The following is a 57,671-nucleotide window of genomic DNA, read 5'->3' on the forward strand; positions in this document are numbered from 1 at the left end:
GTGGAGCACTTCGCGGGCATGCTCGACCGAACGCAGGTGAAACATCTGGCCGCGGGCATCACTCAGCGGATACGCCGCGCCATGCATGCGCGCCTCCAGCAGGTAGATCCCGCCTTCCAGTGAGATCAGGTTCAGCTCATCGACCTTCCCGGCGATCGCGTAGGCATTCAATTCTTGCAAGTTCATGAGCGCACCTCAAACAGTGGCGGACCAAGATACTTACAGGGATAGGCTTCGGCGCATCAAAGTACAAGCACAAACGAAACCGCTTGTCTGGTTTGACGAAGAACCTGTGGCGAGCGAGCTTGCTCGCGCTCGGCTGCGCAGCAGTCGTCGATGCTGCGAGGGAAAAGACTGGAGATAAAGCGGGGCCGCTTCGCAGCCCAACGGGAGCAAGCTCCCTCGCCACAGGGAGCGCTCCTGGCAAGATCAGTGCTTGGTCAGCTTATCCAGATAACCCATCGCAAACGCCGACACCACGAAGGTCATGTGAATGATCACGTACCACTTCAGATGCTCGGGATCGACGTTCTTGGCGTCCATGAAAATCCGCAACAGGTGGATCGACGAAATCGCCACGATCGAGGCGGCCACTTTCATCTTCAGCGAAGACGAATCCATGGTGCCCAACCAGTTGAGTTTCTCTTTGCCCTCGTCAATGTCCAGTTCGGACACGAAGTTCTCATAGCCGGAGATCATCACCATCACCAGCAAGCCGCCCACCAGCGCCATGTCGATCAACGACAGCAGCACCAGGATCAAGTCCGATTCCGCCATCGAGAAGACGTTGGGGATGACATGGAAGACTTCCTGGAAAAACTTCAACGCCAGCGCCAACAAGCCCAGGGACAAACCGAAGTAGATCGGCGCCAGCAGCCAGCGGGAGGCGTACATTGCATTTTCGATAAAGCGTTCCATTGAATCTCACACAAGGGCTGGTAAATGGCGGCGAGTATAACAGCCGCCCATTACACCCAGAAACCGCCCAAAAATCCGCAACCTGCGCGTGTATGACGAAGTTTTTCTGCTAGTGTCCAAACCAATGACAGATTAGCGATACCGGACAGGAAGACAGGAAATGGATGTGCGATTACCTTTAACGAGTGCCGTTTTTGGCGTGCTGCTACTGCTCAACGGCTGCTCACCCGCCGATGAAAAAAGACCGTCAGCCTCGAAGAAAGGACCGCGCAATTCGAGAAATCCCTGGATGCCATTGCGGATCAGAAGCTCAAGGACGCCCTCGCTGACCTCGGCGGCTCGCTGCTGTTGCTTGAACGTGCAGAACTGAAGCTCAAGGCCAAACCGATTGAGACCGAGTATGGCGATGACGCCATGCTCCTGCTCAAACACTACCCAACCCCTCAGGCGCTGGTCGATACCTACCTCAATGGCCTGTTTGTGCTGCGTAAAACCTCAAGCTCCGATTACCTGACCGATCTGTCGCCAGTGTTCCCTTTCAGCTTCACCATGCCTGCGCAGTTCCCTTTCCCCCACGGACTGGAATGGCAGTCAGTAACCCTTAGCAACAAAAAAGTGATCCCTTTCCAGCCCGAATGGTCGGAAACCGATCCGGGCATTCAGCTCAGCCCCTCGAGTTCCAACGTCGATAATCCGGACGATCTGACGGTGACCTACCCTTTCATCGAAGGTCTGGAGGTCGACAACAAAAAACAACCGCAACCGTTGATGCTCAAAGGCAAAGCTGAAGTGATCGCCCCTCACCGGGTGTACACGGTAGCACTGACGAAAAAGGATCTGGGCAAGGCCCACGTCGACGACAACATCAGCGTGACGTTGCTCAGCCTCGACAAAAACGTGGCAGAGCTTGAAGTGAGCAACTCCGCGCCGCTGATACCGGAAGTCCGCGAAACCCCGCTCAACCCGCTGATCGTCCAGGCCAAGGATACGACCGGAGGCTTTCTGACCCACTCGGGATCGATCAACGAAAGCGCCGCGCAAATAGCGTTCTACGAAAAACAGCTGGGGGAGATGCAGGCGCAAACGGTCTGGAGCGACACGTTCGAAAAACAGCTCAAGGATGAACAGCAAGCCTTCGAACAACAACAAACCCATCATTACACCCGGGTTTACTTCAACGGTAACGTCGACACGCTGGAGGTCAGCGTGCTCGACTTCTCGGCCGCCACGGTAACCCGCAGGGACCTGCAACTGCCTGTCCTCAGGTTTGACCCGAACACCACGGAGAAAACCATCCAGCCACTGTCCGTACCGGTAGTGGTGTATGACGATCAGGCTGCGACCTGGCTCAAGGGCGCGGCGCTGACCGAGGAACAACTGCAGAAGAACGTCAGCATCACTCAGTCGGTGGATGATTCAAGTGCTGCGCGTATTGAGTTCGAGCACATCCGCACCTTCAATGACGAATTGCTCGGCACCTCCTTCAGCCCAGGTGACAGCCCGGTCACGTTCTTTACCGCGGGCGATAACGGCAAGCGCGATGAACCGATCGAACTGCCGCCAGAGGCTTACCAGGTTGACCCGTTGCGCGGCACGATCACCTACGACCTGAACCTGTTTCCGGAAACCCCGGCCTTCGCAGTGGGCTCCATGCCGCTGTTCCTGGCCACGGTCGAACAGAAAACCCTCGACGCACACCAACTGCCCAAGGGCCTGGAGCTCAAAGGCAACGCGTTGGTGGTCGATCTGAAGGTTTTCCCCGCGCAGGACTGGCGCTTTTTCGCCAAGGACGACAGCGGTAACTATCTGAAGGAGATTCTTTCGGTCAGTCATGACGCGAGCGCAGAAGGCCCCGCGCTATTCGGCGTGCATTACTTCTATGGCCAGCCCACTCGGCTGGAAAGCTACCAGCGCACCAACCTCACCACCGTGGAATATGGTTTCGAGGTCAAACTGGACAAGACCGAGACGCCCAACCCTGCCCAATAACCGCACTCAATGGTCGAAGCCGCCCAGGCTGCGACAACGGCCGCCGTTGATTTCCCGCAACTGGGCTTGCAGGTGCAGGCACCAGATTTGTGGGTCATCGGCCAGCTCGTAGCCATGTAGCGTCAGGCTTTCAACGATGGTGTCGAGGATGGATTCAGCCACAAATGGGCCATGGAACGGGCCTTGGGCCTTGATGGCTGATGGCTGTTCGCCGGCCATTCCGGCGGCGAAGAGTAAGGTCCACATACCCGTATCTCCCGCCAATGGGCGGATGGCGCACTCGATACGGGTCACAAGACCCAGGCATTGACGGGTGAGGCAGAGGTTGCGCGACATGGCGGCGACCCTCGGTAGATCCGGTATTCAGCCCCCATGGGAAGGCTGTTTCGATCCAGTGATTACTGTCCTTATCCTTGAGCTGAGAATAGAGGAAAAGTTCGCTTTGCAAGCAAAGCGAAACCAGAAGGCGCCGAATGGTCATTGTGTGAATATTGACGCCAGACTGATGGCACTTCTTCGGCAAATCACCAACCCACCGTAGGAGCGAGGCTTGCCCGCGAAGAACGATAACGCGGTCATTCAGGTAAACCGCGTCGCGGCCTTCGCGGGCAAGCCTCGCACCTACAGGGGATCTATGTCGAGATCGTTCCCACGCGAGTGGGAACGGTCCTGGAGGGTCACGCTGGTTTTGTTTCGGCCAACGCCTCCAGCGCGATTTCCTTCTCGGCCTCTTTGAGGTCTTCCTCGCTGATCATTTCCGCGATCACCCGCAAGCGCTCCACCACCCGCGCGTTGACGCTGCCTTCAGGGAACTGGCCATCGGCATCCGGCGCGCCGGCCGGCTCGCCCACCAACAGGCTCAGCGCCTCGTCAGCCTGACGCACGGCGTAGACATGGAACTGCCCCGCCCGCACCGCCGACAGCACTTTCTCGTCGAGCATCAGCGTCGCCACGTTGGCCTGCGGAATGATCGCCCCTTGCTCACCCGTCAGCCCGCGAGCTTCGCAGAGGCGGAAGAAGCCTTCGATCTTCTCGTTGACCCCGCCGACCGCCTGAACTTCACCGAACTGGTTAATCGAACCGGTGATGGCAAAGCACTGTTTGAGCGGGGTTTTCGACAAAGCCGAGATCAGCGTGCACGCCTCGCCCAGCGACGCACTGTCGCCATCGACGTAGCCGTAGGATTGCTCCAGCGCGATGCTCGCAGAAATCGCCAGCGGGAATTCCTGGGCGTAACGACTGCCCAGATACCCGGTCAGAATCATCACACCCTTGGAGTGAATCGGCTGGCCAAGGTTGACCTCGCGCTCGATGTCGACAATGCCGCTGCCCCCGGGATACACCGTGGCAGAAATCCGCGCCGGCACACCGAACGCCGAATCACCGACCTCCAGCACTGTCAGCCCGTTGCACTTGCCAACCGCCGCGCCAGTGGTGTCGATCAGGATGATCCCCGCCAGCATGTCGTCGAGAATCCGCGCCGAGACGCGCCCGGTGCGGGTCGCCTTGGCCTTGAGCGCACGTTCGATATGACCGGCGTCGGTCATGTCGTCACCCGCCAGGTCACGGATGAAATCCGCCTCGCTGACCAGTTGGAACAGATCGCCGATACGCGCCGACAAACGCCCCTGGTGTTCCGCCAGGCGAGCGCTGTAGGTCGCCAGACGCGCCACCGCATCCGCGGTTAACGGCGCCATGCCTTCTTCGGAGGTACGGGTTTTCAGCAACTGGGCAAACTGCTCCAGGCTCTCATCGACCATCGGGATGTCTTCGTCGAAGTCCACCAGGACGCGGAACATCTCCTGGAAGTCCGGATCGAGGTCCTGCAGCGTGTAGTAGAGCTGCCGGGCGCCGATGATGATGACTTTGACCTGCAACGGAATGTGTTGCGGGGTCAGGGTCACGGTGGCCAGGCGACCCAGCTCACCCAGCGGCGATTCCATTTTCAGCTTGCGCGATTGCAGGGCGCGCTTGAGCGCATCCCACACGAACGGCTCGCTGAGCATTTTTTCCGCTTCAAGAATCAGGAAACCGCCATTGGCGCGATGCAAGGCACCCGGGCGCAACTGGCGATAGGTGGTGTAGAGCGCGCCTTGATCGGTGCTGTATTCGATACGGCCGAACAGGTTTTCGTAGGTAGGATGCGGTTCGAACACCACCGGTGCGCCGCCGCTGGAGGAATGACCAACCACCAGGCTCGGGGCGTATTGCTCTTCCAGCAGTTTTCGGGCGACGGCATCAGTCTTGCTGTCGTCCACCAGTTGCTCGACCACGGTTTTCAGCAGGTAAACCTGCATGGCTTGCAGGTAACCGCACACCGCGGCGTTCTCGGCGTATTTCTCCGACAACGGCGACAGCATAGGCTGCAAGGCCAGGGTGATGGTTTCTTCGTTGAGCTGGCGCAGTTGATTGCTCGACTCGCGCTTCCATTGCGGCAGGCTGGCGAGCTCTTCATTGAGGCGCTCTTCCAGCCACGAAATATCGACGTGGAAACGCTCGCGATCGACTTCCGGCAACTGGGCGAATTCGGCTTCATCCAGTGCCTTGCCTTCGCTCATCGGGGTGAAAGCGATGTTGGTGCTGTCGCGGTAAAGCGCGACTTCCTTCTCCAGCGCCAGGCGCTCGATCACGTCCAGGGCACGGTCGTAGCGCTGGTTGAAAGCGCGGTCGATCGCGCTTTTCTTCTGCTGGTAAGACGGGTGCTCGAAGACCGCCGGAAAGGTCGCCAGCAGGTTGTCGATCAAGCCGTTGATATCACCGATGAAAGCACCGGCAGTACCCGATGGCAATTCCAGGGCGCGGGGTTCGCGCGGCTCATCGAAATTATTGACGTAGACCCAGTCCGCCGGAGTCTGCAGGCGCTTGCCTTCGGCCTTCAGGTAGCGTTTGACGAACGAGAACCGGCCAGTACCGGGCTCGCCCATGACGAATACGTTGTAACCGGGGCGTGGCATGGCCACACCGAACTGCAAGGCTTCGACCGCACGTTCCTGGCCGAGTACACCGCGGAAGGGCTCCAGATCATTGGTGGTAGAGAAGCTGAACTGTTCAGCGGAAAACGGACGGGTCAGCGCTTCGGGCGCTAGACGCAAGCTGGCAGCAACAGGATCAGGCATCGGGCTTCCTTACATCAGGCGGGGCAGATAGCGGCATTCTGGCGCTGCCATACCCGACTGGCAAGGCGCGCCTCAAGCCAAAGCATAGACAACTCGCCATTCCCAAGCGGGGCGGGCGCAAATCAATGTTCGCGGGGAATGATTTGCAAAAAATCACGGAACCCCTGGATCGTGCCTAAACTCCAAACTGCGCGGCTGGAACTAAATAACCGGCCCACTGACGTCGAGATGACGCCAGAACCCCTTGTCCATTGGTATGCACACAAAGAGAACTCAGCTATGAAACGGATTCTTCTCGGTACTCTCTTCACCGTCGTATCCCTCAACGCCATGGCTCAGGCGCCAGGCGGCCCGGATTGCGGTTGGGGCAACATGCTGTTCGAAGGGCAGCGTGGCACCCCGGCGCATTTCCTGGCATCCACCACCAACGGCACCTCCGGTAACGCGACGTTCGGTATGACGTCCGGTACCAACGGTTGCGCCACCAATGCGTCGCTGACCTATGGCGGCAAATCCTGGTTTGCCATGAATGGCATGATGAACGAGCTGTCCGAAGACATGGCTAAAGGTCAGGGCGAAGCGCTGACCACTTATGCCGTGGTACTGGGCGTGGCGCCGGAAGACCGTGCGCACTTCGCCGCCGTGACTCACGAGCATTTCCAGCAAATCTTCAGCAAGGCTGACGTGACCGCTGACGACGTGCATACCAACACCCTGGCCGTTCTGAAGAACGATCCGCGTCTGGCCAAGTACGCGACTCAAGCTTAAGCTCGACCCGACCGCTCCTTTCGGGGAGCGGCTTTTGTTTTTGGACCTAGCCCTCTTTGGGTCTTTGTTTCTTTCGACTTAAGTTGCCCACTATGCTCAAACGCCTTGCCTGGCTGGCGCTCTGTGTCTGCGCCCCGCTGTCCGCCGCGCCACACATCGACGATCAACGTTTGCAGCAACTGGCCAATGACCCTTTCTGGATTTCCCTGGGCCATTACGAAACCGCCAAGCTCGGTGGCTGGCGCAGCTATGTCAGCGACAAGAAGTTCTTCCTCGCCCCCGACGGTAACGAACACCCGGACCGCGAACTGGCGGCGACGGTCCAGGCGCTCTACGCCCCGGCCACTGCCGGTGAAAAGCACGCCCAATGCGTCTACCCGGCCCGGACTCGCTGGCTCAAGGCACAGCTCAACCTGACTGACCTACCGACGCTGGACTGCACTGAATTCAAGCAATGGTTCAAGGACGTCGCGCCCCATAGCACGGTGATGATTTTCCCGGCGGCTTACCTCAACAGTCCGTCCTCGATGTTTGGCCACACCTTGCTGCGCATCGACCAGGCTGACGTGCAAAGCGACCACACCGCCCTGCTCAGTTACGCGATCAACTTCGGCGCCTACATCGAAGGTTCGGACAACAGCATCCTCTATGCCTGGAAGGGCTTGATGGGCGGCTATCCCGGTTTGTTTGCGCTGGTGCCTTATCAGGAAAAACTCTCGGAATACCGCAGCCTGGAGAACCGCGACCTGTGGGAATACCGGCTGAACCTGACCCAGGAAGAAACCGAGCGCATGGTCGAGCACGTCTGGGAGCTGAAGCAGATCCAGTTCGACTATTTCTTCTTCGACGAAAACTGCTCCTATCGCCTGCTGGAACTGTTGCAAGTGGCGCGGCCGAGCTTGCGGTTGACCGAACAATTCCCACTGACTGCAATCCCGACCGATACCGTCAAAGCGGTGAAAGAAGCCGGTTTGGTGGAGTCCATTCAATATCGTCCGTCACGCGAAAGAGAATTGCTGAGCCGCGCCGAGCCGTTGAATCCTGAAGAACAGCAATGGGTGCTAAAAGTCAGCGCCGATCAGAAGCAATTGCAGGCACCCGCATTCAAGGCTCAACCGCGCGAACGCCAAGCGCTGATCATCGATGCGGCTTACCGCTTGGAACGCTACCGCGCCAACGGCCAGGAGCGCGACCCTGAACGCTCGCAGCGCAGTTTCGAACTGCTGCGGGCGATCAACCAGAACCCGGCACCGGAACTGGACATCCCCCGCCCCGGCCTGCCCGAGGACGGCCATGAGTCCCGCACCTGGCAGGCGGGCCTCGGCCACACCGGGGCGACAAGGCGTTCGGCGAATACGGTTTGCGCATGGCCTATCACGACCTCAACGACAACGCCGAGAGCTTTCCGCTGGGCGCGCAAATTGAAATCCTGCAAATGAAACTGCGCCAGTACGAAGGCAATCACTGGCAATTGCAGCAACTGGATCTGGCGACTATTCGCTCACTGACGCCGCGCAACGAGCTGTTGCAGCCGCTGTCGTGGCAGGTCACTGGCGGCCTGGAACGCGTGCCGGGCAAACATGACGATGAAACCCTGGTCAGCCACGTCAATGGCGGCGCCGGCGGCACCTGGCAACTGGGTCAAGACGTGCTCGGTTTTGCGCTGGGCACCGTGCGCATCGAACACAACAACGACTTCGCCGGGTTTGTCGCCCCGGCGGCCGGCTTCAACAGCGGCGTGTTGTGGAAGAACCCGCTGGGTAATTTCAGCCTGGAAACCAAGGGTGATTTCTTCACCAACGGCGAAGTGCGCCGTAGCCTGAGTCTGAATCAGCAGTGGGAATTGTCGCGCAACCTGGGTCTGCGCCTGAGCGCCCAGCGCGAATTCAGCCACCTCGCCTCGCCCGAAAATGAAGTGATGCTTGAGGTGAAGTGGTATCACTACTAGATCAAAAGATCGCAGCCTTCGGCAGCGCCTACATTTGATCGCGTACACCTGTAGGAGCTGCCGAAGGCTGCGATCTTTTGATTCTGAACATTCCCATATGGAGCTCAACCAACATGGCTGTTACCTGCAATTCCCTCGAAGACGTTCGCCAAAACATTGATCGGCTGGATGGCCAGATCGTCACGCTACTGGCCGAGCGCGGCGCCTACGTGGCGCAAGCCGCTCGCTTCAAGAAAGACAGCGACGCGGTAAAAGCACCCGCCAGGGTCGAGCAGGTCATCGTCAAGGTTCGGGCATTGGCCGAAGCCACAGGCGCGAATCCCGAAGTCACCGAACAGGTCTACCGCGCCATGATCGCCGCGTTCATCGAACAGGAGCTGTCCGAACATGCCCGCCTGGCGGCGACGCCAACGGATTAATCACAGCCCTTTCACAAACGTCTGACGAATCGACTTCTAGACTTCTCTGTATAGGCCGTCGAAAGGCCGGGAGTCTGAAATGTGGCGTTGTGTAGGTGTGCTTGGGGTGTTGCTGTTGTGCGCGGGTTGCCAGTCGACTCATGAAGATCTGATCGCCAAGGGTTACCCGCCGGCATTCGCCGATGGCTTCGATGACGGTTGCGTCAGTGGCCGTCAGGCTGGCGGGGCGATGACCGGTGAATTCCGTAAAAACGTGCCGCGCTACCTCAAGGACAAGCAGTACGCCGACGGCTGGAGCGATGGCTTCCGCCAGTGCCAGGCGATGCTGGAAAACAAGGATCGCGAGGACTACCGCAGCCACTATTGGGATGAGCGCGAAAGAGCCTGGCAGCAGCAGAAAGATCAGGACGCCGCGCGAGCCTTTCGCTCGCAATAGGTCGTTGGCAGACATTCGTCGAAACTAAAACCCTGCGAGCATGGCCCAAACCCTATAACGGGAGAAAACCATGAGCCGTGCCTTCGTCAATGAAGATAACGCCGCCGCGCAAGCCGACCAGCCAGTGGAACGCCAGGTCAGCGCGCAGCCCAATTACGTCACCCCGGCAGGGCTGGCCCTGCTTCAGGTGAAACTCGCCGAGGTACAAAACCTGCTCGATGAACAGAGTGCAAAGGGCGAACTGGCCGATAAACAGCGCCAGGCCGACCTTGAGCGTGACTGGCGGTATTTTAATCAACGCCTGCAAAGCGCCCAGGTTGTCGTTGCGGCCTCCTCCACCGACAAAGTGCAGATTGGCGCTTGGGTGACGTTTGCTGATGAACAAGGCAACGAGCAGCGTGTGCAGTTGGTGGGCGAGGATCAGGCAGATGCTGGCAGCGGACTGATCAATTGGGGATCGCCGTTGGGGCGGGCGTTGTTGGGTGCGCAAATTGGCGATGAGGTCTTGTGGAAGCGGCCGGCGGGGGATTTGTTGATTGAGGTATTGGGCATAGAAGTCGGTTGATTGTGAGGACGCCATCGCGAGCAGGCTCGCTCCCATTAGATTTGTGGCGTTCACAAAACCAATGTGGGAGCGGGCTTGCTCGCGAAGGCCGCACCTCGGTCTTACTGAAAAACCATAAAAAAACGGAGCCCCTGAAGGCTCCGTTTTTTTCATGCAACCAACCCGATATCAGGCCAGTTTCTTGTGCCGTACACGGTGCGGCTGGGCAGCCGCTTCGCCGAGGCGCTTCTTACGATCAGCTTCGTACTCGGTGTAGTTACCTTCGAAGAAGATGGCTTGCGAGTCGTCTTCGTACGCCAGGATGTGAGTCGCGACGCGGTCAAGGAACCACCGATCGTGAGAGATCACAATGGCGGCGCCCGGGAAGTCCAGCAGGGCTTCTTCCAGGGAACGCAGGGTTTCAACGTCGAGGTCGTTGGACGGTTCGTCGAGCAGCAGGACGTTGCCGCCCTCTTTCAGGGTCAGGGCCAGGTGCAAGCGACCGCGCTCACCACCGGACAGGTCCTTGACGAACTTCTGCTGATCGCCGCCCTTGAAGTTGAAGCGACCGACGTAGGTACGCGACGGAATCTCGTAGTTGCCGATGCGTATCTGGTCGGAACCGTCGGAGATTTGCTGGAACACAGTCTTGCTGCCGTCCAGGTCTTCGCGGCTCTGATCGACGCAGGCCAGTTGCACGGTTTCGCCGACTTCGATGGTGCCCGAATCCGGCGTTTCCTTGCCCATCAGCATGCGGAACAGGGTCGACTTACCAGCACCGTTACCGCCGATCACGCCAACGATGGCGCCTTTAGGCATGGAGAACGACAGGTTGTCGATCAACACGCGATCGCCGTAGCCCTTGCTGACGTTCTTGAACTCGATGACCTTGTCACCCAGGCGCGGACCGGCCGGAATGTAGATCTCGTTGGTTTCGCTGCGCTTCTGGAATTCCTGCGATTGCATTTCTTCGAAGCGTTGCAGACGAGCCTTGGATTTGGACTGGCGGGCCTTGGCGCCTTGGCGCACCCACTCCAGTTCTTCCTTCATGGCTTTTTCGTGGGCCGACTGCTGCTTGGATTCGGCAGCCAGACGATTGGACTTGGCTTCAAGCCAACCCGAATAGTTGCCCTCGTACGGGATACCGGCGCCGCGGTCGAGTTCGAGAATCCAGCCTGCGACGTTGTCCAGGAAGTAACGGTCGTGCGTGATCGCTACCACGGTGCCCGGGAAGTCGTGCAGGAAGTGCTCCAACCAGGCGACGGAATCGGCGTCCAAGTGGTTGGTTGGTTCGTCGAGTAGCAGCATGTCAGGGGCAGACAGCAGAAGGCGGCACAGGGCCACACGACGCTTTTCACCACCGGACAGGAATTCGACCTTGGCATCCCATGCCGGCAGACGCAGCGCATCGGCGGCGACTTCCAGTTGGCGATCCAGGTTGTGACCGTCGCTGGCTTGCAGGATGGCTTCGAGCTTGGCCTGTTCGGCGGCCAGTTTGTCGAAGTCGGCATCTTCTTCAGCGTAAGCCGCGTAGACCTCGTCCAGGCGCGCCTGAGCGTTCTTGATTACGCTGACCGCTTCCTCGACCACTTCACGCACGGTCTTGGTCGGATCCAGGATCGGCTCTTGCGGCAGGTAGCCGATGTTCAGGTCCGGCATTGGACGGGCTTCGCCCTCGAATTCGGTATCAACGCCGGCCATGATTTTCAACAGCGTGGACTTACCCGAACCGTTGAGGCCGAGTACGCCGATTTTGGCGCCGGGGAAGAACGACAGCGAAATGTTTTTCAGGATTTCCCGCTTCGGCGGAACAACTTTGCCCAGCCGATGCATGGTGAAGACGTATTGAGCCATGGAGAACCTTGGGTCAGTGACAGATGAATGATCAGAGCGCAGGCGATGCCCGGGCCAGGCTGTGCGCGTCGTCCGCCAGATGGGTATCGAGGCGTGCGCGCTGAAAAAGCCTGAGTCTAGGAGCTGGAACGCTCCCGCGTAACCGGCAAAGCTACCTGAATGATGAAAGGCAGTCCAGCCGCGAGGGGCTGGCACTTAGCCACAACACAAGGCATGCTAGCCGCCCTCCGGGCGTCCGGCTTATAGTGCACGTCGCGCCAATCCAGCCAAACCGCAGGATTTCAGTTTGTCTAATGTCACGCCGCCTCTTTCTACCCGTGCACCGGCTGCCGCGCTCGGCTCCCCCTGCGCGGAACCCTGAAGGGCGCGCTGGCGACACTCGTGCTGTTGCTGCTCGCGCTGCTGCTCTGGCAGTTGCTGGATCAGCTTACGCAAACCCAGAAAAACCAGCGCCAGTACACCATCGACTACACCGCCGACCTCGCCTCCCAAGTCAGCCTGAACATGGCGCTGAACGCGCAGATCGCGCTCAATCTGCTACCGATCATCGAGCAACCGCAATCAGCCGACGAACAGCAGGCATTGCTGCGCAAAGTGCAGCAATCGCTACCCGACCTGCGCAGTCTGGCGCTACTGAGCCCGTCCGGCAAAATTCTCAGCGACAGCGCCACCGACAGCCAGGACGCCGATTACCTCAGCGATCTGGTACGCCGCAGCCGTTCGCAAGCCCACTATTTCAGCAACGCTGACGATGGCTCGGTGGTGCACTTGCTGCTGCATCAAGCCAGCGGCAGCAGTCGCGGTTATTGGGCCTTGCGCCTGACGCCGACGTTTTTCTCCTCGCTGACCAAACAGGGCGAAGCCGGCATCCGGCCGCTATGGCTGGTAGAGAACCGCATCAATCATCAAATCATCAGTCGCGACGAAGCGCTGCCCTCCGCCAAACCGGGCGCACTGAGCGACGATGATCTGGCCAACAGCGTGCTAGCCGTGCCGCTGAGCAGCAGTGACTGGCAACTGCGCGGGTTGTTCGACCGCCAACAGGTGCTCGAACAACTGCTGCCGGCGTTCATCGGTAAATGCCTGCTGGGCCTGGCTTTCTCACTGCTACCGTTTATCGCGCTGTTGAGCATGCGTCGTCGTCAGCGTCAGCTGCATGAGGGGCGCCGGCGCTATCAGGATATTTTCGATGGCACCGGCGTGGCGCTTTGCGTGCTCGATCTGTCCGGGCTGAAAAACTTTTTCGACAAGACCCAAATCAGCAGCAGCGAACAACTGAAGACCTGGCTCGACGTCCCGGAACAGCGCCAGCAACTGCTACAAGAGTTGCGCATCACCGAGGTCAACCAGGTCGCTCTGCAACTGCTTAATGTCAATTCTTGCGAGCAGGCCTGGAAACTGCTGATCGATGGTTGTCCGCAGGACTGCACCGCTATCGGTAACCAAGTGATCGAGGCGGTACACAACCAGCAGAAACAACTCGAACTGGAAATCAAACTCCAGGACACCAACGGCCGCGACCAGCACTTGTGGCTGGTTCTGCGCCTGCCGGAAGAGCAGCACGACTACAAAGCAGTGATTCTGAGCATCAATGACATCACCAGTCGCAAGCTCGTCGAGCTCTCGCTGCTGGAGCGTGAAGGCTTCTGGTCCGATGTCGTGCGCACCGTACCGGATCACCTGTACGTGCAGGACGTGATCAGCCAGCGGATGATCTTCAGTAACCACCACCTGGGTCAGACGCTGGGCTACAACCGGACCGAACTGCACCAGATGGGTGAGTACTTCTGGGAAATCCTCCTGCACCCCGAAGATGCCGATTATTACCACCGATCACGCCAGACCCAGCGCCACGCCGGTTACTCGCAGTTGCTGCAATGCCAACTGCGCTTCCGTCATCGCAACGGTAATTGGCGGCGTTTCGACATTCGCGAACAAGCTCTCGCCCGGGATAGAAACGATCAGGTCACGCGGATCATCGGCGTGGCCAAGGACATCACCGAGCAGATCGAGGCCAGCGAATCCTTGCGCGACAGCGAGCAGCGCTACCGCATGCTCGCCGAAAGCATCAGTGATGTGATTTTCTCCACCGACAACAAGCTGTCGCTCAATTACGTCAGCCCGTCGGTGCAAGCGGTGCTCGGCTATGACGTCGACTGGATTTTCCAGAACGGCTGGCAATCGACCATCGCCAACCCGCAACAACTGACCGGCATCTATAGCCTGATGGACCGGGTCAGCAAAGCCCTGGATAAACCTGATCAACTGACGTTGTTGCGCAGTCAGGTGAAGACCCAGTTGTTCCTGTTCGACTGCCTGCGGGCCGACGGGCGCAAGATCCCGATCGAGCTGCGATTGGTGCTGGTCTGGGATGAACACGGTGCGTTCGAAGGTGTGCTCGGGGTCGGTCGTGACATCAGCCAGCAGCGTCGTGCCGAGAAAGACCTGCGCATGGCGGCCACGGTATTCGAACATTCGACCTCGGCGATCCTGATCACCGACCCGGCCGGTTACATCGTCCAGGCCAACGAGGCGTTCAGTCGCGTCAGCGGTTATGCGGTGTCGCAGGTCCTCGACCAGTTGCCGAACATGTTGACCGTCGACGATCAACAAGAAGCCCACCTGCGTTATGTGCTCAAGCAACTGCATCAGCACAGCACCTGGGAAGGCGAAGTCTGGCTCAAACGCCGCAATGGCGAACATTACCCGGCGTGGGTAGGCATTACGGCGGTGCTCGACGACGAAGGCGACCTGGCCAGCTACGTGTGCTTCTTCAGCGACATCAGCGAGCGCAAGGCCAGCGAACAGCGGATTCATCGCCTGGCCTATTACGACGCCCTGACCCACCTGCCCAACCGCACGCTGTTCCAGGATCGCCTGCACACCGCGCTGCAATCGGCCGAGCGGCAGAAGTCGTGGGTGGTGCTGATGTTCATCGACCTCGACCGCTTCAAGGTCGATCAACGACAGCCTCGGCCACGCACGCCGGCGACCGCATGCTCAAGGAGATGGCCACGCGCCTGCTCGGTGCGTCGACGATGACGACACTCGTGGCGCGAATGGGCGGTGATGAGTTCACCTTGCTGCTGCAACCGCGCATCAACCGTGAAGTGGCGCTGAACCGGGCCATTCATGTGGCTGAACAGATCCTCGCCAGCCTGGTGAAACCGTTTGTGCTGGAAGGTCGCGAGTTCTTCGTCACCGCCAGTATCGGTATTGCCCTGAGCCCGCAGGACGGCAACGAACTCAGTCAGTTGATGAAGAACGCCGACACCGCGATGTACCACGCCAAGGAGCGCGGCAAGAACAACTTCCAGTTCTATCAAGCGGACATGAACGCCAGCGCCCTCGAACGCCTGGAACTGGAAAGCGATCTGCGTCATGCCCTGGAGCAGGACGAATTCGTGCTGTATTACCAGCCGCAGTTCAGCGGCGACGGCAAACGCCTGACCGGCGCCGAAGCCCTGCTGCGCTGGCGCCATCCGCGTCGCGGGCTGGTGCCGCCGGGGGATTTCATTCCAGTGCTCGAAGAGCTTGGCCTGGTGGTGGATGTCGGCGACTGGGTGATCAGCGAGGCCTGTCGCCAGCTCAAGACCTGGCATCAGGCCAAGGTACGAGTACCGAAAGTCTCGGTGAACATCTCGGCACGGCAGTTCTCCGATGGTCAGCTCGGCACGCGGATCGCCAACATCCTCAAGGAAACCGGCCTGCCGCCGGCGTGCCTGGAGCTGGAACTGACCGAAAGTATCCTGATGCGCGAAGTCAGCGAGGCGATGCAGATTCTCGCCGGGCTGAAAAACCTTGGCTTGAGCATCGCGGTCGATGACTTCGGCACCGGTTATTCATCGCTCAACTACCTCAAGCAATTCCCGATCGACGTGCTGAAAATCGACCGCACCTTCGTCGACGGCCTGCCGTCGGGCGAGCAGGATGCGCAGATTGCCCGGGCGATCATCGCCATGGCCCACAGCCTGAACCTGGCAGTGATCGCCGAGGGCGTGGAAACCCACGAGCAACTCGACTTCCTGCGCGAGCATGGGTGCGATGAGGTTCAAGGGTATCTGTTTGGGCGGCCGATGCCGGCGAGCCGGTTTGAGGCGCAGTTCAGCAATGATGCGCTGTTCATGTTCGATTGATTGAGGGCCGTTGTGGCGAGGGGACTTGCCCCCGTTCGGCTGCGAAGCAGTCGCAAAACCTGTTTGCACAGTTTGACCGGGGAAATGCCGGGGCCGCTTCGCGACCCAACGGGGGCAAGCTCCCTCGCCACAGGCCAGCACAATCACCGCTGATCCCGTCATGAACGCCACTTGTCTGCGACATGATGTCCTTTCATATGCCATCTAAAACCTGATGGGTTAGAATGCCCCCTTTTCTGCCCCGATCCTTGAGGACCGCCATGTTCAGCCGTGATTTGACTATTGCCAAGTACGACGCCGATCTCTTTGCCGCCATGGAGCAAGAAGCTCAGCGCCAGGAAGAACATATTGAGCTGATCGCTTCGGAAAACTACACCAGCCCTGCGGTGATGGAAGCTCAAGGCTCGGTACTGACCAACAAGTACGCCGAAGGCTACCCAGGCAAGCGCTACTACGGTGGTTGCGAGTTCGTCGACGTGGTTGAGCAACTGGCCATCGACCGTGCAAAAGAACTGTTCGGCGCTGATTACGCCAACGTTCAGCCGCACGCTGGCTCCCAAGCCAACAGCGCCGTTTACCTGGCCCTGCTGCAAGCCGGCGACACCATCCTGGGCATGAGCCTGGCCCACGGCGGTCACCTAACCCACGGTGCTAGCGTTTCGTCCTCCGGCAAGCTGTACAACGCCATTCAGTACGGTATCGATGCCAACGGCCTGATCGACTACGACGAAGTCGAGCGCCTGGCTGTTGAGCACAAGCCAAAAATGATCGTGGCCGGTTTCTCTGCTTACTCGCAGATTCTGGATTTCCCACGTTTCCGCGAAATCGCTGACAAGGTTGGCGCCTACCTGTTCGTCGACATGGCCCACGTGGCCGGTCTGGTCGCCGCTGGCGTCTATCCGAACCCGGTGCCTTTCGCTGACGTCGTGACCACCACCACGCACAAGACCCTGCGCGGTCCACGTGGCGGCCTGATCCTGGCTCGCGCCAACGCCGACATCGAGAAAAAGCTGAACTCCGCGGTATTCCCGGGCGCCCAGGGTGGCCCGCTGGAGCACGTGATCGCCGCTAAAGCGATCTGCTTCAAAGAAGCACTGCAGCCTGAGTTCAAGACCTACCAGCAACAAGTGGTGAAGAACGCCAAGGCCATGGCCGGCGTGTTCATCGAGCGCGGTTTCGACGTGGTCTCGGGCGGTACTGAAAACCACCTGTTCCTGCTGTCGCTGATCAAGCAGGAAATCTCCGGTAAAGACGCCGATGCCGCTCTGGGCAAGGCTTTCATCACCGTGAACAAGAACTCCGTGCCAAACGATCCACGCTCCCCGTTCGTGACCTCCGGTCTGCGTTTCGGTACTCCGGCTGTGACCACTCGCGGCTTCAAGGAAGCAGAGTGCAAAGAGCTGGCCGGCTGGATCTGCGACATCCTGGCTGACCTGAACAACGAAGCGGTGATCGACGCCGTTCGTGAGAAGGTCAAGACCATCTGCAAGAAACTGCCGGTATACGGCGCTTAATTGCACCGCTAAATCGCAGCTGTAAAAAAACCGGTCAGTGATGGCCGGTTTTTTCGCCTGTAGAAAGATCAAAAGATCGCAGCCTTCGGCAGCTCCTAGGCGGTGTTGGCCACTGGTCAGACCGGTCATGCCGATTTCACTCTTTTTACTTGTCATCTGGAAAAAACCGAGCGTAGACTGCGCCTGCACTGGACATACCGGTAAGACCACAATAATTAAGTCCTGAATCAGATGCGTTCAAGCGCACGGCAGCCAGGACACCGACCAGGATTCCTCCCATGCTCAGATGGTGCTCGCGTTCAATCTTCCTCCAAGTGGTTCTCGGACTGGTGCTCGGCATCATCTGTGGGCTGACCCTTCCCGAATACTCCGCACAGCTCAAACCGCTGGGCGACGGTTTTATCAAACTGATCAAGATGCTCATTGGCCTGATCGTGTTCTGCGTGGTGGTCAGCGGCATCAGCGGTGCGGGCGATCTGAAGAAGGTCGGGCGCATCGGTCTCAAGTCGGTCATCTACTTTGAAGTGCTGACCACCATCGCCCTGCTGATTGGCCTGCTGTTCGCTTTCAGTACCGGCATCGGCAGCGGCGCGAACATTCATCTGGAACAACTTTCCGCCGCCGACATGGGCGACATCGCCCAGCGTGGCCAGCAGATGCACACCACCACGCAATTCCTGATGGACCTGATCCCGACGTCGGTGATCGGTGCTTTTGCCGACAACAACATCCTCCAGGTCCTGCTGTTCTCGGTGCTGTTCGGCAGCGCCCTGAACCTGGTCGGCGAAGCGGCCTCGGGCATTTCCCGGCTGATCAACGAACTCAGCCACGTGATCTTCCGCATCATGGGCATGATCGTGCGTCTGGCGCCGATCGGCGTGTTCGGCGCCATCGCCTTCACTACCAGCAAATATGGCCTGGATTCGCTGCAACACCTGGGCAGCCTGGTTGGCTTGTTTTACCTGACCTGCGCCGCGTTCGTGTCGCTGATTCTCGGCCTGGTCATGCGCCTTTCCGGCCTGCGGATGTGGCCACTGCTCAAGTACCTGCGTGAAGAATTGCTGATCGTCATGGGCACCGCCTCTTCCGACGCCGTGCTGCCGCAGATCATGCGCAAGCTTGAGCACCTGGGCATCGGCAGCTCGACGGTCGGGCTGGTGATTCCAACCGGTTACTCCTTTAACCTCGACGGTTTCTCGATCTACCTGACCCTGGCCATCGTCTTCATCGCCAACGCCACCGGCACGCCGCTGGCCATGACCGACCTGCTGACGATTCTGCTGGTGTCGTTGATTACCTCCAAAGGTGCCCACGGCATCCCCGGTTCGGCGCTGGTGATTCTCGCCGCCACATTGACCGCGATCCCGGCCATTCCGGTGGTCGGTCTGGTGCTGGTGCTGGCGGTGGACTGGTTCATGGGCATCGGCCGGGCGCTGACCAACCTGATCGGCAACTGCGTCGCCACCGTGGCCATTGCTCGCTGGGAAAAGGACATCGATATCCAACGGGCAAACAAAGTGCTTTCCGGTCAGGTGGGTTATACCTTCCAGCCGAGAAAACCGGTCGTCCCGCCCCATCAACAAGAATTCTGAATAATCGCAGTGCCTGCCTACGGGCAGGCACGGTTATCAAACGTTTTAGAGGCTCATGGAGCGAACAGTGATCACCACATCGACCGTCGTAACCTCAGTAGTAGAAAAACTTCGGGCCGCTCTGGCCCGTGGCCAGTGGCGCTCCGGCGACATGTTGCCGGGCCAGCGCGAACTGGCCGAACAACTGGGCATCAGCCGCCCGAGCCTGCGCGAAGCGGTGATCGTGCTGGAAACCCTCGGGCTGGTGCGCTCCATGCCGGGTAAAGGCGTAGTGGTGCTGGAAGCCAATCTCAGCGACAGCCAAAGCCACGACAGCGCAGTGGCCGGCGCAAGCCTGGAGGACGTGCTGCAACTGCGCTACACGCTCGAACCGTTCATCGTCGGCCTGGTGGCGCAATCGATCAGCAGCAAGGAAGTCGGGCAACTGCGCCTGACCCTGATGGACATGCGCGAAGCCCTGGAGGCCAACGACAGTGAAGCCGGGGTCAGCGCCTACATCGCGTTCCACGAAGAATTGTTCACCCTGACCTCGAACCCGATCTTCCAGAGTGTGGTGCAACAGACCAGCAACGCTCTCAAGCAAAGTGCCGAAGTGCTGCGCAACTCGCCAGAGCATTTGGCCGAACGCCTTGAAGAAAACGAAGCCGTGGTGCGGGCGATCCGCAGCAAGAACAGCGCCCAGGCCAGCGCCGAAATGCGTCGGCACATCCTTCGGGAAGGTCAGCGCATGGGCATTGAACTGAATATCCCGGACGACAACCTCGGCAGTTGAACCTCTTCGAACTGGAGACTGGCCATGAACAGCTTCGCCTCAGCGCAAACACTCACCGCCCTGCCCTTTCCTCACCGGGTGGACGATCTCTATTCGCGGGTCTTCGACGCCATTCTCGAACAACGCATTGATGCCGACAGTCGCTTTACCGAGGAAAGCCTGGCGCAGATGTTCAACGCCAGGCGCAGTGAGATTCGTGGCGTGTTGACTCGACTGTCCCATGAGCAAATCGTTGTCCTTCGGGCGAATCATCGGCCCCGGGTTGCAGCGCTCGACAGCGAACAAACCCGGCAGATGTTGCATGCACGGCGGTTGACCGAAATCACGCTGGTGCGACTGGCCTGCCAGCAACCCCGTCCGCAAGATTTGAAACGTCTGGGTACGTTGATCGACAGCGAGCGCCACTGTATCGCGCGTGCTCCAGCAATCCGGTTATCGGGGGAGTTTCATTTGCAATTGGCTCAAATGGCGGGGAATGCACCGTTGGCGCATTTTCTGGGAAGCCTGGTGCCGCTGACTTCGTTGGCGATTGCGCAAGTTGATGGGGATTTGGAGGGTTATTGCGTTTGGCAGGTGCATCAGGGGATTTTGGAAGCTGTGGAGCGTAGGGATGCTGTGAAGGCTGAGACGTTGCTGAGCAGGCATCTGGATTATTTGGAAATGGCATTGCTGAACCGGGAACCGACATTCATCAAAAATCGTGTCGCGGGTTAAATCGCTATCGCGAGCAAGCTCGCTCCCACAGGGGAATGCATTTCAAATGTGGGAGCGAGCTTGCTCGCGATAGGGCCATAGCAGACGCCGACAATGCATCAGATTGCGGCAACCCGCTCAAACCCCGCACGAATCTTCTCTTCCGGCAAATCATCGGCAATAAACACAATTACGCTTTCCCGCGCCTCGCCCTCCGCCCATTCGGTGTCCCAATCGAAGCCGTACAACTTCAGCACACCCTGAAACACCATCCGCCGTGGCTCACCAGCGATGTTCAACACACCCTTGTAGCGCAGCAGTTGCTTGCCATGGTCTTCCAGCAGTTCGTTCATGAACTCGCTGAGCTTGTCGATATCCAGCGGCTTGTCGGTGCGCAGTACCAGGCTGGAAATCCGATCAATCGACGGCGCCTTGCTCACCGGCCGCAGGCTCACACCGCCCCCGAGATCCGCGTTGAGATTGAAACCGCGCACGTCGAGCAATTCGGCCAGGTCGATCTTCCCGTGCTCAACGACGCGAATCGGCGCACGGCGGTTGATGCGGGTCAGGCGTTCGCTGAGGGCGTTGAAAGTCGCCTCATCCACCAAATCCCGTTTACTCACCAGCAGGCGATCGGCGAAACCGATCTGCGCCTGGGCGATGGTCTGGGTCAGGTGAGTGTCAGCGTGGGCGGCGTCCACCAAAGTGATGATGCCGTCGAGAAGGTAGCGCTCGCGCAGGTCTTCATCGATGAAGAAGGTTTGCGCCACCGGGGCTGGGTCGGCCAGGCCGGTGCATTCGATCACCAGTCGGTCGAAAGCGATTTCACCGCTGTCCAGGCGTTCGAGCAACAGGTACAGGGCCTTGGTCAGGTCTGTGTGAATGGTGCAGCAGACGCAGCCGTTGGACAGCGTCATCACTTGCACCGGCTCATCGCCCAATAATTGGGTGTCGATGCCAGCGTCGCTGAATTCGTTTTCGATCACGGCGATTTTCAGCCCGTGCTCGGCTTTGAGCAGGTGGCGCAACAGCGTGGTTTTACCAGCGCCGAGGAAGCCGCTGAGGATCGTGACCGGGATGGGAGAGGACAACTGGAACCTCCTGCTTCAGACAATTTAAAAAACAACACAAAAACAAATGTGGGAGCGAACTTGCTCGCGATGGCGGCTCCACAGTCAACAGAGATGCTGACTGTCAGACCGCTATCGCGAGCAAGCTCGCTCCCACAGGGATTACGTCAACCCGGCTGTTGAATCAACAGCACTTCGGCCCACCCTTGCCACCGTAACGCGCTTCCTGACGTTCCCGAAAGAACATCTCGTAGCTCATCACCGGTTTGTCCGGGTGTTTGGTTTGCATATGCTCGACGTAATTGTCGTAGTCGGGCATGCCGACCATCAGGCGTGCGGCCTGACCGAGGTATTTACCGAGGCGACTCAGGTCATTGAACATGTTGGCAATCCTCGATTACGCGTCCGGCACAGCCTGGAACGGCGATTCTTTATCCGTACGTTCTTTGCTGCCCCAGGCCGAAATACCGACCTTGAGCGCATAGAACAGGATGCTGAACACCACGAACAGGAACAGCGCTGTCAGCGTTGCGTTGGTGTAGGCATTCCAGATCACGTGCTGCATCTGATTGATGTCCTTGGCCGGCGCGAGGATCTGACCGTTGGCCAATGCATCGCTGTATTTCTTGGCCAGAGACAGGAAGCCGATCGCCGGGTTGGCGTCGAACAACTTGATGAAACCGGCGGTGGTGGTGCAAATCAGCAACCACGCGGCCGGCAACAAGGTGACCCAGATGTAGCGTTGGCGTTTCATTTTGATCAGGACGACGGTGGCGAGCATCAGCGCGATGCCGGCGAGCATCTGGTTGGAGATACCGAACAGCGGCCACAAGGTGTTGATGCCACCGAGCGGATCGATCACGCCTTGATAAAGCAAGTAACCCCACATCGCCACGCAACCGGCAGTCGCGATCAGGTTGGCGGTCCAGGATTCCGTTCGTTTGAGCGCCGGAACGAAGGAGCCGAGCAAATCCTGAAGCATGAAGCGTCCGGCCCGCGTGCCCGCGTCGACGGCGGTGAGGATGAACAGCGCCTCGAACATGATCGCGAAGTGGTACCAGAACGCCATGGTGTTTTCACCCGGCAGAATGTTGTGCAGGATCTGCGCAATACCAACCGCCAGGGTCGGCGCACCGCCGGCACGAGCCAGCACGGTGGTTTCACCGATGTCCCTGGCCACCGCTTGCAGCGCTTCCGGGGTAATTGCAAAACCCCAACTGCTGACGGTTTGCGCCACTTGCACCACATCACCGCCGACGATGGCCGCCGGGCTGTTCATGGCGAAGTACACGCCCGGCTCGATCACCGAGGCAGCGACAATGGCCATGATGGCAACGAAGGATTCCATCAACATGCCGCCATAACCGATATAGCGGGCATGGCCTTCACTGGCGAGCAATTTCGGCGTGGTGCCGGAAGCGATCAGCGCGTGGAAACCCGAAACCGCGCCACAGGCAATGGTGATGAACAGGAACGGAAACAACCCGCCCTTCCACACCGGCCCGGTGCCGTCGATGAACTGGGTCAGTGCCGGCATTTTCAGGTCGGGCATGGTGATCAGGATGCCGATCGCCAGCGCAATGATGGTGCCGATCTTGAGGAACGTGGACAGGTAATCACGCGGTGCCAGAATCAGCCACACCGGCAGCACCGCCGCGACGAAACCATAACCAATCAGCATCCAGGTGATCTGGATCCCGGTGAAGCTGAAGACCTTGGCCCACACCGGATCCGCAGCGATCTGCCCACCCAGCCAGATCGAGCCCAGCAGCAGAAGCACACCGACGACGGAGATTTCACCAATGCGGCCCGGACGGATGTAGCGCATGTACACGCCCATGAACATCGCGATCGGGATGGTCGCCATTACCGTGAAAATACCCCAAGGGCTTTCGGCCAGGGCTTTCACCACGATCAGCGCCAGCACTGCGAGGATGATGATCATGATCAGGAAGCAGCCGAACAGCGCGATCGTGCCGGGAATGCGGCCCATTTCTTCACGGACCATGTCGCCCAGGGAACGACCGTTACGGCGGGTGGACATGAACAGGACCATGAAGTCCTGAACCGCACCGGCCAGCACCACGCCGGCAATCAGCCACAGCGTGCCGGGCAGGTAACCCATCTGCGCTGCCAGGACCGGACCGACCAAAGGCCCGGCACCAGCGATGGCTGCAAAGTGGTGACCGAAGAGGATGTGTTTATTGGTCGGGACGTAGTCCAGACCATCATTGTTGAGCACGGCGGGGGTGGCCCGGCGCGGATCGAGTTGCATCACATTGTTGGCGATGAACAGGCTGTAGTAACGATAGGCAACCAGATAAATGGCCACGGCAGCGACCACAATCCATAAGGCGTTGATCGGCTCGCCTCGGCGCAATGCCACTACGCCAAGGGCGCACGCTCCTACGATTGCCAGCAGCAGCCAGGGTAAATGGCGTAGCAGGCTATTATTATTTTTCATTTTTTATTCCAGCCAGGGTGGACAAGAAAGACAGCCACCCCGAGTTTAGCTCTCCTGACGGCAAAGACCATACCCCGACATTGGTCTAGCGCATGCTCTGCGCTGGCAGCCCGTGGCGATGCAGGTCTATAGTCAGCGAACCTTTATGAGGATTGCGCCATGAGCGACCACCCTGCCAATCGCCGCCGCTTCAAACGTATTGCGTTCGATGCCCGAACCGAGCTGCGCCAGGACGAATACATATGGCAGGTGAAGTTGATTGATCTGTCGCTCAAGGGGCTGCTGGTCGAGAAGCCCGAGCCGTGGCTGGGCAATCGGGAGCATCACTTTTGCGTCGATATTCATCTGACGCCTGAAGTCGCGATCAAGATGGATGTGATGCTGACCCACGATGACCATGGCCAATTGGGCTTCGTCTGCAAACACATCAGCCTGGAATCCATCGAGCGCTTGCGGCGGTTGATTGAATTCAACCTGGGCGATCCCGAGGAACTGGAACGTGAGCTGGGTGCGCTGATCGAAATCTGATCACCCCTTCGGCAGCTCCTACAGGGGTTGTGTTTGTTCAGTTGAAGCGTTCGGTTACTCGAACAACGCGTCGAGCGCCTGTTCCAGGCGGGTCACGGCAATAATCTGCAACCCCGGCGGTGCTTCTTTCGGTGCGTTGCCTTTGGGCACGATGGCGCGCTTGAAGCCGTGCTTTGCAGCCTCTTTCAGGCGTTCCTGACCGCTCGGTACCGGACGCACTTCACCTGACAAACCGACTTCGCCAAACACCAGCAGATCATGGGGCAGCGGTTTGTTACGCAGGCTCGACATCACCGCCGCCATCAGCGCCAGGTCAGAGGCGGTTTCCAGCACTTTGACCCCGCCGACCACGTTGAGGAACACATCCTGATCGTGGGTCGGAATGCCGCCGTGACGGTGCAGCACTGCCAGCAACATCGCCAACCGGTTCTGGTCCAGCCCCAGAGTAACCCGACGTGGATTCGCCAGATGACTGTCATCGACCAGCGCCTGCACTTCAACCAGCATTGGCCGGGTACCTTCCCACGTCGCCATGACCACACTGCCCGGGACTTCTTCCTGAGCACGGGTGAGAAAAATCGCCGAGGGGTTGGAGACTTCTTTCAGACCCTTGTCAGTCATGCCGAATACGCCCAGCTCGTTCACCGCGCCGAAACGGTTTTTCACCGCCCGCAGCAGGCGCAACCGACCATCCGACTCGCCTTCGAAATACAGCACGGTATCAACCATGTGTTCCAAGACCCGCGGACCGGCCAATGCGCCTTCCTTGGTAACGTGGCCCACCAGGAAAATCGCCGTGCCGCTTTGCTTGGCATAGCGCACCAGCAACGCCGCACTTTCGCGAACCTGGGAAACGCCACCCGGCGCCGATTGCAGTTGCTCGGTGAAAATCGTCTGGATCGAGTCGATCACCATGACCTTGGGCTTTTCCTGCCGGGCCGTGGCGATGATGGTTTCGATGCAGGTTTCGGTCATCACCCGCAGTTTGTCTTGGGGTAAGCCGAGGCGACGGGCGCGCATGGCCACTTGCTGCTGGGATTCTTCACCGGTGACGTACAGCGCCGGCATGCTCTTGGCGAGGTTACACAAGGTTTGCAACAGAATGGTCGACTTGCCGATGCCAGGATCACCGCCAATCAACACCACCGAGCCGTCCACCAGGCCTCCGCCCAAGACCCGATCGAGTTCACTGGAGGCTGTGGAAAAACGCGGTATCTCTTCGACGCTGACTTCCGCCAGGGTCCTGATCTGCGCCTGCTGGCCGGTCCAGCCGGTGCGACCGCTAGGCGCCGCAGCGCCGCCGCTCTCGACCATGGTTTCAGTCAGTGTATTCCAGGCCCCGCACTCGCCGCATTGGCCAGCCCACTTGGGGAAGGTTGAGCCGCACTCGGTGCAGCCGTACATGCGCTTGGCCTTGGCCATCTGAACTCCCGGCAAAAACCGCGATGATAGCTCAGCTGGACCGGATCAGCGCGGCACCGCGTTGCGGATTTCACCACTGGCCAGACGCGCGGCGCTGTTACCCAGCGGATCTTCGGCGTTGAGGTCGGCCCCCTTGGCCTTGAGCGCATCCAGCAGCTCGACACGGTTGAATAACCCGGCGTACATCGCTGCAGTCTGGCCAGCGCCGTTACGCTGATCGGGACTGCAATTGGCCGCCAGCAGGGTTCGGGCGATCTGCACTTCGCCTTTGAAGATGGCGCCCATCAATGCCGTGTTGCCACGTTGGTCCTGAGCGCAGGCATCGGCGCCAGCCGCCAGCAAGCGGTCCACAGCGGCGGTCTGGCCGTGATAGGCCGCCAGAATCAGCGCGGTGTAACCCTTGCTGTCGCGTGTATCGAGGGAGTAACCGGCCTCGATAAAGGTATTGAGCATCGGTACATCGCCACGACGGGCGGCATCGAAGTAGTAATCCTGCAATTGGGTTTTCAATACGGCAGGGTCTTTCGAGACCTCTGCCGTCGGCCCGGCAAACACACTGAACGACAGTGCTGCCAGAAACAGGGAGAGATAGAAACGCATGGGAAGGCTCCTTGGTCAGACGGGACCTCGAATGAGGCCCCGCTTTTCAGGCAAACAAGATCAGTCGACCAATTTGGCCGCCAGTGCCTTGACCCGAGCCAGGTCACCCTTGGCGACCTTGGTCACGCCGGTCCCGTATTCCGGGTCGGCCTTATAGAGGAAGGACAGCATGATGTGCTTGCTCTCGTCGTCCGTGCTGGCCAGCGAGCCGCCGAAGCTGTCGATCAGGTCCTGGCGCTCCTTCTCGCTGAACGAGCGATACAGATCGCCGGCCTGCTTGAAGTTCTGCTCATGCTGGATCTTCGCCTGCTGGGTGCTACCCGACAGGGCCGACTGGCTATAGCGGGCGGTTTGCGGTTCTTCACGGGGCAGCAATCGGCTTGGCTGATAGTTCACACCGGTGCTGCTGGCACCGCTGTTCATGGCGCCATCCTGATTACCGTTGTTCACGGCAACCTTTGGCGCATTGATCGGCAGTTGCAGCGCATTAGGCCCAAGACGATACATTTGCGTATCGGCATACGAGAACACTCGACCTTGTAACAAACGATCTTCCGAAGGCTCTATTCCGGGAACCAGATTGGCCGGTGCCATGGCAACTTGTTCGGTTTCCTGGAATACATTGGCCGGATTACGGTTCAACACCATTTGTCCTACTTTTCGTTCAGGAATACCTGGCCAGATTTTGGTGGCATCCAAAGGATCGAAATCAAACTTGTACAGATCTTGCGGATTTATAACTTGGATGTACAAGTCCCACTTTGGAAAGTCACCCTTATTGATATGAGTGACCAAGTCATTTGTCATATGACTGTAGTCTTGACCTTGAACTTTGGTGACCGCTTTCGGATCGAGATTATTAATCCCCTGTAAACTTTTCCAGTGGAATTTCACGTAGTGCACTTCGCCTTTGGCATTCACCAACTTGTAGGCGTGCACACCGTTACCATCCATCTCCCGATAACTGGCCGGTGTTCCCGAGTTGGAATACAACTCGGTCAGTGTGCGGGTGGCTTCCGGGACATGGGAGAAGAAGTCAAAACGACGAGAATCGTCATCAAGGTTGGTGCGCGGGTCCGGTTTGAAGGCATGGACCATGTCCGGAAACTTGATGGCGTCTCGGATGAAAAAGGTCGGGAAGTTGTTGCCCACCAGGTCCCAGTTGCCGTCTGCGGTGTAGAACTTGGTGGCGAAACCACGTGGGTCGCGCAGGGTTTCCGGGGAATGGTTGCCATGCACCACCGCCGAGAAGCGCACAAACACTGGCGTGCTCTGGCCGCCGGCGAAGACTTTGGCCTTGGTCAGATCGCTGACGTCGTCCGTCACGGTGAACGTGCCATGGGCGCCGGTACCACGGGCGTGCACCACACGCTCGGGAATCCGTTCACGGTCGAAACGCTGGAGTTTCTGGATCAGTTGCACGTCTTGCAGCAGCACTGGGCCTGTGGCGCCGGCGGTTTGCGAGTTCTGGTTGTCACCGACGGCGGCGCCGTTATCGCGGGTCAGGGTCGCGGCACTCACGGAAAAGGACAGCACGCTGGCGGTCAAAACGCCCAAGGCGCGGCGATGGGGAAAAGCCCCAAGGCCAAGGGAAGTTGTCATAGGAGTTTCCTCTGATTTTATAAAGCGCATCCAGGTGCGCTCAACAGAGGCTAGTGACCGACAGCCCAAAACCTAAATAGAAATGCCAAACCGGGGCGATAGCGAAAAGGTGCTGGAAAGCCCGGTCTAGAGCGGGTAAACCGCGCGCGAATGATGGCCTTTTGTAAACTTTCTGCCAATAAGGAGGTCGATAGCAGGCAAGTCATGTAAGCAGTTGTGTCGAGCAGGATGTGTTTTGCTGATTTACACTGCGCTCACCAACCTCATCTGTAACAAGGAAATAACCTATGGGCGTGCTTAACGAGTTCAAGGCCTTCGCGGTCAAAGGCAATGTGGTCGACATGGCCGTCGGTATCATCATCGGCGCAGCCTTCGGCAAGATCGTCTCGTCGTTCGTCGGCGATGTGGTCATGCCGCCTATTGGCCTGCTGATCGGTGGGGTGGATTTCAGTGATTTGGCCATTACCCTCAAGGCTGCTAATGGCAGCGTACCCGCGGTGGTGATGGCGTACGGCAAATTCATCCAGAGCATGATCGACTTCGTGATTGTCGCGTTCGCGATCTTCATGGGCGTCAAAGCCATCAACCGTCTGAAGCGCGAAGAGGCCGTAGCACCAACCCTGCCGCCGGTTCCGACCAAGGAAGAAGAGCTGCTGAGCGAGATCCGCGATCTGCTCAAGGCTCAGAACACTCGGCCTTGAAGGCTGTATTGCACTAAAAAACGGCGCCTTCGGGGCGCCGTTTTTTTACCAGTAGTTCTCTACTGCCACCTGCCCCGGTCGTCGGCTGAGGCTCAGGTTCATGTCACGCTGTTTGAGCAATTTGCGGGTGTCATCGATCATCTGTGGATTGCCGCAGATCATTACTCGCGAGTGCTCGGGCGTCAGTTCCAGCCCCGCCGCCCGCTCCAGTTCGCCATTTTCTATCAGGGTGGTGATCCGTCCATTCAGCACGCCCGCAGGCTGCTCGCGCGTGACTGTGGGGATAAAACGCAGTTTGTGGGCATATTCGGCCAGGTAGTCACGCTGCGCCAGCCCCGCGATCAGAGCCTGATAGGCCAGTTCACGACCTTCGCGCGCGCTGTACACCAGAATAATTCGCTCGAATTTTTCCCACACCTCGAAATCCTGCAGGATCGACAAGAACGGTGCCACGCCTGTGCCGGTGGATAGCAACCAGAGATCACGACCATCGACGAAACGATCCAGGGTCAGATAGCCCGTGGCCTGTCGCTCCACCATCAACGTGTCGCCCACTTCCAGACGGCTCAACTCGCTGGTGAATTCCCCGCCGGGCACGACAATGGAAAAGAACTCCAGAAATTCGTCATGGGGCGAAGAGACCATGGAATAGGCGCGCCACACCGTGCTGCCATCGGGCTTGGTGACGCCTAATCGAGCGAATTGCCCGGCACGAAATCGAAAGCCCGCGTCTCGGGTTGTGCGCAGGGTAAAGAGACTCGGGGTCAGGGACTGGACGTCGAGCAGGGTCTGGCGCGTGAATTTTTCTGCGCTGGCGGTCATGGGGCACTCCATCAACAGGAGCGGCCAGTGTCCCGCAAAGCAGACGACTTAAACACTGGCAGTTTGTAGTGGCTTTAGACAACGATTCCTATTTATACCTAACAACTACCAACTAACAATATCAATTATGAAAAATATTTCATGTTCTTACATATCACCCTCAATCCTAAAACCGTCACACCAACGTTACAAGGACTAAGAACTTGTTATTCACTTGATGGCGTAATCAATACCGAAAAAATCAAAGCACTTTAGTAGGAATCATCCTACACTCCGGACGTGCCGGATCTTGGATCCATTGAGCACCCCAGCGAAACCGTATACGGAGGATCTGAAATGGAAATGTGGAAGGAGTCACAATTAACGCAACTGTCTTACACTAAAGAAATCGATGTCGCCTACAAGATCTCACTTAATTTCATTAAGAATCTTGGGTTCAAATTCTGTTCTTTTTCAATAACGTCTAAAACACTTGGAACTCACGACTACACCCTGAGCCGGAACAATTTCCCCCATGACTGGAATACGCAATATGAACAAAACAAATTTAGCGCAATAGACCCGATAGTGGCCCACTGCAATCATTCAATGTTGCCGATTTTATGGACCGAGGACGTCTACTCCAAGACCCCGTGGTTATGGCAAGCCTTGCAACAACAAGGACTGCAGTACGGCTGGTCACAATCAATCCATGATGAGGACAACGGGTTGTACAGCATGCTGAGTCTGGCCAGAAGCCACTGCCCGATCACCGCCTATGAACTGTATGAAAACCTGGGCTTCACGGTTTTTATCAGCCGCCACCTGCACGCACTGGCGACCCAAACCCTGACGAAAAAAGCACCAAAGCCCAGCATGCCGCATTTATCCCCCCGAGAAGTCGAGGTGTTGAAGCTGTCTGCCGATGGCAAGACCGCTTACGAGATTTCCAGAATTCTCAGCCTGAGCGAGCGCACTGTGAATTTCCATGTGCACAGCGCTATCCAGAAACTGGGAGTTTGCAACAAGATTGCTGCGGTGATTGCAGCAGCCAGGGCCGGAGCTATCTGAAACCACCCGCGGCAAGAAAACCTGCGAGTAATCCAAACGAAAAAAACGTACCATTTGCCATCCTTCCTGAGTGTCGACGTGTGAAACTTCACGCCGCAGTCCACTCGGCAGGCCCGCCCGCCACAACGCCCCTGGGCCGCGGGACATCCGTTGATTATCCAGAGCCCCCGCCCCATGCCCTTGCTCGAAACAGCCTTCGCCCAACTCGACCTGATCCGCCAGCCCGAACAGCAGAACGAACCGCTGCAAGCGTTTGATGCCGCCGACGAATACCTGCTCAATCATCTGGCCGAGGAACAACCGACGGCGGATGTTCGAGTGCTGGTGCTCAACGACAGTTTTGGCGCACTGGCGGCTAGTTTGGCAGGCAAGGTTCAGGTCACCAGCAGCAGCGACTCGTTCCTCGCATTTCAAGGGTTGGAAAAGAATCTGATCCGCAATGGCCAGGCGTTCGACGCGGTGCCCAGCGTGCCGGCCAATGAAGCGTTCGTCGGGCCGTTTGACCGGGTGTTGATCCGGGTACCGAAAACCCTCGCGTTGCTGGAAGAGCAATTGATTCGCCTGCAAGGCCAACTGGCGCCGGGTGCCCAGGTGATTGCAGCGGCGATGGTCAAACACCTGCCTCGCGCCGCCGGGGACTTGCTGGAGCGCTACATCGGCCCGGTCCAGGCCTCATTGGCGGTGAAGAAAGCCCGGCTGTTGATCGCGACCCCAGAAGCCAAAGCGCCCTCCGTCTCGCCCTACCCGTCCCGCTACCTGCTCGACGAGCCGGCAATCGAACTGCTCAACCACGCCAACGTGTTTTGTCGCGAAGGGCTGGATATCGGCACGCGAGCGTTTCTGCCGCATCTGCCGAAAAACCTCGGCGCGGCGCGAGTGGCCGATCTCGGTTGCGGTAACGGCGTGCTGGCCATCGCCAGCGCCCTGCAAAACCCCGAAGCTCACTACACGCTGGTGGACGAATCGTTCATGGCGGTGCAATCGGCCAGCGAAAACTGGCGCGCGGCACTGGGTGCACGCGATGTGATCGTGCGGGCTGGCGATGGCCTGGCCGGGCAGGAACCGCAGTCCCTGGACGTCGTGCTGTGCAATCCGCCGTTTCACCAGCAGCAAGTGGTTGGCGACTTTCTGGCTTGGCGGATGTTCCAGCAGGCTCGCGAGGCGCTGGTGGTCGGCGGCGCGTTGTACATCGTCGGCAATCGTCACCTGGGTTATCACAGCAAGCTCGCGCGGTTGTTCCGCGGCGTCGAGCAAGTGGCGGCCACATCGAAATTCGTGATCCTCAAGGCCCGTAAATAACGCGGGCTAAAAAAACCCTCCATCAGGAGGGTTATGAATCCGTGCCGCAAGGCAACGGGATGGGAATCTCGGGTGTTTCAGTGAGTGGTCAAGCCTGCGGCGTTCATGAACATCCGCATCAGGCTGGCCGCGATGAACAGCACCACGACGCTGCCGGTCCAGATCATTGCCAGCCATCCGAGCCGCTGCCACAGCGGCTTTTTTCGGCCTGTTCAATGTCGTGCAGGGTAGGTTTTGTGGACATGTCTCAATCCTCTCTTGAAGTTGATGGCGCCGGTGAGGACGCCATCGCGAGCAAGTTTTGCTCCTACAGGGTGGGGCTAGTGGTAACCATCTTCATGGGTGACCTTGCCGCGGAACACGTAGTAGCTCCAGAAGGTGTAGCCCAGGATGAACGGAATGATGAACAGCGTACCCACCAGCATGAAGCCCTGGCTTTGCGGCGGTGCGGCGGCGTCCCAGATCGAGATCGACGGCGGCACGATGTTTGGCCACAGGCTGATGCCCAAGCCGCTGTAACCGAGGAAGATCAACACCAGGGTCAGCAGGAACGGTGTGTAGTGCGCATTGCGGGCCACCGCGCGGATCAGACCGTACATGGTCACCAATACCAGGATCGGCACCGGCAGGAACCAGAACAGGTTCGGCAGCGTAAACCAGCGTGCCGCGATCTCGGCATGGGCCAGCGGGGTCCAGATGCTGATGATACCGATCACCGCCAATACTACGAACGCCAACGGCCGCGCCAGGTTGTGCATCTGTTCTTGTAACTTGCCTTCGGTTTTCATGATCAGCCAAGTGCAGCCAAGCAGTGCGTAAGCCACCACCAGCGCCAGGCCGCAGAACAGGGTGAACGGCGTCAGCCAATCCAGTGAACCGCCGGCGAACTGGCGATTGACCACTGGAATGCCATCAATGAATGCACCCAACGCCACACCCTGGAAGAAGGTCGCCGTGATGGAACCACCGATAAAGGCCTTGTCCCAGAGGTGGCGCTTGTCGTCCTTGGCCTTGAAGCGGAACTCGAACGCCACACCGCGGAAGATCAGCCCGATCAGCATCAGGATCAACGGCAGGTACAACGCCGACAGCACCACCGAATAGGCCAGAGGAAAGGCGCCGAACAATGCCGCGCCGCCCAGTACCAGCCAGGTTTCGTTACCGTCCCAGACGGGTGCGACGGTGTTCATCATCACGTCACGGTCAGTCTTGCCCGGGATGAACGGGAAGAGAATCCCGATCCCCAGGTCGAAACCGTCCATGACCACGTACATCATGATGCCGAAGATGATGATCACGGCCCAGATCAGCGGAAGATCGATACCCATGTTCAAATCTCCTTGGTCAGGCTGGGGCTGTGATCACTGTCGCCGTTATCGTCAGCGGCGGACAGCGGACGGGACGGCGTGCGTTTCTGGCCAGGACCACCGTCGTTGGTTTCCTTGCCTTCGTCGATCTTCGGCCCTTTGCGCACCAGGCGCATCATGTAGCCGAGGCCGGCGCCGAACAGCGCGAAATACACCACAACGAACAGCACCAGCGTGATGCTCATCTGCACGAAGCTGTGATTGGAGGACGCATCGGCCGTGCGCATCAACCCGTAGACCACCCACGGCTGACGACCGATTTCAGTGGTGAACCAACCAGCGAGAATCGCGATCAGGCCAGACGGGCCCATCCACAACGCCAGGTAAAGGAACGGACGCGAGGTATACAGCTTGTCGCGCTTGCGCAGCCACAGGCTCCACAAACCGGTGAAGATCATCAGGAAGCCCAGGCCGACCATGACCCGGAACGACCAGAAAACGATGGTCGAATTCGGCCGGTCTTCAGGCGGGAAGTCCTTGAGCGCCGGCACCTGTTTGTCCAGGGAGTGCGTCAGGATCAGGCTGCCCAGGTATGGAATTTCTACGGCAAACTTGGTCTTCTCGGCTTTCATGTCCGGCCAGCCGAACAGGATCAGCGGGGTCGGTTCATTACCGACGTTTTCCCAGTGACCTTCGATTGCCGCGATTTTCGCCGGCTGATGCTCAAGGGTATTGAGACCGTGGAAGTCGCCAATGACCGCCTGGATCGGCGCCACAATCAATGCCATCCACATGGCCATCGAGAGCATGGTGCGAATCGCCGGGTTGTCTTTGCCGCGCAGCAAGTGCCACGCCGCCGAGGAACCGACGAAGAATGCTGTCGCTACAAATGCTGCCGTGGCCATGTGCATCAGGCGGTACGGGAACGACGGGTTGAAGATCACCGCCAGCCAGTCCACCGGAATCACTCGACCGTCGATGATTTCAAAGCCTTGTGGCGTCTGCATCCAGCTGTTGGACGCGAGAATCCAGAAGGTTGAGATCAGCGTGCCAATGGCCACCATGACGGTGGAGAAAAAGTGCAGGTTGCGCCCGACCTTGTTCCAGCCGAACAGCATGACGCCGAGGAAACCGGCTTCGAGGAAGAAGGCTGTGAGCACTTCATAGGTCAGCAGCGGCCCGGTGACAGCACCGGCGAAGTCCGAGAAACGGCTCCAGTTGGTGCCGAACTGATAGGCCATGACCAGCCCGGAGACCACGCCCATGCCGAAGTTCACGGCAAAGATCTTCGACCAGAAGTGGTACAGATCGCGGTAGGTGTCGTTGTGGGTTTTCAACCACAGGCCTTCGAGTACCGCCAGGTAACTCGCCAGGCCAATGGTGATGGCCGGGAACAGGATGTGGAACGAGATGGTGAACGCGAACTGCATCCGGGCGAGATCAAGCGCCTCCAAACCGAACATAAGTCTTCCTCTGTCAGGTAATACAGGCTGAAGGGCTTGTGACCCTGCACCCACTCTGCCCCCACGGATATGGAGTGTGGCGAATTCCAATTCGTTCTTTTTTTAAAATCATCACAACGTAGGGAGTCTGGCCGTTTGGCCGCCGGATCAATTCCATGAGGGGTATTGATCTGGATCAAGCAACGTTAAAAGAGTAGTCCCATTTTTGACGATAGACGGTGTGGTCTTTTGACGCGTGACAGGTTGCCTCATAACGTTGGTAATCAGTCGCAACACATTCCCTGAATTGAGAATGCTTACTGTGGCGAGGGGCTTGCCCCGTTCGGCTGCGCAGCAGTCGCAAACTGATTGATGCGGTTTTGCCAATAGGAATGAGGTGTCAGGATTTAGGGCCGCTTCGCAGCCCAACGGGGCAAGCCCCCTCGCCACAGGGAAACAACGCTGTGTTTTGGAGATCGATGTCTAGCTACCTAAAATTTTTGTCAGCGTAACTTCTTGTTACAGCTTGGTGATAACCTCGACCTTCCCCTCGCTCAAGACCTGCCTTCAGATGCCCAGCCAAGCGCCCCTGCTGTTACGCCATCACCGTCCTTTCATTGCGTTCTGGCTGGCACGGGTATTTACCGCCAGCGGTTTTCAGATGCTGACAGTGGCGATCGGCTGGAATCTGTATCAATTGACCGGCAGTGTGCTGGACCTGGGCCTGGTGGGTTTGGTCGAGTTCGCCCCGCGGGTGCTGTTCATGCTGCACACCGGGCATGTTGCGGACCGCTATGACCGGCGCAAGGTCGCGGCGATCTGCCAGTTCCTGCAAGCCTTGATCGCCCTGTCCCTGGCCATTGGCAGCGCCACTGATCACGTCACACGGGAGATGATCTTCATCCTTGCGTTCCTGCTCGGTGCCGCCCGGTCCTTCGAGATGCCGACCACTCAGGCCCTGCTGCCGAGCATCGTGCCCAGCGCGTTGTTCCCTCGGGCCGTGGCCGCCGCACAATCGGCGCAACAATCGGCCACCATCGTCGCGCCAGCACTCGGCGGTTTGCTTTACGCCTTCGGCAGCGTCTGGGTCTATGGCCCAACGGTGGTTCTGTACCTCATCGCCTGCTCGTTGATGCTCAACCTGCCAGCCCGGCAAACGCCGCTGAACAAGGGCAAGGCGACGATGGATTCGCTGCTGGCCGGTATCCGCTTCATTCGCAGTCGCCCGGACATCCTCGGGGCGATTTCCCTGGACCTGTTCGCCGTGCTGCTGGGTGGCGCTACGGCGCTGCTGCCGGTGTTTGCCAAAGATATTCTGCTGACCGGCCCCTGGGGCCTGGGCCTGCTACGCTCGGCGCCAGCGGTGGGAGCGTTGTTGATGTCACTGTTCCTGGCGCGATTTGCCGTGGAGCGTAAGGTCGGGCGCGTGATGTTCACCGCCGTGGGCATCTTCGGCGTCGCGACCATCGCCTTCGGCCTGTCCACCTCGTTCTGGTTTTCCCTGGCGGTGCTGGTGGTGCTGGGCGCGGCGGACATGATCAGCATGGTGATCCGCGCCTCCTTCGTGCAACTGGAAACCCCGGACGAAATGCGCGGCCGGGTCAGCGCCGTAAACGGACTGTTCATCGGCGCTTCAAACCAGTTGGGCGAATTCGAATCCGGCCTGACCGCCCACTGGTTCGGCACCGTGCCCGCCGTGGTCATGGGCGGCATCGGCACGCTGGTGGTGACCGGGACCTGGATCAAACTGTTCCCGACCCTGGCCAACCGCGACCGCATGCACATGGCGGTGGAAGAGGCGAAGGTTTAAGGCGGTTACTTCCAGGAGCAAGGGAGGTCCCGCACCCGCCTGGCGGCACAAAGCATAAATTTGCCGACCAAGTGCGATACATAGATACCGCATCAAGTGTAATGTATCGCCTTACACCTCCTCCATGATCAAATCCTTTCAGCACAAAGGCCTTCGAGGCTTCTATGAAACAGGTTCGACTCGTGGGATTCGCGCAGACCATGCGAAACGTTTGTCTCGAATGTTGCAGTTCATGGACCGCGCAATGACGCCTGGCGATCTCGACCTTCCTGGATGGCGGTTACACCCGCTCAAGGGAGAATTGGCCGAGTATTGGTCATTGAGTGTCTCGGGTAACTGGCGGGTGATTTTTCGTTTTATTGGCTCGGATATCGAACTGGTCGATTATCTGGACTATCACTGACAGGAGGCAGGACCATGCCCGTGCACAATCCGCCACACCCTGGCGAAACACTGTTGCGGGATGTTTTACCCGAGCTTGGCATCAGCGTCACTGAATTGGCTCGCCATCTGGGATTTGCGCGGCCACATCTTTCCAGGGTGCTACATGCCCATGCACCGATCAGTCCGGACCTGGCGGTACGTCTAGAGCGGGCAGGCATCGGCAAAGCCAGAATGTGGCTAGGCGTTCAAACGGACTATGACCTCTGGCAAGCGGAACATCGTGAGCAGCCGGCCATCGAGCCTATTGCTGTCCACGCCTGACCTGCGCTAAACCAACAATTCCCCCGCCACCGCCGCTCTCGTGGCCTTACCGCAAAGTTGCTCCACCAGTGCCAGCGCAAAGGGCAACGCGGCGCCCGAGCCTTGGGCGGTGATGCAATTGCCGTCCACCACCACGGGTTGATCGACGAAGGTGCAGCCCGACAGTTGATTGCTGACCGTGGGCAAACAGGTCATACGCCGCTGACGCAAAACACCAAAGGCTTGCAGCGCCAGCGCCGGCGCTTCTGCGATGCCGGCGAACAGGCGCCCGGCGGCAGCCTGATCCTTGATCAGTTGTTCCAGGGGTTGATGGGCCGCCAGATGTTGCGCGCCCACGGCACCGCCGGGCAGGGCGATCAGGTCGAACGGCTGGGCCAGCAAATCCACCAGCATTGCATCGGCGGTCACGCGGGTGCCACGGGCACAGGTGAGCATGCGTCGGCCTTCGATGCTGGCCACCACCACTTCGACCTTGGCGCGGCGCAGCACGTCGACCAGGGTCACGCATTGCAGGTCATCGATGCCCTCGGCGAGGGTAATCAGAGCTCTAAAGGTCATGGGCACGGTCCACAGGAGGGTCCTTAAAGCTTAGTCAGCTTTAAGGACCCTTGTTCGCGCCTGGTCGTTACTTGATGTAAAGCTGCGTCGATACCGTGTTGCCCGGTGCGTTGATCGAGGTGTTGCTGAAGGTGAACGTCCCTTCCTGCTTGTCGCCCAGGTCATAGATGTAGAGCTTGCCGACGATCCTCGTCTGAGTGCTGGTGCATTGCGTCGGATTGCCATTGGCGTAGGCGCAGACGTTGGCTTGTACACCGCCGACGCTGAAACCGTCGATCCCGACCGTGGGCACTCGCCCGTAGCCCATCTCCAGCACATAGACCTTGATGTTCGCGCCGCCGTGATCACAGGTCGTGCGCTCTTGCCCGGCAGAAATATTTTCAATCCCGCAGGTGGCTGACTGGACCTTAAGTACATGAACGCTGGTCAACGGCGGTGCCGACGCTGCCAGAACGGTGGGCGCACTGGCCAGCAACGCGAAAAACAGACCCCACGACCGAACAATTTTGCGCTTGATGCGATCCATTACGACTCCCCCAAAACAGGCGCGCAGTATGGCTCACTTCGCTTAACGGCAAAACATCGCCGACGATCGCAGCCATTACCCCACGCGGCTGGTATGATGCGCGGCTTTTTCCGACCCACAGAAAATTCCCGGGCGCCTAGGGCGGTCTGTGCTTTGCTGTTGAGGTCGATACATTCACGGCGCACTGCGCGCCACGGGGAGCAGACATGCTGGAAAGGCTGTTTCAACTCAAGGCACACAACACCAACGTGCGCACCGAGATTCTTGCGGGCGTCACGACCTTCCTGGCCATGGCCTACATTCTGTTCGTCAACCCGAGCATCCTCGGCGAGACTGGCATGGACAAAGGCGCGGTGTTTGTCGCCACCTGCCTGGCCGCTGCCATCGGCTCGACGGTGATGGGCCTGATCGCCAACTACCCGATCGCGCTCGCGCCGGGCATGGGCCTGAACGCGTTCTTCACTTACACCGTGGTCCTGCACATGGGCCATACCTGGCAAGTGGCGCTGGGGGCGGTGTTTATCTCGGCGGTGCTGTTCTTCCTGCTGTCGATCTTCCGCATCCGTGAATGGATCATCAACAGCATCCCGTTGCCCCTGCGCTCGGCGATTGCCGCCGGTATCGGTCTGTTCCTGGCACTGATCGCCCTGCACAACGCCGGCATCGTGGTCAGCAACCCGGCAACCATGGTCGGCCTAGGTGACTTGAAACAACCGGCACCGATCCTCGCGACCCTGGGTTTTGCCCTGATCGTTGCCCTCGAAGCTCTGAAGGTTCGCGGCGCGGTACTGATCGGCATCCTGGTCGTGACCGTCGCCTCCATCGCACTGGGCGTCACCCCGTTCGGCGGCGTGATGTCGATGCCACCTTCGCTGGCCCCGACGTTCCTGCAACTGGACATCAAGGGCGCACTGGACATCGGCCTGGTCAGCGTGATTTTTGCCTTCCTGTTCGTCGACCTGTTCGACAACTCTGGCACGCTGATCGGCGTTGCCAAACGCGCCGGCCTGATGGGCAAGGACGGCCACATGCCGAAGATGGGTCGCGCACTGATCGCTGACAGCACCGCAGCCATGGCCGGTTCGCTGCTGGGCACTTCGACCACCACCAGCTACATCGAATCCGCAGCCGGCGTCAGTGCCGGTGGCCGCACCGGCCTGACCGCCGTCGTGGTCGCAATCCTGTTCCTGCTGGCGCTGTTCTTCTCGCCATTGGCCGCCAGCATTCCGGCGTTTGCCACCGCTCCGGCACTGCTGTTCGTCGCCGTACTGATGACATCCGGTCTGGCCGAAATAGACTGGGACGACATCACCGTCGCCGCACCGGTCGTGGTCACCGCCCTGGCGATGCCGTTCACCTATTCCATCGCCAACGGCATCGCCTTCGGTTTCATTTCCTGGACCGTGATCAAGTTGCTGTCGGGGCGCGCTCGTGAGCTGAACCCGGCGCTGGTGATTCTGTCGATTCTGTTTGTGATCAAGTTGGGTTGGTTCAACGCATGACTTTTGATTCCCAGGCCTACGCCGCTCAGCTCGAAGAAAAGGTCACGCGTTTGCGTGACCTGCTGGCCCCGTTTGGCGCGCCAGAACCTGCAGTATTCGACTCGCCACTGAAGAACTTCCGCCTGCGCGCGGAGTTTCGCCTGTGGCGCGAAGGCGGCGAGCGTCACTACGCGATGTTTTCCCAGGAAGACAAGCGCACGCCGATCCTGATCGACAGAGTTCCCGATTGCCAGCCTGCGCATCAATGAATTGATGCCGCAACTCAAAGCCGCGTGGAAAGCCAGCGCGGCTCTGAGCCACAAGCTGTTCCAGGTGGAGTTCCTGACCACCCTGGCCGGTGATGCGATGATCACGCTGTGTTACCACCGCCCGCTGGACGAGCACTGGCACACCGCCGCGTCGAAGCTGGCGGCGGACTTGAACGTCAGCATCATCGGTCGCTCCAAGGGCAAGCGCGAAGTCATCGGCCAGGATTACGTGGTCGAGCAGATGGAAGTCGGCGGTCACACCTTCAGTTACCGTCAGCCGGAAGGCGCGTTCACCCAGCCTAACGGCACCGTGAACCAGAAGATGCTCAACTGGGCTTATGACGCTCTCGGCGATCGCACTGACGATTTGCTGGAGTTGTATTGCGGTAACGGCAACTTCACCCTGCCGCTCGCCACTCGCGTGCGTAAAGTGCTGGCCACCGAAATCAGCAAAGCCTCGGTCAATGCTGCGTTGAGCAACCTCAGCGAAAACGCTGTGGATAACGTCACTTTGGTGCGCTTGTCCGCCGAAGAGCTGACCGAAGCCTTGAACGAAGTGCGGCCGTTCCGACGCCTGCACGGCATCGACCTCAAGAGCTACGAATTCGGCAGCGTGTTTGTCGACCCGCCGCGCGCCGGCATGGACCCGGACACCTGCGAACTGACCCGACGCTTCGACAACATCCTCTACATCTCCTGCAACCCGGAAACCCTGGCGGCCAACATCGCCCAGTTGCACGACACACACCGCATTACCCAATGCGCGATGTTCGACCAGTTTCCGTGGACGCATCACATGGAATCCGGGGTGTTGTTGACCCGCCGTTGATAGCAGGTGCCAGATACAAATCAGCCGTCTTGATGACGGCTTTTTTGTGGGTGCTGCTTATTGGACAACTTCGACCTTGCGCGGGCGGCCACCCTTTTTGCCGTTGGCCCGGGCGGCCTCGGCCTTGGCGGCGCTGCTCTGGCGACCATTGCGCGAGGAAATGACCGAGGCCGCCATGTTCATCAGGGGCTTGCTGGCTGAAATCATCCCGGCGATGGAGACGTGCAGGTCCTTTTCCTCATGGCAGAGTGCAGTGCCAGAAAAACCAACGGTCAGACTGGCAAAATCCTCGGGCTCAAAACCATCGAACTCCGGAAAGAGCTTCACAGGTAACAACACGCCAGTGCCATCCTCGAAGCTGACCGTCAGGCACGCATCCTGAAACGTTACCGCCGTCGCCTGCAAACCACTTTTGTGGCGAAGTCGCCCCCGCACAATAGCCTCGTCCAGTACTGCTTCAGTCACGGGCCGATCCACCAGCATCTTTGGCTGAATCGTTTTCATAATTCGATCTCCACGCCCTCCGGAGCTCCCACCAGCGCCAGCAGGGTCTTGTTCTTCTCGGGCTCGTAACAGGCCGAGCCAATCATGTAGGTCGTGCTGGTGATCCTTTTCATCACCACGATTTCGTTGGTCTGCCAGTCCCACAATTGATTGTCGAGGCAGGCCGTTTGCAACTTGTCCCACCAGATACCGCGTGCACGACGCAAGTGAGCGGGTTGTCTGAGCGCATGACGCAATCCCTCCAGCACCGCCTCGGGCGGCCGTTGCAATTGAGGTACCACATCCCAAAGCTCGACACTGTTGTGCCAGAAGCTGAATTTGAAGCGTGCACTCCAGGTGCCGGCGTCCACATGCGCATGCGGTGGACAGTGCTCATCGCGCAACATGATTACCGCTGACAACCCGTTGTAGTTGAATAATTTCATGCTAACCCATCCGTTAGGTTAATGAGTCGAATGACTCGACATTCCCTATGAATTCGACAATTGGTGCTGACTCCCCAAATCAATCACCTGAGCTTGAGACTAGCTTTCGAGACCGCGACCGCCCTGCCCCTTACGCCGGAAAATAGTAAGCAATCCTTTCGTGATAACGGTTGTATTGATGCGCTGGCATTTGATAAATACAGAGCCAGACTCTTCATTTGATCCCCGGCGTAATCAATCATGCAGCGGTATTTCGACGATCTTCAGTTGGGCAGCATCGAACTGTTTTGCCTCGCGGCCGAAGCCGGCAGCTTTACCGCCGCCGCGTTGGTGGCCGGGGTGACGCCGGCGGCCGTGAGCCGTTCGGTGTCGCGGATGGAGGAACGCCTGGGCGTGCGGTTGTTCGCCCGAACCACTCGCAGCGTCAAGTTGACCGACAGTGGTCGGCGTTATTACGAGGAATGCCGTCAGGCGCTGGCGCAATTGGTTGAAGCTCAACGCGAGGTCATGGGCCAGCAGCAGGAACCGTCCGGCACCTTGCGTATCAGTATTCCTACGACTTATGGCCATCACCGGATCTTGCCGTTGCTACCGGCGTTTCGTGCGCGCTTTCCGGCGGTGAAGGTCGAGGCGCATATCAGCAATCGCAACATCGATTTCGTCGGCGAAGGCTATGACATGGCGATCCGCGTGCGGGCGATTCCGGATTCCGGTTTGATTGCCAGGCACCTGGAAGACGCGGCGCTGGTGATGATCGCCAGTCCCGGTTACCTGAAGCGCGCGGGCGTGCCACAAACGCTGGGTGATCTCCAACAGCACGAATGCATTCAATACGAATTGCCCAGCAGTGGCCGACGGATTGCCTGGTTGTTCAACGACAATGGCGTGCCGCAGGAGATTCTCGCCGAGGGAAGCCTCAGTTGTTCTGACGATGTGTTGGGGGGCGTGACCCTGGCGAAGCACGGTGCGGGGTTGTTTCAGACCTATCGCTTTATTGTCGAAAACGAGTTGGCCGACGGCTCGCTAGTGGAAGTGCTCAAGCCTTATAGCGGACGTTCGCGGCCCTTCACCCTGCTCTATCCGCAGAGCCGGCATGTGCCGTTGCGGTTGAGGGCTTTCATCGATTTTCTGGTTGAGCATTTGCCGCGTTAAAAGATCGCACCTGTAGGAGCTGCCGAAGGCTTCGATCTTTTTCTTATGTCCGATCACCGCCCACAAAAGCCCGTCACACGACCTCTTCATTTGACCAAAGTAACCGACTAGTACAATTTATCTCCACAGGCTGAAACTGACAGCCATGCCAAAAATAATAAGTGGAGAGTCACCCATGCCCCCTATCGTTCTGGTGCTCAACGGCCCGAACCTGAACCTGCTTGGCACCCGTGAACCGGCGATCTATGGCCACGAAACCCTGGCCGACATTTCCGCGTTGTGCGGTCGTGCGGCCGAGGAGTTCGGCCTGGCGGTGGAGTTTCGCCAGACCAACCACGAAGGCGAATTGCTCGACTGGATTCACGCTGCCCGCGGCCGCTGCGCCGGGATTATCATCAACCCGGCGGCATGGACGCACACCTCGGTGGCGATTCGCGACGCCTTGGTGGCCAGCGAACTACCGGTGATCGAAGTTCACCTGTCCAACGTCCACGCCCGCGAACCGTTCCGTCACCACTCCTTTGTCTCGGCCATCGCCACGGCTGTTATGGCAGGTTTCGGCAGCCACGGTTATCGCTTGGCGCTGGAGCATTTCAGCCAACGTTTGAAGGGATAAGCGCCATGACACAGAACACCGTGGTACTCGCCGGTCTGATCGGCGCTGGCATCCAGGCCTCTCGCACGCCGGCGCTGCACGAACATGAAGGCGATGCCCAAGGACTGCGTTACCTCTATCGCTTGATCGACCTTGACCAACTGAAGCTTGATTTCAACGCCCTGCCCGACCTGCTGATGGCCGCCGAGCGTATGAACTTTACCGGGCTGAACATCACCTTTCCGTGCAAGCAGGCCATCATTCCGTTACTCGACGAATTGTCTGCGGAAGCCCGAGGCATTGGCGCGGTCAACACGGTGGTGCTCAAGGACGGCAAACGCATCGGCCACAACACCGATTGCCTGGGATTTGCCGAAGGTTTTCGCCGGGGTTGAAGGACGTCGCCCGTGAACGTGTCGTCCAAATGGGCGCCGGTGGCGCGGGCGCGGCGGTGGCTCACGCGCTACTGAGCGAAGGCGTCCGGCAATTGAGCATTTTCGACGTGGATGACAGCCGGGCGCAGGCGCTGGCGAACAACCTCAATCAGCATTTCGGTGCAAGGCGGGCGGTGGCAGGGCACGATCTGGCGAGCACCCTGGCCGTGGCCGACGGCCTGGTGAATACCACGCCCATGGGCATGAAAAAACTGCCAGGCACGCCAGTGCCGGTGGAGCTGTTGAGAGCTGAAATGTGGGTGGCGGAGATCGTTTACTTCCCGCTGGAAACCGAACTGCTGCGCAGCGCCCGCGCCTTGGGTTGCCGGACGCTGGATGGCGGCAACATGGCGGTGTTTCAGGCGGTGAAGGCGTTTGAATTGTTCAGTGGTGTGGTGCCGGATGCGCAGCGGATGCTGGCGCACTTTCAAAGCATGAATGGGTGATAGATCGGAAGGGGCTGCTTCGCAGCCCAGCGGGAGCAAGCTCCCTCGCCACAGGTCAGGCCTGCAGGTATCGCAAAACCGACTCGCAAATCATCTCCCGATGACGCTGTTTGACGCTTTCATCCGGCAGATCAATCTGAAAAATCTCACCAAACGTATGGCGGTTCGACACGCGATAGAAGCAGAACGAGCTGATCAACAAATGCACGTCGAGCGCATTGACGCCGGAACGAAAAACACCCGCTTCAGCCCCGCGAAGCAAAATCTCGCCCAGTGAATCAAGAATGGTGTTGTTCATCGCCTTGATCGCATCGGAGCGCTTCACGTATTCGGCGTTGTGAATGTTTTCAATGCTGACGATCCGCACGAAATCGACGTTGCGATCATGGTGATCAAAGGTGAACTCCACCAGTCGGCGAATCGCCTCCACCGGCGCCAGTTCGGCCAGGTGCAGACGGTTTTCCGTGCTGCGGATATCCCCGTAAAGCTTTTCCAGCACCTCGATATAGAGCTGTTCCTTACTGCCGAAGTAGTAATAGATCATGCGCTTGGAGGTGTGGATACGCTCGGCGATTGCATCGACGCGAGCGCCGGAAAGTCCTTGCTGGACGAACTCGACAATCGCTTCTTGAAGGATGTTTTCGCGGGTCTTTTCCGGGTTGTTCTTGCGACTCTTGCGAGGCTCGACAAGCGGTTCGTCGGTGGCAACGGGGAGTTCTGAAGTTATTGTCATTGCGGGCTCACGGCCATTACTGCACAAGCTGGCGATTATGGGCCGCGCCGCACAGTGAAGGAAGCCGCACGGCTGCGGTTTAACGCCATGTTTACGATTTTCCTACAACTTTGCCTGACGTACGGCACCACTTCGGGATTTTGCCATCGCAGCCAGACGCACCGCGACGTTGGCTGCACCGTAACCGGCGTAGCCATTTTTGCGCTGAATGATCTCGAAGAAGAACCGCCCTTCGAATGGCTCGGTGTACACATGGAACAACTCGCCACCTTGGGCATCACGGTCGTAGAGCACGTTGAAGTAGGCCAGTTCGCTGAGGAACTCGTCGTCAAAATCGAACCGCGCGGCGAGGTCGTCGTAGTAGTTGAGCGGGATATCCAGCAGCGGCACGCCCGCCTCTTTCGCGCGGCTGACTTCGGCAAAGATGTCGTCGCAATCGAAGGCAATGTGATGCACCCCGGAACCGCGATAACTCGACAGTGCGTGTGAGATCGCGGTGTTGCGGTTCTCGGAAATGTTCAGCGGCAAGCGGATCGAACTGTCACGGCTACGCAGCGCCCGGCTCTTCACCAAGCCGTACGGATCGGGCAGCACCACTTCGTCGTCTGCCTCAAAATCCAGCAGGCTTTTATAGAACAGCACCCAACTGTCGAGGCTGTCCGCCGGCAACGCCATCGCCATGTGATCGATGCGCTTGAGGCCGCCGCTGGCCGTCGCCACTGGTTGCAGATTGAAATCGGTGCCGTAGACATCGGCCTCCTCGTCCACCAGATAAATCAGGCTACCGTCCGGTGCGCGCACCGCCGCCAGCTCAAGTTCGTTGGGGCCGACCAGCCCACGATAAGGCTGGCCTTTATAGGCCACAGCACGCGCCAGGGCGCTGGCACTGTCCTTGACTCGTACCGCCGTTGCGCACAACGACGGGCCGTGGGCTTCGAAGAAACTGTGAGCAAATGAGTACGGTTCGGAGTTCAGAATCAGGTTGATATCGCCCTGGCGCATCAGGCTGACGCTCTTGGAGCGATGTTGCCCGGCCTTGACGAAACCCAGCCGCTCCAGCCAGTGCGAAAGCTTGGCGCCGAGGCTTTCATCTACCGCAAACTCAAGAAACTCGATGCCGTTGTACTCGCTGGCCTTGGGGGTCTCGAACAGGATATCGACGTTGGCCACAGGCTTGGCTTCCTGGGCCAGACGCTGGCGGGTTTTCTCTTCCAGGTACAGCAACGAGCGCAAACCGTCGGCGGCGTTAGCCCGTGGCGGCGCGGCGCGAAAGCCGTCGTTGAAGATCTCCAGCGACAGCGGCCCGGTGTAGCCACTCTTGATAATCGGTGCGAGGAAACCTGCCAGATCAAATTCGCCCTGGCCGGGGAAACAGCGGAAATGCCGACTCCACTCCAACACATCCATGGCCAGGATCGGCGCGTCGGCCATTTGCACGAAGAAAATCTTGTCGCCCGGAATCTCGGCGATGGCGCTCGGATCGCCCTTGAGCGAGAGCGTGTGAAAGCTGTCCAGCAACACACCGAGGCTCGGGTGATCAGCTTGGCGAACGATGTTCCACACCTGTTGATAAGTATTAACGTGACGGCCCCAAGCCAGGGCTTCGTAACCGATTCGCAAGCCACGAGCACCGGCCCGCTCGGCCAGCAAACGCAAGTCATCCACCAGGATGTGTTCATCGCCGAGGGAGTCAGCCGAAGCGTTGCTGCAGACCAGCACCAGATCGGTGCCGAGTTCCTGCATCAGGTCGAACTTGCGTTCTGCCCGTTCCAGATTGCGCGGCAAACGATCGCGGCGGCAACCTTCGAAATCCCGGAAGGGTTGAAACAGCGTAATGACGATCCCGAGATCGGCGCACATCTGTTTAATTTCACGGGGACTGCCGTCGTAGTAGAGAAGGTCATTCTCGAAAATCTCCACCCCGTCAAACCCGGCGGCGGCGATGGCTTCAAGTTTTTCCGGCAGGGTACCGCTCAAGGAAACAGTGGCAATGGAACGCTGCATATATCGACTCCCGGTGGGTGGAGATCATCTTGTTAGAGGCATTGCACGCGTTGCTATCTGTAGAAGCTCCTACAGGGATCGCGTTTTTCTTGGGGTAAATTATTGGCTGCAGTATCCCGCACAGCAATTTAAAGTGTACTACCCGGTTAGTTTTGCGGGCGATTATCGAACACAATGGCCCTTGGCGAATTGACGACTTTTCGTCCACTGCCCAACATCTGCTGCACATTGAGACCGGTCACAAACCATCGGTCTCGGTTACCAAAGACCTAGAACACCACATAAAAATAATCGGGTGGCCTACATGACTCCTTCTCAAAGCTCTCCCATGGAGCGTTCCTCCATGACTCCTGCCAGCAGCGGCATCGGCGACAAGATCCGCGGCGCCATGGCGGTCGGCAAAACCCGTTGGGGCATGCTGGCGCTGGTATTTTTCGCCACCACTCTGAACTACATCGACCGCGCCGCACTGGGCGTCATGCAGCCGATCCTGGCCAAGGAAATGAGCTGGACGGCGATGGACTACGCCAACATCAACTTCTGGTTTCAGGTCGGCTACGCCATTGGCTTCGTGCTGCAAGGCCGGTTGATCGACCGGGTCGGCGTCAAGCGCGTGTTCTTCTGCGCGGTACTGCTCTGGAGCCTGGCCACCGGCGCCCATGGCCTGGCCACGTCGGCCGCAGGCTTCATGGTCTGTAGGTTTATTCTTGGTTTGACCGAGGCGGCGAACTACCCGGCCTGTGTGAAAACCACCCGGTTGTGGTTCCCGGCGGGCGAGCGCGCCGTGGCCACCGGCATCTTCAACGCCGGGACCAACGTCGGCGCGATGTTCACGCCGATGCTGTTGCCGCTGATTCTTCACGCGTGGGGCTGGCAAGCGGCGTTCCTGTGCATGTCGGCACTGGGCGGGATCTGGTTGGTGTTCTGGGGTTTGAAGTACTTCAACCCTGAAGATCACCCGAGCGTTAAACAGTCGGAACTGGACTACATCCAGAAGGAAGTCGAGCCGGAACAATCCCGCGTCCCGTTCTCGAAAATCCTGCGCATGCGTGGCACCTGGGCCTTCGCCCTCGCCTACTCGATGACCGCGCCGGTGTTCTGGTTTTACCTTTACTGGCTGCCACCGTTCCTCAATCAGCAATACAACCTGGGCATCAACGTGACCCAGATGGGCATCCCGCTGATCATCATTTACCTGACGGCGGACTTCGGCAGCGTCGGTGGCGGGATTCTGTCCTCGTTCCTGATCGGCCGTGGAGTCAACCCGATCAAGGCGCGACTGATGTCGATGTTCCTGTTCGCCTGCTGCATCATCGGCGTGATCATGGCGGCGGGTTCCAGCAACTTGTGGGTCGCGGTGTTCGCCATCTCCCTGGCCATTGGTGCGCACCAGGCCTGGACTGCGAACATCTGGAGCCTGGTGATGGACTACACGCCCAAACACATGATGAGCACGGTGTTCGGCTTCGGCGGCATGTGCGCGGCCATCGGCGGGATGTTCATGACGCAGTTGGTCGGGCACATTCTGACGGTGACCAACAACAACTACACGGTGCTGTTCACCATGATTCCGGCGATGTACTTCATCGCGCTGATCTGGATGTACTTCATGGCACCGCGCAAGATTCCTGCCGTTACCGACTAAAACACCACCCCCTGTGGGAGCGAGCTTGCTCGCGATGGCGATCTACCAGTCAATATCTGTGCGACTGATACACCGCCATCGCGAGCAAGCTCGCTCCCACAGTTCGTTCAGCGCTTTACCGGCGACTCTGCTGCCACGCAGCCGCCAACCCGCTGCAACAAATCACCGCGATCCCGACCACCGTGGTCAGGGTCGGCGTGTGAGAAAACAGCAGCCAGCCCAGCAGCCCGGCAAACACAATCTGACAATAACCAAACGGCGCCAGCAATGCCGGTGCGGCGTAACGGAACGCCTGGGTCAGGAACAAATGCGCGGTCATCCCGCAACTCCCCAGCGCCAGCATCAACAACCCATGACCGAGGCTTGGCAACTGCCAGAAGAACGGCACCAGCGCGCTCATCACCAGGGTGTTGCACAACCCGGCGAAGAAGTTGCTGGTGGTCGGGCTGTCGATCTGGCTGAGCTTGCGAGTGAGCAACTGATAGAAGCAGAAAAACATCGCCGAGCAGAACGGCAACAACACCGCCGGGGTGAACAGTTCGCCGCCGGGGTGGATGATGATCAGCACGCCGATAAAACCGCAAATCACCGCGATCCATTGGCCACGGGTGACGTGCTCCTTGAGCAGCGGCACCGACAGCGCAGTGACCAACACCGGCGCAAGAAAGTTGACTGCCGTGGCTTCGGCCAGGGGTATGTACAACAAACCGGTGGTGAAAAACAGGCTGGTACCCAGCAGACACAACGCCCGCGCCAACTGCAGCAATGGTCGTTTGGTGCGTAGGACACGCAACCCGGATTGCGGCAGAAAAATCCCGGCCATCAACAAGGTGTGAACCAGATATCGGGCCCAGACCACCATGATGATCGGGTAGAACCCGGAGAGGTATTTCGACAACGCGTCATGGCTGGAAAACAGGAAGGTCGCGGCAACGATCAGCAAAATCCCCTTGAAGGGTTTGTTTACACCGGAGAGTGGGGTGCTGATGGTCATGGCAATCCTTTGGAAATCTAATTCCAATAATTTAGAACCTGGTTCCATATTCTCACAGAAGAGAACGTGAATAGTGTTCGAACAGCGCACAGCTTTATCAGGTCATACGCAGATCAAATGTGGGAGCGGGCTTGCTCGCGAAAGCGGTGCAACAGTCACCACAACCGCTGAATATTAAGCCCTTCGCGAGCAAGCCCGCTCCCACCCTGGATCTGTGTGGTTTGACCTAACTGAACAACTCCGACGCCAGACTCGCCGCCGACAACTCCTCGGCAAACGTCAACAACAGCGGCGCCAGCTCATGCAACCGTGCACCCGGCATTCGCGCGCTCGGCCCGGCAACGCTAAGCACACCGATCACCCGTCCATCGCCCGGATGTCGTACCACCGCCGCAATCGCCGAAGTGCCCACCGCCGAGCTTTCCTCGACCCAGGCATAACCCTGCTCGCGCGCCAGGCGCAGGCGCTCAAGCAATTCAATATTGGAGCGTGGCGCATTCGGCCCCAGATCCTTGGGTCGCTTCGCCCCTTGGCGCTCCACCAGCGACAACGCCTCGGCATCGCTCATGCAGGCCAGCCATGCGTGGCCGGACGCGGTGTAAAACAGCGGTGCATCGCGCCCCATGTCCGGGTCATAACGCAGCCCGGATCGAGCGCCCTGGGATTTGGCGATCCAGGTCTGGCGCTCACCTTCAATCACCCCCAGACGCACCAGCTCGCCGGTTTCCTGCGCCAGGCGATCCAGCACTGGCTGGACAATATCCGCCCCGCTACTCGACAAATAACGGAACCCCATCGCCACCAGTTTGGTCGACAGGTGATAGCGCAAGGTGTCCTGATTCTGCCGCACATAACCCAGCCGAATCAGCTCGGCGAGCAGGCGATGGGTCGCGCTTTTCGGAATATCCAGTTGCTCCGCCAACGTCTGCATCGGCAGGCCACGCGGGTCGCTGGTGAGGCTTTCCAGCACACTGAAAACTCGTTCAATCTGACTGCCGGCCATGGGAGGCTCCCAACACAATTTGTCCGATTCTAGAAGACAACCTCCCGGATGCGAAATCTGGAACGCGCTGTCCGATAACCGCCCGTTTTAAAGCCTGATTGCTTGTTGAAGATCATCAGGACCCTATATTTTTTGGAATTAGATTCTAAAAGCATCATTCATGGAGGGAGAACGATCATGCAGCGCATCGTTAACGCACACGGTTTGAACATGCCCAAACTCGGGCTCGGCACCTGGCCGATGCTCGGTGAAGAATGCACCCGCGCCGTGGAAAATGGCTGCTCGATCAGCCTAACGTCGCGGCGATCCCCAAGGCCAATCAACTGGCCAACCTGCAAGCCCTCGACATCACACTCGATGACGAAGACCGCAAGCTGATCGCCTGTTTGTCCAAGCGTGAACGTCAGGTCAATCCGGACTTTGCGCCCGTGTGGGACGCGTTCGACCAGTAACCCGCCGAGACAGGCATTCGCCCACCCGACAAATACCCGGCGGCTGACGGAATTTGCCGGGTTATTCACGCTCAATACAACGCTGTAGCTTTCCCGGTAACGTTAAATGCGTTGCCGGAATGCTACCGTGCGCGGCAAAAGATGGACGACCGGACTGGCGCCACACCTACACACCAACAACACTCTTCACCACGAACAACACGAGGATTCCCACATGCTATGGAAAAAGGCCGACGCAGCGACAACGTGGTCGATGCCCGTGGTGGTGATGTCGGTGGTGGCGGTGGTGGCGGTGGTGGCGGCGGAATGCGCTTTGGTGGTGGCAAGGGCTTGAGCCTGACGGCGATCCTGTTGATCGTCGGGATTGGCTGGATTACCGGCCAGGATCCGTTGCAGATCCTCGGACAACTGACCGGGCAAATGACCGAACAATCGGCGCCGGCCACGACTCAGACTCGCAAGGCGCCACCGGCCAATGACGAACAGGCCGAATTCGTGCGCTCGATCCTCGGTGATACCGAGGACACCTGGGGCCAGATTTTCCAGCAGGCCGGCAAGCAATATAAGAACCCGACCCTGGTGCTGTTCAGCAACCGCGTGAACTCGGCGTGCGGCCTGGCGACTTCGGCGACCGGTCCGTTCTACTGCCCGGCCGATCAGAAGGTTTATCTGGACATGGCGTTCTTCCAGGAAATGTCGCAACGCTTCTCCGCTGCGGGCGACTTCGCTCAGGCTTACGTGATCGCTCATGAAGTCGGACACCATGTTCAGACGTTGCTCGGCGTTTCCGCGAAAATTCAGGCGGCTCGCCAACAAGGCCGGCAGATGGAAGGCGATGGTGGTTTACTGGTGCGCCAGGAGCTTCAGGCCGATTGCCTGGCCGGGGTCTGGGCCAACAATGCTCAGAAACGTCTGAACTGGCTGGAGCCCGGTGACATCGAGGAAGCCTTGAACGCCGCCAATGCCATTGGCGACGACCGCTTGCAACAGCAAAGTCAGGGCCGCGTGGTCCCGGACTCGTTTACTCATGGCACGTCAGCGCAAAGGGTGCGCTGGTTCAAAACCGGTTTCGCCCAAGGCCAGGTTGGCCAGTGCGATACCTTTGCGGCGAAAAACCTGTAAATGCATAGATGGCTGCTGGTTCTGTTGATCGCCTGCGCAACTGCCCAGGCTGACGAGCACGGGGTAAAAGAGATCAGCCCCGGGCGCCTACTCTTGAAAGAAGGTGAGATGGCAGTGGGCCTTGGCCCGGCGCCGGCGAAAATCGAACGGGTGCTGATCATCATCCATGGTCGATTGCGCAACGCTGAAACCTACCGCCGCAGCGGCGAGAAGGCGGCTGAAGCGGCTGGCCAAAGCGCGACGACGCTGGTGATCGCTCCGCAATTTCTCAATGAAACCGACATCGTTCGCCACCCGCTGCCGGACAGCGTATTGCGCTGGCATGGCAATGACTGGATGGCCGGCGGGTTATCCACAGGCCCGTTTCCGGTGAGTTCCTACGCGGCACTCGACCAAATCATCGAGCGGATCAGCGATCGCCGACAATTTCCGGACGTGAAGCAAATCGTCGTCGCCGGTCACTCCGGTGGTGGCCAGGTTGTTCAGCGCTATGCGCTGCTGGCGCACGATCAACCGGCGCTCGCCGCCGCCGGCGTAAAGATTCGCTACGTGGTGGCCAACCCGTCGTCCTATGCCTACTTCAATGAGCAGCGACCGGTGGCATTCACTCATGCACAGTGCCCCGGTTTCAATCGCTGGAAGTATGGTCTGACGGACATGCCGATCTATGCCGGTGGGCAAACGGCTTCGCAGCTTGAAGGCAGTTACATCAAGCGTGATGTGATTTATCTGCTCGGCCAGCAGGACACTGACCCGCAGCATCCGGCGCTCGACAAAGGCTGCGAAGCTGAGGCTCAAGGGGCTTATCGGCTGATTCGCGGACACAACTTTTTCGACTATTTGCTGCGGCGCAATCCACAAGGGGTGAATCAGCGATTGGTCGAAGTGCCCGGGGTTGGGCATGACGGGGATGGGATGTTTACGTCCCCGGAGGGGCAGAAGGTTTTGTTCAGTCAGTAAAGGTTGTGTCGCCTGATCTGGCGCCATCGCGAGCAGGCTCGCTCCCACAGGGGAACCGCATCTCAATGTGGGAGCGAGCCTGCTCGCGATGGCGATTAAACTGACAACAAACTACTCAAGCGAAAAGCATCTGCCGCAACTCAACACAATCCTGCGCATGCCAATCCGCCAACTCCGGCCACGGGTTCTCAGGCAGATTCACCAGCACCGTCTGCGTGCCCGCCGCTCGACCGCAATCCAGGTCGAAGCGGTAATCCCCGACCATCACCATCTCGCTCGCCGGCACGCTCCAGGCTTCAGCCAACTTCAGCAAACCACCGGGATGCGGCTTCGGCGGCGCTTCGTCACGGCCCAGCACGTCCTCGACCGCGAAGCAGTCGGCCAGGCCGATTGCCTCCAGCGTCACATGGGCCAATTCCCGTGCGTTACGAGTAAGGATGCCGAGGCGATAACCGCGCCCGGCCAGTTCCCGCACCAGTTCCACGGCACCCGGTGCCGGCTTCGAACCCAACGCCAAGTCCCGTTCATGCTCCAGCAACCACGCATGTTTGGCGGCGGCTTCTTCGGCTGGCAGTGCGGCGAGGTGGGTCAGGATGTCGTCCTCAGGCGGGATCGCCAGCGCCACGCGAATTGCCGCGAAGTCATGCACGGCCACCGTCAGGGTGCCGTCCATGTCGAACACCCAGTGCCGCACCTCGGCCAGGCTCATGCCCAATCCTTGCGATGGCGAATCAGGCCTTCCTGAGTCACCGAAGCCACCAGTTGCCCGGCGCGATTGAACACGCTGCCACGGGAGAACCCGCGGGAATTGCCGGCCCACGGGCTGTCCATGGCATAGAGCAACCAGTCATCGGCACGCAGGTCCGAATGAAACCACAACGCGTGGTCAAGGCTGGCGACCTGCATGTCTTTCTGCCAGACCGATTTGCCATGAGGCAGCAGTGAAGTGGTCAGCAGTCCGAAGTCCGAGGCGTAGGCCAGCAGGTATTTGTGCAGCGCCGGCGAATCGGCCAAGGCACCATCAGCACGAAACCACACATACTTGATCGGGTCAGACGCTTGCGGGTTGTAGGGATCTGTCTCGGTCACCGGGCGGAATTCGATCGGTTTCGGGCACAGCAGTTTTTCGCGCATGTGTTCCGGAATCAAGTGCGCGCGTTGCTGGGCAAGCTCCAGTTCCGACGGCAGGTTTTCCGGGCCGACCACTTGTGGCATTTCAGTCTGGTGCTGGAAGCCTTCTTCGTCGTACTGGAAGGACGCGCTGCAGGTGAAAATCGGATTGCCCTTCTGGATCGCCGTCACCCGACGAGTGCTGAAACTGCCGCCGTCGCGAACCCGATCAACCTGATACACCACAGGCAACTTGGCATCGCCCGGACGCAGGAAATAACCGTGCATCGAGTGCACATGCCGCGTTTCTTCAACGGTCTGACTGGCCGCCGACAGGGACTGGCCGAGCACCTGGCCGCCGAACAACTGACGGAAACCCAGATCCTGGCTGCGGCCACGGAACAGGTTTTCTTCAATCGGTTCCAGGGTCAGCAGGTCTACCAGATCTTCCAACACTTGGCTCATTCAGGCTCTCCTCACACAACGCAATGCCGCGCAGTCTTGGCTGCGGCGGTCGACTCAGTTAATGGCTCACACCAATGGCGGCCATTGTAAACGTCCGTGCCTGCTTATCCATGCAAGGTTTGCAGCCATTGCTCACGGGTGATGCGGTACAACACATGGTGACGCAGCGGATGATCGACCGCGAGCCTCGGGTGCTCAAAGTCATCGGCTGACTCATGGTGCATTCCGATGGCCTGCATGACTTTCTCCGACGGCAAATTGGTTTCCGTGGTGAAGGCCACGACTTCCTTCAGCGCCAACCGGTCAAAGCCACAGCGCAGAGCGGTCCACGCGGCCTCACTGGCGTAACCCAACCCCCAATGCTCGCGGGCCAGGCGCCAGCCGATCTCGATGGCCGGCACAAACGGCGCATCGAAGTTAACCTCCGCCAGCCCGGTAAACCCGATGAACTGGCCGGTATCCTTGCGCTCCAGCGCCCAGAGACCGAAACCGTGCTCGGCAAAATGCCCGCGAATCCGCCCGATCAGCGAAGCACTTTCCAGTCGACTCAACGGCGCCGGGAAATAACGCATCACCTGTGGATCGGCACACATCGCCGCAAACTCCGGCAAATCCTCATCGCGCCATTGCCTGAGCAGCAGTCGTGCGCTTTCGAGTTCCAGTATCGGCTCCATCGTGCTCCTCCAATTCCATGCTCCGAGTCTACATCGCTGGTAGGATCCTTCACTGATTCCTACAGGCCTTCCTAGATAAATCTGCCATGCCCCTGCCGTTGATCTACCACGAAGACTACAGCCCCGAGTTCCCGGCGGAGCACCGCTTCCCGATGGACAAGTTTCGCCTGCTGCGCGATCACCTGGTGGACAGCGGCCTGACCCGGGACGCCGATTTGCTGCGTCCTGAGCTCTGTCCTGCCGAGATTCTGGCCCTCGCTCATGACCCTGCGTATATCGAACGCTATATGAGCGGCGAGTTGTCCCGCGAAGACCAGCGGCGGCTCGGCCTGCCGTGGAATGAAGCCCTGGCCCGGCGCACGGTGCGGGCGGTTGGCGGTTCATTGCTGGCGGCCGAACAAGCACTCGAACACGGACTGGCTTGTCACCTGGCCGGCGGCACCCACCACGCTCACTACGACTACCCGGCGGGGTTCTGCATCTTCAATGACCTGGCGGTGATCAGCCATTACCTGCTGGAAAGCGGTCGGGTGAATCGGGTACTGATCTTCGATTGCGACGTACACCAGGGCGACGGGACTGCACGGATTCTGCACAACACCCCGGACGCGGTGACCGTTTCCCTGCACTGCGAGAAGAATTTTCCTGCACGCAAGGCCGAAAGTGACTGGGACATTCCACTGCCCAAGGGCATGGGCGATGCCGATTACTTGAAGGTGGTGGACGACGCGCTCAACTATTTGCTGCCGCTCTACCAACCCGATCTGGTGCTGTATGACGCCGGGGTGGATGTGCATAAGGATGACGCACTGGGTTACCTGAAGCTGACAGACGAAGGCGTCGCCGCCCGCGATGAAAGCGTGATGCGCCACTGCCTGGGCCGGGACATTCCGGTGGTCGGGGTGATCGGCGGCGGCTACAGCAAGGACCGCCAAGCCCTGGCCCGCCGCCACGGCATCCTCCATCACAGTGCGCAACGGGTCTGGCAGTCATCAGGTTGTCACTGAGTTGTGGATGCTTTACCCACAATGCCTGTGGAACTGCCTGTGGATAACCTGAGTGAAAGCGCCTACAGGCCTTGCTGCACATAGCCTACAAAGGACTGGTTGTTTTTTAACCACCCTTTTACAAACACCACAGAACCCATGTGGGGGCGGGCTTGCTCGCGAAAGCGATGTATCAGGCAACATTGATGTCGACTGACACTCCCTCTTCGCGAGCAAGCCCGCTCCCACCCTGATTTGTGCTGATAGAATGCGCGGCTTATCCAGCCATACCGCAGCGCATTCCATGACCCAATCCTCCCCAGCCCTCCCCCTCACGTTGCCATCATCGGCGGCGGCCCCGCCGGCCTGATGGCCGCTGAGGTGCTGAGCCAGGCCGGGATCAAGGTCGACCTGTACGACGGCATGCCTTCGGTGGGGCGAAAATTCCTGCTGGCCGGCGTCGGCGGCATGAACATCACTCACTCCGAAGACTACCCGGCGTTCCTCTCGCGCTACGCCGAACGGGCACCGCAGATTGCACCACTGCTGCGGTCATTCGGCGCCGATGCGTTGTGCCAATGGATTCATGACCTGGGCATCGAAACCTTTGTCGGCAGCTCCGGCCGGGTATTTCCTACGGACATGAAAGCCGCGCCCCTGCTGCGCGCCTGGCTCAAACGCCTGCGGGACAGTGGCGTAGTTATCCACACCCGCCACCGCTGGCTGGGTTGGAATGCCGATGGCAGCCTGAAAGTGTCCAGCCCCGAAGGTGAAAAAACCTTA

Annotated in this window: 46 protein-coding genes and 9 pseudogenes (2 of these 55 only partly in view); 29 read left to right on the forward strand and 26 right to left on the reverse strand. The window is 59.0% G+C overall.

Annotated features, from left to right (window positions below):
• Positions 1–186 carry the 5' portion of a DUF6482 family protein gene (locus RHM58_RS03795; protein ID WP_322269697.1) on the reverse strand. Its footprint begins 126 nt before the window's first position, so 186 of the gene's 312 nt are visible here — the first part of the coding sequence; the start codon lies at positions 184–186; its stop codon lies beyond the left edge, outside the window.
• A 243-nt stretch (positions 187–429) separates the two neighbouring features.
• A complete protein-coding gene (locus RHM58_RS03800; RefSeq protein ID WP_201198075.1) occupies positions 430–918 on the reverse strand; it encodes a TIGR00645 family protein in 489 nt (162 codons plus the stop codon).
• Positions 919–1,078: 160 nt separating this feature from the next.
• Between RHM58_RS03800 and RHM58_RS03805 the strand changes: the two are divergent.
• Positions 1,079–2,907: pseudogene (locus RHM58_RS03805) on the forward strand (hypothetical protein).
• 6 nt (positions 2,908–2,913) lie between these two features.
• Here the strand turns inward: RHM58_RS03805 and RHM58_RS03810 are convergent.
• Together RHM58_RS03810 and RHM58_RS03815 are read right to left on the reverse strand one after the other, a co-directional pair.
• Positions 2,914–3,243: a hypothetical protein gene (locus tag RHM58_RS03810; protein ID WP_201194570.1), complete on the reverse strand. Its 330-nt coding sequence runs from the start codon at positions 3,241–3,243 to the stop codon at positions 2,914–2,916.
• A 341-nt stretch (positions 3,244–3,584) separates the two neighbouring features.
• Positions 3,585–6,023 carry a Lon protease family protein gene (locus tag RHM58_RS03815; RefSeq protein WP_322269698.1) on the reverse strand — a complete coding sequence of 813 codons (2,439 nt, stop codon included), beginning with the start codon at positions 6,021–6,023 and terminating at the stop codon, positions 3,585–3,587.
• A 279-nt stretch (positions 6,024–6,302) separates the two neighbouring features.
• Here RHM58_RS03815 and RHM58_RS03820 point away from each other — a divergent pair, with 279 nt between their 5' ends.
• The 5 genes and pseudogenes from RHM58_RS03820 (at position 6,303) to RHM58_RS03840 (ending at position 10,159) form a co-directional block, all read left to right on the forward strand.
• Positions 6,303–6,791 carry a DUF3015 domain-containing protein gene (locus tag RHM58_RS03820; RefSeq protein ID WP_201198079.1) on the forward strand — a complete coding sequence of 163 codons (489 nt, stop codon included), beginning with the start codon at positions 6,303–6,305 and terminating at the stop codon, positions 6,789–6,791.
• A gap of 92 nt (positions 6,792–6,883) precedes the next feature.
• A pseudogene (locus RHM58_RS03825) lies at positions 6,884–8,739 on the forward strand (DUF4105 domain-containing protein).
• 113 nt (positions 8,740–8,852) lie between these two features.
• Positions 8,853–9,158 carry a chorismate mutase gene (locus RHM58_RS03830; protein WP_322269700.1) on the forward strand — a complete coding sequence of 102 codons (306 nt, stop codon included), beginning with the start codon at positions 8,853–8,855 and terminating at the stop codon, positions 9,156–9,158.
• A gap of 79 nt (positions 9,159–9,237) precedes the next feature.
• A complete protein-coding gene (locus tag RHM58_RS03835) occupies positions 9,238–9,594 on the forward strand; it encodes a hypothetical protein (RefSeq protein WP_322269701.1) in 357 nt (118 codons plus the stop codon).
• A 70-nt stretch (positions 9,595–9,664) separates the two neighbouring features.
• Positions 9,665–10,159, forward strand: coding sequence for a GreA/GreB family elongation factor (locus tag RHM58_RS03840; RefSeq protein WP_322269702.1), 495 nt, complete (start codon positions 9,665–9,667; stop codon positions 10,157–10,159).
• A 168-nt stretch (positions 10,160–10,327) separates the two neighbouring features.
• Here the strand turns inward: RHM58_RS03840 and ettA are convergent, their stop codons facing one another.
• Positions 10,328–11,992, reverse strand: coding sequence for an energy-dependent translational throttle protein EttA (gene ettA, locus RHM58_RS03845; RefSeq protein WP_201198083.1), 1,665 nt, complete (start codon positions 11,990–11,992; stop codon positions 10,328–10,330).
• A 286-nt stretch (positions 11,993–12,278) separates the two neighbouring features.
• Between ettA and RHM58_RS03850 the strand changes: the two are divergent.
• The 5 genes and pseudogenes from RHM58_RS03850 (at position 12,279) to RHM58_RS03870 (ending at position 20,720) form a co-directional block, all read left to right on the forward strand.
• Positions 12,279–16,128: pseudogene (locus RHM58_RS03850) on the forward strand (EAL and GGDEF domain-containing protein).
• 260 nt (positions 16,129–16,388) lie between these two features.
• Entirely contained in the window at positions 16,389–17,642 is a 1,254-nt protein-coding gene (gene glyA, locus RHM58_RS03855) for a serine hydroxymethyltransferase (protein WP_322269703.1), read from the forward strand.
• 278 nt (positions 17,643–17,920) lie between these two features.
• Positions 17,921–19,234, forward strand: a complete 1,314-nt coding sequence (locus tag RHM58_RS03860) for a C4-dicarboxylate transporter DctA (protein WP_201198085.1) — start codon at positions 17,921–17,923, stop codon at positions 19,232–19,234.
• A gap of 67 nt (positions 19,235–19,301) precedes the next feature.
• A complete protein-coding gene (locus RHM58_RS03865) occupies positions 19,302–20,006 on the forward strand; it encodes a FadR/GntR family transcriptional regulator (protein WP_201256697.1) in 705 nt (234 codons plus the stop codon).
• 24 nt (positions 20,007–20,030) lie between these two features.
• A complete protein-coding gene (locus RHM58_RS03870) occupies positions 20,031–20,720 on the forward strand; it encodes a GntR family transcriptional regulator (protein WP_201256696.1) in 690 nt (229 codons plus the stop codon).
• A 98-nt stretch (positions 20,721–20,818) separates the two neighbouring features.
• On the opposite strand, the gene yjiA is transcribed toward RHM58_RS03870, so the two are convergent.
• From yjiA to RHM58_RS03885, 3 genes are all read right to left on the reverse strand, one after another.
• Positions 20,819–21,790: a GTPase gene (yjiA, locus tag RHM58_RS03875; RefSeq protein WP_201198087.1), complete on the reverse strand. Its 972-nt coding sequence runs from the start codon at positions 21,788–21,790 to the stop codon at positions 20,819–20,821.
• Positions 21,791–21,953: 163 nt separating this feature from the next.
• A complete protein-coding gene (locus tag RHM58_RS03880) occupies positions 21,954–22,151 on the reverse strand; it encodes a YbdD/YjiX family protein (RefSeq protein WP_007895266.1) in 198 nt (65 codons plus the stop codon).
• A 15-nt stretch (positions 22,152–22,166) separates the two neighbouring features.
• Positions 22,167–24,233 carry a carbon starvation CstA family protein gene (locus RHM58_RS03885; RefSeq protein WP_322269705.1) on the reverse strand — a complete coding sequence of 689 codons (2,067 nt, stop codon included), beginning with the start codon at positions 24,231–24,233 and terminating at the stop codon, positions 22,167–22,169.
• 159 nt (positions 24,234–24,392) lie between these two features.
• Between RHM58_RS03885 and RHM58_RS03890 the strand changes: the two genes are divergently transcribed.
• The gene (locus RHM58_RS03890) at positions 24,393–24,761 is read left to right on the forward strand and encodes a PilZ domain-containing protein (protein ID WP_322269706.1); all 369 of its coding nucleotides are present in this window, start codon (positions 24,393–24,395) and stop codon (positions 24,759–24,761) included.
• 54 nt (positions 24,762–24,815) lie between these two features.
• On the opposite strand, the gene radA is transcribed toward RHM58_RS03890, so the two are convergent.
• From radA to RHM58_RS03905, 3 genes are read right to left on the reverse strand one after another with little or no spacing between them, the layout of a single operon-like run.
• Entirely contained in the window at positions 24,816–26,183 is a 1,368-nt protein-coding gene (radA, locus tag RHM58_RS03895) for a DNA repair protein RadA (RefSeq protein ID WP_123404825.1), read from the reverse strand.
• A gap of 45 nt (positions 26,184–26,228) precedes the next feature.
• Entirely contained in the window at positions 26,229–26,783 is a 555-nt protein-coding gene (locus tag RHM58_RS03900) for an ankyrin repeat domain-containing protein (RefSeq protein WP_201198090.1), read from the reverse strand.
• 60 nt (positions 26,784–26,843) lie between these two features.
• The gene (locus RHM58_RS03905; RefSeq protein WP_322269708.1) at positions 26,844–28,385 is read right to left on the reverse strand and encodes a catalase; all 1,542 of its coding nucleotides are present in this window, start codon (positions 28,383–28,385) and stop codon (positions 26,844–26,846) included.
• A 287-nt stretch (positions 28,386–28,672) separates the two neighbouring features.
• On the opposite strand from RHM58_RS03905, the gene mscL reads away from it, so the two are divergent.
• A complete protein-coding gene (mscL, locus tag RHM58_RS03910; RefSeq protein ID WP_201198092.1) occupies positions 28,673–29,086 on the forward strand; it encodes a large-conductance mechanosensitive channel protein MscL in 414 nt (137 codons plus the stop codon).
• A 45-nt stretch (positions 29,087–29,131) separates the two neighbouring features.
• On the opposite strand, the gene RHM58_RS03915 is transcribed toward mscL, so the two are convergent.
• Positions 29,132–29,908 (reverse strand): ferredoxin--NADP reductase, encoded by a 777-nt coding sequence (locus RHM58_RS03915; RefSeq protein WP_201198093.1) that lies wholly within the window; start codon positions 29,906–29,908, stop codon positions 29,132–29,134.
• Positions 29,909–30,244: 336 nt separating this feature from the next.
• On the opposite strand from RHM58_RS03915, the gene RHM58_RS03920 reads away from it, so the two are divergent.
• Together RHM58_RS03920 and RHM58_RS03925 are read left to right on the forward strand one after the other, a co-directional pair.
• Positions 30,245–30,958, forward strand: coding sequence for an autoinducer binding domain-containing protein (locus RHM58_RS03920; protein ID WP_322269709.1), 714 nt, complete (start codon positions 30,245–30,247; stop codon positions 30,956–30,958).
• 174 nt (positions 30,959–31,132) lie between these two features.
• On the forward strand, positions 31,133–32,257 hold the full coding sequence (locus RHM58_RS03925) for a class I SAM-dependent methyltransferase (RefSeq protein WP_322269711.1): 1,125 nt from the start codon (positions 31,133–31,135) through the stop codon (positions 32,255–32,257).
• A 77-nt stretch (positions 32,258–32,334) separates the two neighbouring features.
• Here RHM58_RS03925 and RHM58_RS03930 read toward each other — a convergent pair.
• The 3 genes and pseudogenes from RHM58_RS03930 to RHM58_RS03940 form a co-directional block, all read right to left on the reverse strand.
• Positions 32,335–32,501, reverse strand: a pseudogene (locus RHM58_RS03930) (DUF2474 domain-containing protein).
• Positions 32,502–32,577: 76 nt separating this feature from the next.
• Positions 32,578–33,585 carry a cytochrome d ubiquinol oxidase subunit II gene (cydB, locus tag RHM58_RS03935; protein ID WP_201198097.1) on the reverse strand — a complete coding sequence of 336 codons (1,008 nt, stop codon included), beginning with the start codon at positions 33,583–33,585 and terminating at the stop codon, positions 32,578–32,580.
• Positions 33,586–33,587: 2 nt separating this feature from the next.
• Entirely contained in the window at positions 33,588–35,027 is a 1,440-nt protein-coding gene (locus RHM58_RS03940) for a cytochrome ubiquinol oxidase subunit I (protein ID WP_201198098.1), read from the reverse strand.
• A gap of 550 nt (positions 35,028–35,577) precedes the next feature.
• Here RHM58_RS03940 and RHM58_RS03945 point away from each other — a divergent pair.
• The 3 genes from RHM58_RS03945 (at position 35,578) to RHM58_RS03955 (ending at position 37,521) form a co-directional block, all read left to right on the forward strand.
• Positions 35,578–36,816 carry an MFS transporter gene (locus tag RHM58_RS03945; RefSeq protein WP_201198099.1) on the forward strand — a complete coding sequence of 413 codons (1,239 nt, stop codon included), beginning with the start codon at positions 35,578–35,580 and terminating at the stop codon, positions 36,814–36,816.
• A gap of 124 nt (positions 36,817–36,940) precedes the next feature.
• Positions 36,941–37,219 (forward strand): type II toxin-antitoxin system RelE/ParE family toxin, encoded by a 279-nt coding sequence (locus RHM58_RS03950; protein ID WP_201256618.1) that lies wholly within the window; start codon positions 36,941–36,943, stop codon positions 37,217–37,219.
• A gap of 14 nt (positions 37,220–37,233) precedes the next feature.
• Positions 37,234–37,521: a HigA family addiction module antitoxin gene (locus RHM58_RS03955; RefSeq protein WP_322269712.1), complete on the forward strand. Its 288-nt coding sequence runs from the start codon at positions 37,234–37,236 to the stop codon at positions 37,519–37,521.
• A 6-nt stretch (positions 37,522–37,527) separates the two neighbouring features.
• Here the strand turns inward: RHM58_RS03955 and RHM58_RS03960 are convergent, their stop codons facing one another.
• Both RHM58_RS03960 and RHM58_RS03965 read right to left on the reverse strand, forming a co-directional pair.
• Positions 37,528–38,079 (reverse strand): DJ-1 family glyoxalase III, encoded by a 552-nt coding sequence (locus RHM58_RS03960; protein WP_201256616.1) that lies wholly within the window; start codon positions 38,077–38,079, stop codon positions 37,528–37,530.
• Between the two features lie 67 nt (positions 38,080–38,146).
• Complete coding sequence (locus tag RHM58_RS03965) at positions 38,147–38,605, reverse strand: DUF4879 domain-containing protein (RefSeq protein ID WP_201256615.1); 459 nt, start codon at positions 38,603–38,605, stop codon at positions 38,147–38,149.
• 206 nt (positions 38,606–38,811) lie between these two features.
• Between RHM58_RS03965 and RHM58_RS03970 the strand changes: the two genes are divergently transcribed.
• Both RHM58_RS03970 and trmA read left to right on the forward strand, forming a co-directional pair.
• A complete protein-coding gene (locus tag RHM58_RS03970) occupies positions 38,812–40,107 on the forward strand; it encodes an NCS2 family permease (protein WP_201198102.1) in 1,296 nt (431 codons plus the stop codon).
• Positions 40,104–41,184: pseudogene (gene trmA, locus RHM58_RS03975) on the forward strand (tRNA (uridine(54)-C5)-methyltransferase TrmA). The gene RHM58_RS03970 and the pseudogene trmA overlap by 4 nt, the downstream one beginning before the upstream one ends.
• A gap of 57 nt (positions 41,185–41,241) precedes the next feature.
• Here trmA and RHM58_RS03980 read toward each other — a convergent pair.
• Both RHM58_RS03980 and RHM58_RS03985 read right to left on the reverse strand, forming a co-directional pair.
• Positions 41,242–41,688, reverse strand: coding sequence for a DUF2442 domain-containing protein (locus RHM58_RS03980; RefSeq protein WP_322269713.1), 447 nt, complete (start codon positions 41,686–41,688; stop codon positions 41,242–41,244).
• Positions 41,685–42,113, reverse strand: coding sequence for a DUF4160 domain-containing protein (locus tag RHM58_RS03985; RefSeq protein ID WP_201256613.1), 429 nt, complete (start codon positions 42,111–42,113; stop codon positions 41,685–41,687). The genes RHM58_RS03980 and RHM58_RS03985 overlap by 4 nt, the downstream gene beginning before the upstream one ends.
• A 240-nt stretch (positions 42,114–42,353) precedes the next feature.
• Between RHM58_RS03985 and RHM58_RS03990 the strand changes: the two genes are divergently transcribed.
• The 3 genes and pseudogenes from RHM58_RS03990 (at position 42,354) to RHM58_RS04000 (ending at position 44,740) form a co-directional block, all read left to right on the forward strand.
• Positions 42,354–43,265 (forward strand): LysR family transcriptional regulator, encoded by a 912-nt coding sequence (locus RHM58_RS03990; protein WP_201256612.1) that lies wholly within the window; start codon positions 42,354–42,356, stop codon positions 43,263–43,265.
• A gap of 175 nt (positions 43,266–43,440) precedes the next feature.
• Positions 43,441–43,881 (forward strand): type II 3-dehydroquinate dehydratase, encoded by a 441-nt coding sequence (gene aroQ, locus RHM58_RS03995; RefSeq protein WP_201198106.1) that lies wholly within the window; start codon positions 43,441–43,443, stop codon positions 43,879–43,881.
• A 5-nt stretch (positions 43,882–43,886) separates the two neighbouring features.
• A pseudogene (locus tag RHM58_RS04000) lies at positions 43,887–44,740 on the forward strand (shikimate dehydrogenase).
• 55 nt (positions 44,741–44,795) lie between these two features.
• Here the strand turns inward: RHM58_RS04000 and RHM58_RS04005 are convergent.
• Together RHM58_RS04005 and quiC are read right to left on the reverse strand one after the other, a co-directional pair.
• Positions 44,796–45,473, reverse strand: a complete 678-nt coding sequence (locus tag RHM58_RS04005) for a TetR family transcriptional regulator (protein WP_201198108.1) — start codon at positions 45,471–45,473, stop codon at positions 44,796–44,798.
• 102 nt (positions 45,474–45,575) lie between these two features.
• Complete coding sequence (gene quiC / locus RHM58_RS04010) at positions 45,576–47,477, reverse strand: 3-dehydroshikimate dehydratase QuiC (RefSeq protein ID WP_322269716.1); 1,902 nt, start codon at positions 47,475–47,477, stop codon at positions 45,576–45,578.
• Between the two features lie 328 nt (positions 47,478–47,805).
• Between quiC and RHM58_RS04015 the strand changes: the two genes are divergently transcribed.
• Positions 47,806–49,122 carry an MFS transporter gene (locus tag RHM58_RS04015; protein WP_242486356.1) on the forward strand — a complete coding sequence of 439 codons (1,317 nt, stop codon included), beginning with the start codon at positions 47,806–47,808 and terminating at the stop codon, positions 49,120–49,122.
• Positions 49,123–49,237: 115 nt separating this feature from the next.
• Here the strand turns inward: RHM58_RS04015 and RHM58_RS04020 are convergent, their stop codons facing one another.
• Positions 49,238–50,116, reverse strand: coding sequence for a DMT family transporter (locus RHM58_RS04020; protein WP_201256611.1), 879 nt, complete (start codon positions 50,114–50,116; stop codon positions 49,238–49,240).
• Between the two features lie 226 nt (positions 50,117–50,342).
• Entirely contained in the window at positions 50,343–51,119 is a 777-nt protein-coding gene (locus RHM58_RS04025; RefSeq protein WP_322269718.1) for an IclR family transcriptional regulator, read from the reverse strand.
• Positions 51,120–51,391: 272 nt separating this feature from the next.
• Here RHM58_RS04025 and RHM58_RS04030 point away from each other — a divergent pair.
• The 3 genes and pseudogenes from RHM58_RS04030 to RHM58_RS04040 form a co-directional block, all read left to right on the forward strand.
• Positions 51,392–51,571: pseudogene (locus RHM58_RS04030) on the forward strand (aldo/keto reductase); the annotation flags it as partial.
• Between the two features lie 214 nt (positions 51,572–51,785).
• Positions 51,786–52,693, forward strand: a pseudogene (locus tag RHM58_RS04035) (neutral zinc metallopeptidase).
• A complete protein-coding gene (locus RHM58_RS04040) occupies positions 52,694–53,653 on the forward strand; it encodes an alpha/beta hydrolase (RefSeq protein WP_201256608.1) in 960 nt (319 codons plus the stop codon).
• Between the two features lie 115 nt (positions 53,654–53,768).
• On the opposite strand, the gene RHM58_RS04045 is transcribed toward RHM58_RS04040, so the two are convergent.
• The 3 genes from RHM58_RS04045 to RHM58_RS04055 all read right to left on the reverse strand — a co-directional run bounded on the left by RHM58_RS04045 (position 53,769) and on the right by RHM58_RS04055 (position 55,902).
• Complete coding sequence (locus tag RHM58_RS04045; protein WP_201198119.1) at positions 53,769–54,362, reverse strand: HAD family hydrolase; 594 nt, start codon at positions 54,360–54,362, stop codon at positions 53,769–53,771.
• On the reverse strand, positions 54,359–55,228 hold the full coding sequence (gene tesB / locus RHM58_RS04050; RefSeq protein WP_201198120.1) for an acyl-CoA thioesterase II: 870 nt from the start codon (positions 55,226–55,228) through the stop codon (positions 54,359–54,361). The genes RHM58_RS04045 and tesB overlap by 4 nt, the downstream gene beginning before the upstream one ends.
• A 104-nt stretch (positions 55,229–55,332) precedes the next feature.
• Positions 55,333–55,902 carry a GNAT family N-acetyltransferase gene (locus RHM58_RS04055; protein ID WP_322269721.1) on the reverse strand — a complete coding sequence of 190 codons (570 nt, stop codon included), beginning with the start codon at positions 55,900–55,902 and terminating at the stop codon, positions 55,333–55,335.
• 86 nt (positions 55,903–55,988) lie between these two features.
• Here RHM58_RS04055 and RHM58_RS04060 point away from each other — a divergent pair, with 86 nt between their 5' ends.
• Complete coding sequence (locus tag RHM58_RS04060) at positions 55,989–56,909, forward strand: histone deacetylase (RefSeq protein WP_201198122.1); 921 nt, start codon at positions 55,989–55,991, stop codon at positions 56,907–56,909.
• 283 nt (positions 56,910–57,192) lie between these two features.
• A pseudogene (locus RHM58_RS04065) lies at positions 57,193–57,671 on the forward strand (TIGR03862 family flavoprotein) (it continues 762 nt past the right edge of the window).

The sequence above is a fragment of the Pseudomonas sp. 10S4 genome (assembly GCF_034344865.1).
Taxonomy (GTDB): Bacteria; Pseudomonadota; Gammaproteobacteria; order Pseudomonadales; family Pseudomonadaceae; genus Aquipseudomonas.

Excerpts from the sequence above, each read along its gene's own strand:
- RHM58_RS03800 (WP_201198075.1), bottom strand. The coding sequence starts at position 918 with ATGGAACGCTTTATCGAAAATGCAATGTACGCCTCCCGCTGGCTGCTG.
- RHM58_RS03810 (WP_201194570.1), bottom strand. The coding sequence starts at position 3,243 with ATGTCGCGCAACCTCTGCCTCACCCGTCAATGCCTGGGTCTTGTGACC.
- RHM58_RS03815 (WP_322269698.1), bottom strand. The coding sequence starts at position 6,023 with ATGCCTGATCCTGTTGCTGCCAGCTTGCGTCTAGCGCCCGAAGCGCTG.
- RHM58_RS03820 (WP_201198079.1), top strand. The coding sequence starts at position 6,303 with ATGAAACGGATTCTTCTCGGTACTCTCTTCACCGTCGTATCCCTCAAC.
- RHM58_RS03830 (WP_322269700.1), top strand. The coding sequence starts at position 8,853 with ATGGCTGTTACCTGCAATTCCCTCGAAGACGTTCGCCAAAACATTGAT.
- RHM58_RS03835 (WP_322269701.1), top strand. The coding sequence starts at position 9,238 with ATGTGGCGTTGTGTAGGTGTGCTTGGGGTGTTGCTGTTGTGCGCGGGT.
- RHM58_RS03840 (WP_322269702.1), top strand. The coding sequence starts at position 9,665 with ATGAGCCGTGCCTTCGTCAATGAAGATAACGCCGCCGCGCAAGCCGAC.
- ettA (WP_201198083.1), bottom strand. The coding sequence starts at position 11,992 with ATGGCTCAATACGTCTTCACCATGCATCGGCTGGGCAAAGTTGTTCCG.
- glyA (WP_322269703.1), top strand. The coding sequence starts at position 16,389 with ATGTTCAGCCGTGATTTGACTATTGCCAAGTACGACGCCGATCTCTTT.
- RHM58_RS03860 (WP_201198085.1), top strand. The coding sequence starts at position 17,921 with ATGCTCAGATGGTGCTCGCGTTCAATCTTCCTCCAAGTGGTTCTCGGA.
- RHM58_RS03870 (WP_201256696.1), top strand. The coding sequence starts at position 20,031 with ATGAACAGCTTCGCCTCAGCGCAAACACTCACCGCCCTGCCCTTTCCT.
- RHM58_RS03880 (WP_007895266.1), bottom strand. The coding sequence starts at position 22,151 with ATGTTCAATGACCTGAGTCGCCTCGGTAAATACCTCGGTCAGGCCGCA.
- RHM58_RS03885 (WP_322269705.1), bottom strand. The coding sequence starts at position 24,233 with ATGAAAAATAATAATAGCCTGCTACGCCATTTACCCTGGCTGCTGCTG.
- RHM58_RS03890 (WP_322269706.1), top strand. The coding sequence starts at position 24,393 with ATGAGCGACCACCCTGCCAATCGCCGCCGCTTCAAACGTATTGCGTTC.
- radA (WP_123404825.1), bottom strand. The coding sequence starts at position 26,183 with ATGGCCAAGGCCAAGCGCATGTACGGCTGCACCGAGTGCGGCTCAACC.
- RHM58_RS03900 (WP_201198090.1), bottom strand. The coding sequence starts at position 26,783 with ATGCGTTTCTATCTCTCCCTGTTTCTGGCAGCACTGTCGTTCAGTGTG.
- RHM58_RS03905 (WP_322269708.1), bottom strand. The coding sequence starts at position 28,385 with ATGACAACTTCCCTTGGCCTTGGGGCTTTTCCCCATCGCCGCGCCTTG.
- mscL (WP_201198092.1), top strand. The coding sequence starts at position 28,673 with ATGGGCGTGCTTAACGAGTTCAAGGCCTTCGCGGTCAAAGGCAATGTG.
- RHM58_RS03915 (WP_201198093.1), bottom strand. The coding sequence starts at position 29,908 with ATGACCGCCAGCGCAGAAAAATTCACGCGCCAGACCCTGCTCGACGTC.
- RHM58_RS03920 (WP_322269709.1), top strand. The coding sequence starts at position 30,245 with ATGGAAATGTGGAAGGAGTCACAATTAACGCAACTGTCTTACACTAAA.
- RHM58_RS03925 (WP_322269711.1), top strand. The coding sequence starts at position 31,133 with ATGCCCTTGCTCGAAACAGCCTTCGCCCAACTCGACCTGATCCGCCAG.
- cydB (WP_201198097.1), bottom strand. The coding sequence starts at position 33,585 with ATGGGTATCGATCTTCCGCTGATCTGGGCCGTGATCATCATCTTCGGC.
- RHM58_RS03940 (WP_201198098.1), bottom strand. The coding sequence starts at position 35,027 with ATGTTCGGTTTGGAGGCGCTTGATCTCGCCCGGATGCAGTTCGCGTTC.
- RHM58_RS03945 (WP_201198099.1), top strand. The coding sequence starts at position 35,578 with ATGCCCAGCCAAGCGCCCCTGCTGTTACGCCATCACCGTCCTTTCATT.
- RHM58_RS03950 (WP_201256618.1), top strand. The coding sequence starts at position 36,941 with ATGATCAAATCCTTTCAGCACAAAGGCCTTCGAGGCTTCTATGAAACA.
- RHM58_RS03955 (WP_322269712.1), top strand. The coding sequence starts at position 37,234 with ATGCCCGTGCACAATCCGCCACACCCTGGCGAAACACTGTTGCGGGAT.
- RHM58_RS03960 (WP_201256616.1), bottom strand. The coding sequence starts at position 38,079 with ATGACCTTTAGAGCTCTGATTACCCTCGCCGAGGGCATCGATGACCTG.
- RHM58_RS03965 (WP_201256615.1), bottom strand. The coding sequence starts at position 38,605 with ATGGATCGCATCAAGCGCAAAATTGTTCGGTCGTGGGGTCTGTTTTTC.
- RHM58_RS03970 (WP_201198102.1), top strand. The coding sequence starts at position 38,812 with ATGCTGGAAAGGCTGTTTCAACTCAAGGCACACAACACCAACGTGCGC.
- RHM58_RS03980 (WP_322269713.1), bottom strand. The coding sequence starts at position 41,688 with ATGAAAACGATTCAGCCAAAGATGCTGGTGGATCGGCCCGTGACTGAA.
- RHM58_RS03985 (WP_201256613.1), bottom strand. The coding sequence starts at position 42,113 with ATGAAATTATTCAACTACAACGGGTTGTCAGCGGTAATCATGTTGCGC.
- RHM58_RS03990 (WP_201256612.1), top strand. The coding sequence starts at position 42,354 with ATGCAGCGGTATTTCGACGATCTTCAGTTGGGCAGCATCGAACTGTTT.
- aroQ (WP_201198106.1), top strand. The coding sequence starts at position 43,441 with ATGCCCCCTATCGTTCTGGTGCTCAACGGCCCGAACCTGAACCTGCTT.
- RHM58_RS04005 (WP_201198108.1), bottom strand. The coding sequence starts at position 45,473 with ATGACAATAACTTCAGAACTCCCCGTTGCCACCGACGAACCGCTTGTC.
- quiC (WP_322269716.1), bottom strand. The coding sequence starts at position 47,477 with ATGCAGCGTTCCATTGCCACTGTTTCCTTGAGCGGTACCCTGCCGGAA.
- RHM58_RS04015 (WP_242486356.1), top strand. The coding sequence starts at position 47,806 with ATGGAGCGTTCCTCCATGACTCCTGCCAGCAGCGGCATCGGCGACAAG.
- RHM58_RS04020 (WP_201256611.1), bottom strand. The coding sequence starts at position 50,116 with ATGACCATCAGCACCCCACTCTCCGGTGTAAACAAACCCTTCAAGGGG.
- RHM58_RS04025 (WP_322269718.1), bottom strand. The coding sequence starts at position 51,119 with ATGGCCGGCAGTCAGATTGAACGAGTTTTCAGTGTGCTGGAAAGCCTC.
- RHM58_RS04040 (WP_201256608.1), top strand. The coding sequence starts at position 52,694 with ATGCATAGATGGCTGCTGGTTCTGTTGATCGCCTGCGCAACTGCCCAG.
- RHM58_RS04045 (WP_201198119.1), bottom strand. The coding sequence starts at position 54,362 with ATGAGCCTGGCCGAGGTGCGGCACTGGGTGTTCGACATGGACGGCACC.
- tesB (WP_201198120.1), bottom strand. The coding sequence starts at position 55,228 with ATGAGCCAAGTGTTGGAAGATCTGGTAGACCTGCTGACCCTGGAACCG.
- RHM58_RS04055 (WP_322269721.1), bottom strand. The coding sequence starts at position 55,902 with ATGGAGCCGATACTGGAACTCGAAAGCGCACGACTGCTGCTCAGGCAA.
- RHM58_RS04060 (WP_201198122.1), top strand. The coding sequence starts at position 55,989 with ATGCCCCTGCCGTTGATCTACCACGAAGACTACAGCCCCGAGTTCCCG.